We start from the raw sequence: 56,830 nt of genomic DNA, 5'->3' as shown, positions 1-56,830 counted from the left end.
CGTGCCCTGCAGGGCGCGGGTGGCGCGGAAGATCTGGCGGTCCTTCTCGGCTTCCGGAGAGCCCTTGGCGGGCGGCGGGGCGAGGTGATCGCGCGCGTCGAAAGCGCCCTTGGCCAGATAGCGGTTCGGGCTGGCGGCGTCGCCGCTCAGCGTGGCGCAGCCCGTCAGGGTCAGGACGGCGGCAAGGGCCAGAACACGCATAGAAAAAGGGCCCCCGGAGAAAACTCCGGGGACCCTGCATTTTCAGTAGAGTCGGATCAAGCTTACTTGCCGAACAGCTTGTTCCAGCGCGGCTTTTCACGGCCTTCCCAGGCCTTGCGCCAGTAGGCGTCCGAGGCGATCAGCGGAACGACGGTGGTGGCTTCGGCGAAGACCATCTGTTCGTAGGTGGTCGAGACCTTGCCCCACGAAGCGGCTTCCTTCAGCGTCGACGACGAGCAGGCGCCGTCGCGCACGTCGGCGACCGTGATCTGGATGGCGTACTTGTGCATGTCGGCCTCGACGCCGAGGATCTCGGCGCAGACGACGGTGTCTTGAGCGAAGTTCTTGGGAACGCCGCCGCCGACCATGAACAGGCCCGTGGTGCCGGCCGCGATCTTGACGTCCGTCAGCTCACGGAAGTCGGCGACCGCGTCGATCATCAGGTAGGGCTTCTTCTCGGCGATCTTTTCCTTCTGGTGCTTGACCAGACCGAAGCCGGCCGAGCTGTCGACGAAGGCCGGGCAGAAGATCGGCACGCCTTCTTCGTAGCAGGTCTGGATCAGCGAGCCTTCCTTCTTGGCGTTGCCTTCGGCCAGCCACTTGCCCATCTCCCAGATGAACTCGCGCGAGGAATAGCCGCGCGGCTCAAGCTGGTTGCACAGCTCCAGGATCGTGTGATCGCAGGCCTGCAGCTCTTCTTCGTCGATATAGGTGTCGTAGATGCGGTCGATGTAGTTGTCGCGCAGGACGTTGTCGTCGACCGGGCCGGCGGCCTGATAGTGCTTGAAGCCGAGGGCTTCGAAGAAGTCCATGTCGACGATGCTGGCGCCGGTGGCGACCACGGCGTCGATCATGCCGTTCTTCACCATGTCGCGGTACACGTGCATGCAGCCGCCGGCCGAGGTCGAACCGGCCAGGATCAGCCAGGTCGAGCAGCCCTTGTCGGCCAGGGCCATGTTGAAGATGTCGGCCGCGCGGGCGGTGTCGCGCGAGCTGAACGACATCTTGCGCATCGAGTCGATGATCGGACGGGCGTCATAGCTGGCGATGTCGACGTGCTCGACGACCTTCTGCAGCAGTTCGGCCTTTTGATTGTTCGGAACGGGAGCGTTCATGACAGAGGTTCCTCTGAAGGTGAGCGCCCGTCGTGACCCCGCTTAAGTCGCCGGGACGGAGCGACCGGCGAGGGGACTGAAGGTGGCGCTATATAGAGCCTTTGTGACGATTATCGAGTCCTGATCCGCATAAACGCACGGATTGAAGTCTGGAGCCCGGCGGCGTCGAGGCGGCGGTACAGCGACAGGCCCAGCCAGGCCGCGATCAGCGTCAGGGCGGCCAGGGTCAGGGCGTCGCAGACCGTCTCCAGCGGTGAGCGGATGATCCGGGCCCGGTAGGTATGGACGCCAGGTTCGGCGACGAAGGACAACAGGCTCTCGCCTCCGCTGGGCTGGGCCTCGACGACCGGATCGCGGCCGGCCTCGACGCGGGTGACCCGCCAGGTCGGGAAGTGGTAGCGGCGCAGCACGATGCGGGTCGGGCGGGCGGCCTCGACGGCGACAGCGAGACTGCCGTCCGGGAACAGATTGGCAGCCGTGACCTTGGCGCCGTCGGTCTCTGCGGCGGCCAGCGGCAGCCCGGAAAAGCCGCTCATGCAGAACGGATCGGCCATATAGCGGGGGCCGCCGCCGAAGCTGGCCGGCAGGTGCTCCTCGGGCGCGCGGTGGCAGGCGATCTCGCGCGTGGTCTGGGGCGTGGCCTTGTCGCCGACCTGCAGCAGATGGAAGGCGATGGCCTCCTTCTGCATCGCAAAGCCGCGCGCAGTCGGGACGGCGGCTGCGATCAGTAGCACCACCAGCAGCCAGCGCCGACCACCTTGGGCGGCGGCCAGGACGATGGCGGTGACGGCGGCGAACTCCATGCCCAGCAGCAGGCGGTAGGGGAACTGGGCCTTGGCCAGGACCTGGCCGGTCAGGCCGTGCCAGGGCCAGGGCAGGGCGTAGAGGGTAAAGGCGATCAGCACACCGGCGCCCCAGGCCAGGGCCTCGCGCCGGGGCGAGGAGAGCTTGCGGCCGGCTGCGGCGACGATTGCCGCCAGGGCCGCGCCCGCGACGCCGTAGGCCAGCCAGGCCATCGACGTCGAGAACGGTTGCTGAGGCCAGCGATGCGGGGTGATCAGCGCCCAGTCATAGGGATCTGTGCCGGTCCACATCGTCCGCATCAAGGCCAGCTTCTGCATCGCGAGGGCCGGGCCCAGATAGCTGGCGGCGGCCGCCAGGCCCAGCAGACCGGCGGTGGCGCAGCGCAGCAGGACGGCGCGGCGCTGGTCCTTCGGCGCGTCCAGCAACTGGTAGGCGACATAGGCCGGCAGCACCGTCACGCAGATCAGCATGGCGATGGCCAGGTGCGACATGACCAGAGCGGCGAAGGCCAGGGCGGCGCCGGGGATCCAGGCCCACGACCGCGCCGCGCGCTCCAGGCACAGAGCCAACAGGGGCAAGGTGGCGTAGGCCATCGTCTCGCCGATCGAGCCTCGGACATAGACGCTGACCAGGTGATACGGCGCGGCGACATAGATCAGCGCGCCGACCAGGGCCCAGGCGTCGCCGGCCCGCGACCGCAGCCAGGCGTACATCGCCGCGCCCGAGCCCAGCACCATCAGATAGCTGGCCCAGGCCAGGATCATGGGGTGGTCGATGGTCCCGAAGGCATAGCGGACGAAGGCGGCGACGTAGAAGGCCAGCGGCGGATAGAAATAGAACGACGACGCGCCCATGCCGTCCCAGGCCCCGTGCAGCCAGCGCGGCGGGAAGTGGCCCTGGGCCAGGGTGTTGTTGAATTCCTGCACCCAGACGGCGTTGAACACGTAGCTGTGGGTGAAGCCCGCGCCGTGGCCCAGGTCGTGACGCAGCAGGCAGAAGCTCTGGAAGGCCAGGACCAGCAGGACGACCGGCCAGCGCAGCGTCAGTTTCGACATCGGGCTACTCGAAAAAAGGCGGGGCTTTTAAGACCCCGCCTTCGTCATTTCGGTCGTCTTAGCGACGGCGCTTGCGCTTGCCCGCCGCGCCCTTGGGACGCGAGAAGCGAACGATCTTGCGCTCTTCATTCTCCTGGCGGACCGCCGGGATCGAGCGCTTGGCCAGGCCGTACATCGAGGCCATCGGGGCGTCCTGCACTTCCGCGGTGTCGGTCTCGCCGAAGCCGTTGAAGCGGGTCGACATGGCGACGCCATAGGCGCCCAGCATGCCGATCTCGATATAGTCGCCCTCGTCGACGCTTTCCGGCAGATAGAACGGGCCGGGCATGTGGTCGACGCTGTCGCAGGTCGGGCCGTAGAAGCGGAAGGGCTTGAGGCCTTCTTCCACGACTTCGCCGTTCTTGCGGAACAGCTTCACCGGGAACGGCCACTTCATGTGCGCGGCGTCGAACAGCGAGCCGTACGACCCGTCGTTCAGATACAGCGCATCGCCCTTCTTCAGCTCGACCTTGACCAGCAGCGAGGAAGCCTCGGCGACCAGGGCGCGGCCCGGCTCGCACCACAGCTCGGTGGTCTCGTGGACCATCATCTCGGCGAAGCCACGGTCGATGGCGGCCAGATACTCGGAGAGATCCGGCGGGACCATGCCCGGATAGATCGACGGGAAGCCGCCGCCGACGTCGACGACATCGGCCAGCACGCCGGCGCGGACCAGAGCACGCGAGGCCTGGGCCATCGCCGCCTGGTACGCCGTCGGGCGCATGCACTGGCTGCCGACGTGGAAGGACACGCCCATCAGGTCCTGGGTGGCGCGACGGGCGGCCAGCAGCAGGGCAGGGGCGTTGTGCGGCTCGACGCCGAACTTGCCCGACAGGCTGTAGGCCGCGCCCTCGGCCTGCACGCCCATGCGGACGATCAGGTTGAGGTCCTTGGCCTGGCCGGTGGCGTCCAGGATCTTGGCCAGTTCTTCGTGGGTGTCGAACGAGAAGGTCTTCACGCCGTGGTCGAAGTACGCGGCCGAGATGGCGACGCGGCTCTTGACCGGGTGCATGAAGGCCATGCGCGAGCCCGGGGCGTGTTCCGCCACCGTCTCGATCTCGTTCAGCGATGCGACGTCGAAGGACCGGACACCGGCCGCAGCCAGGTCACGGATCACCCACGGCGAAGGATTGGCCTTCACCGCATAAAAGACGTCGCCTTTAAATTCGGACTGGAACCAGCGCGCAGCTACGGAAACCGCGTCAGGCCGCACGAGTGCGACGGGACGTTCCGGTGACCGCTCACGGACCAGGTCCAGGGGAGATTGGTACGTGCGCAATTCACGTAACCCCCTGTTGGAAGTTAAACCCAGGCCGGCGTTAGCAGCGTTTTAGAGGACTTCGGGTCCGCCGGAGCGAGCGAAATAGGGTCATTGTTCCGGGATGTAAAGACCCTTTTGCAGCCCCGGTTTGGGGCGAATTGATCCACTGGTCGTCACAAATCCATTGCGAACCTTCCCCAAACCGGAGATCGCATTTCCCAAGCACCGAAACCACGTTAAGGATTCGCCCCGACCATGACGTCGGACCCAGTTCTCTCGATCCGCGCTGCGTCCAAGACTTTCGGGTCTAGGCGCGCGCTGGACCAAGTCTCCCTCGACGTTGCGCGGGGCGAGATGATCGCGCTCATTGGCCCTTCGGGCTCCGGGAAATCCACGCTTCTGCGCTCGATCGACGGTCTGCAGACCATTGATGAGGGCGGCGGTGTGATCACCGCCTTCGGCGGGCCGGTGCAGGCCAAGGGCAAGGTGTCCAGCGATGTGCGCAAGGCGCGCATCCGCATCGGCTTCATCGCTCAACAGTTCAACCTGGTCGGCCGGCTGTCGTTGTTCAGCAACGTGGCGCTCGGCTCGCTGGGCCGGATTCCTTTCTTGTCTGGGCTGTTCGGCCGCTGGCCGAAAGAAACCCGCGAGGCGGCCATGGCGGCCCTGGCCCGCGTCGGCGTGGCCGACTACGCCGCCCAGCGCGCCAACACCCTGTCAGGCGGCCAGCAGCAACGCGGCGCGATCGCCCGCGCGCTGGTCCAGAAAGCCAAGATCATCCTGGCCGACGAGCCGGTGGCCTCGCTGGACCCGGTCTCGGCCCGCAAGGTCATGGAAATCCTGCGCGACCTGAACAAGACCGACGGCCTGACGGTCGTCGTCACCCTGCACCAGGTCGACTACGCCCTGCGCTACTGCGACCGGGTCGTGGCCCTGAAAGCCGGCCAGAAGGTCTATGACGGCCCCGCCGCCGGCCTGAAGCGCGACAAACTCATCGATATCTACGGCCCGGAATTCGAGGACGTGTTCTGGGAAGGAGCCCCGCAATGATCAGCCGTCGCTCGGCCATCGTAATCGCCGCCAGCCTGTCTGCCCTGGCCCTCGCCTCGTGCGGCAAGAAGCCCGAGGCCGCCGCGGGCGCCAAGGACACGGTCACCTTCTCGATCCTGTCGACCGAGTCGGCCCAGAACATGGAGGGCTACTGGAAGCCCATCCTGGCCGACATGGAAAAGCAGACCGGCCTCAAGGTGAAGCCGTTCTTCTCGTCCAACTACTCGTCGCTGATCGTCGCCATGGGCGCCAAGCAGACCGACCTGGGCTGGTTCTCGAACCAGTCGGGCCTGGAAGCCGTGCGCCGCTCGGGCGGTGAAGTCTTCGCCCGCACCTTCGATCCGTCGGGCACCGACGGCTACAAGTCGGTGATCATCGTCCCGGCTGACAGCAAGCTGACCCTTCAGGACCTTCTGAAGTGCGACAAGACGCTGAACTTCGGCATCGGCGACAAGAAGTCGACCTCGGGCACCCTGGCCCCGATGACCTACGTGTTCATCCCGGCCGGCGTGAAGCCCGAGAACTGCTTCAAGACCGTGCTCAGCGCCAGCCATGACGCTAACCTGGCGGCCGTGGCCAACCACAAGCTGGACGCCTCGACCAACAACACCACGGCCCTGCGCCTGAACGCCGTCCGCTCGGACAACAAGACCGGCAAGGTCAAGGTGATCTGGGAATCGCCGACCCTGCCGGAAGACCCGATCGTCTGGCGCAAGGACCTGGATCCGGTCGTGAAGGAAAAGCTGCGCCAGTTCTTCCTGACCTATGGCCAGGGCGACACGCCCGAGGCGGCCACGCAGCGCGCCAACCTGGCCAAGCTGTCGATGGGCGGCTTCAAGCCGGCCGACGACAGCCACCTGCTGGTGGTGCGTGAGATGGAAGCCCTGGAGCAGCTGGGCCTTGCCAAGGAAACCGGCGACCAGGCCAAGATCGCCGCGGCCCAGAAGAACCTGGACGGCATCAAGGCCGAGCGGGTCGCCGCCGAAGGCAAGGCCGGCGCCGTGCCGGCCGCGCCGCCGGCTAACTGAGCCTTTTCATGCGCGAGACCATTCCGGCCCCGCCCTCTCTGGCTCCGCCTAAACGCTCGACGACGGCCATGGCCTTCGACGCCCTGATCTGGGGCGGCGTGGCCATGCTGCTGATCATCAGCTTCAAGCCGGCCGAGATCGACAAGTTCCCGCAGCTGTTCACCGAAGCCGGAAGGATGCAGGAGTTCGCGCGGGGCTTCTTCTCGCCGTTCACCGATCCCAAGGCGTTCATGGCCGCCGACTGGGGCCTGTACGTCGGCAAGATGTGGCAGACGATCCAGATGGCGCTGTGGGGCACCTTCCTGGCCATCATCGTCGCCATTCCGCTGGGCCTGCTGGGCGCGGGCAACATCACGCCCGTGTGGATCCAGCAGCCGGTGCGCCGCGTGCTGGACCTGATCCGCTCGATCCCCGACCTGGTGGTGGCGCTGATCTTCATCACCGCCGTGGGCCTGGGGCCGTTCGCCGGCGTCATGGCGCTGATGTTCAACACCGGCGGCGTGCTGGCCAAGCTGTTCGCCGAAGCCGTCGAGTCGATCGACAAGGGCCCGGTCGAGGGCGTGCGCGCCACCGGGGCGGTCAAGCTGCAGGAGATCGTCTGGGGCGTGATCCCGCAGGTGGCTCCGCTGTGGACCAGCTACGCGCTGTATCGCTTCGAATCGTCCAGCCGCGCCGCGACGGTGCTGGGTCTGATCGGCGCCGGCGGCGTCGGCCAGGTGCTGCTCGATAGCGTCAACGCGTTCCAGTACGACCAGACCGGCTGCATCGTGCTGGTCATCGTGGTGGCCGTGTCGCTGATCGACCTGCTGTCGCAGATCATCCGGACCCGACTGCTGTAGACGCCCCGCAATGGGGACGCCGCAAACGTCCGGAACCGTCCGAAATATCCAGGGCGCGCCGACCAACCGTCGGCGCGCCCTTCTCGTCTCAGGTGTGCTTCGTCCCGAAAATGAGGCGAAAAAGTGTCACTCCCGACCGTAGTCATCGAACAATGTTATCGACGATAAGTGCATGAATTCCATGTCCTTACGTGTATCTGGTAACGATGTTATCGCGACATCGGAGTCTAATTGGGAGTTGCGCCGGCATTTCAGCCTGGAAACATTTTTGGCGGCTGCTCGCGCCATGGGCGAACTCATTCCGGATATTCGTCGACAGCTGCAAATGCCGCATATTTATCACGTCTTAAAACGTACACATCCGCGTCACTGAACCATCACTGCATAGGGACTATCCCCCCGGCCAACCAAAACAGGGGTGTTTCCTATGCGGAACTATTTCGGTGGAGCGGCGACCGCCGTTCTCATGATGGCGATGGCCCAGAGCGCCTATGCCGCCGACGCGACGCCGGCCGATGACGGCACGTCCCTCGAGCAGGTCGTCATCACCGCCACCAAGCGTGAGACCAACCTTCAAAACACGCCGATCGCCGTCTCGGTCCTGAGCGCCACGGCCATGGCCGACCGCCACGCCGAAAGCCTGATCAGCCTGATGGACGGCGCTATCCCGTCGCTGCGCGTCGCCACCTTCGAAGCGCGCCAGTCGGCCCTGACGGTCGGCATCCGCGGCATCGTGCCGTTCGACGCCAACCAGACCGCCCGCGACCAAGGCGTCGGCGTCTATATCGACGGCGTCTATCTGGGCCGCCAACAAGGCCTGAACGTCGCCCTGCTGGACCTGGAGCGCGTCGAAGTGCTGCGCGGCCCGCAAGGCACGCTGTTCGGCCGTAACACCGAAGGCGGCGCGGTCAGCATCGTCTCGAAGGGCCCGTCGGGCGTGGCCGGTGGCCGCATCGTCGCCGGCGTCGGCAACTACGGCGCCTACACCGCCGAGCTGCACCAGGACTTCCAGGAGTTCAACGGTCTGTCGTTCAAGGTCGACGGTCTGCTGCAACACCAGGACCCGACCATCAAGAACCCGATGGCGGGCCAAGCGGGCTGGAACCAGTACGACCGCAAGGGCGGCCGCATCCAGGCCCAGTACAAGCCGAACGACAAGTTCAGCGCCCTGATCGCCGTCGACTACGCCAAGGACGAGAACACCCCGTTCTTCAGCCAGCTGATCAACTACAACCCCTATGGCAAGCGCGTCCGCACCCTGGCTGAAGTCACGGCCACGGCCAGCGCTCCGGCCGGCACGATCAACCCGCTGGCCCCGCTGGTGAAGATCCACACCGACCGCCAGAAGGTCTCGGACATCGGCACCGTGCAGCAGCCCAGCGTCGACGAGACGGGCGGCGCCATGATGACGCTGAAGTACAACGTCGCCCCGAACCTGCAGCTGCGCTCGATCACGGCGGCCCGCGCCGTCGCGACGAACCAGTGGGACAACTCGGGCGTCGAAGCGCGTAACGTCTTCGCCCCGAACGCCACCTTCGGCCGCTACAGCCTGTCGGACCTGTATCAGAACCAGTACAGCCAGGAATTCCAGGCTGTCGGCGACTTCGGCGACACCTTCGAGTACGTCGCGGGCCTGTACTACTTCAAGGAACACGCCAAGGAATCGGCCGCCACGCCGTTCACCAACCAGTGGAACGCCGACGGCACCGCCTACACGATCCGTTCGTCGGCCGGCACCTCGAAGGCCGCCGCCGGCACCGCCGGCTGGGAACGCGGCACGCGCTTCCTGACCCGCGCCTCGCAAGCCGACGCCGAGAGCTACGCCATCTACGGCCAGGGCACCTACACCCCGGCGACGATGGAAAAGCTGCACCTGACGGTCGGCGGTCGCTACACCAAGGACAAGCGCGACGGCACGCTCTACATCGTCAACGGCAAGGCCACGAACTTCACCTTCACCTACGACAAGGGCCGCTTCGACCCGCTGGTGAACCTGGCCTACGACGCGGCTGAAGGCGTCAACCTGTACGCCAAGTTCTCGACCGGCTACCGCGCCGGCGGCGCCAACGACCGCTCGCAGACCTTCCAGGCGTTCGACGCCGAAAAGGTCAAGGCGTACGAAGTCGGCGCCAAGATGGACTTCCTGCAAAACCGCGTCCGTCTGAACCTGGCGGCCTACGCCATGGATCGCACCGGCACCCAGATCGACTTCGACAACGTCGACACCACCCCCGGCAGCCCGACGCAAGGCGCGCACACCGAGGAAACCCGCAACGCGCCGGGTACGTCGAAGATCAAGGGCTTCGAAGCGGACCTGACCGCCCAGGTGACCGACCAGATCGTGGTCGGCGTCTCGTACGCCTACACCGACGTGAAGGTGCCGGCCGCGCCGTTCCCGTTCACCGGCAACGCCGACGTCCCGCAAGGCACGCCGTTCCCGGTCAACGTGGTCTACACGCCGCCGAACGCCGCCTCGGCCTATATCGACTTCAAGCAGCCGGTCGGCTCGATGACGTTCAAGGCTCACCTGGACGCCAACTACGCCGACGCCCAGTACTCGTTCCAGACCGAGTTCGCCGACGTCTCGCCGACCGGCAAGCTGGTCCAGAACGTGGCCGTGAAGGGCGACAGCAGCTTCATCGTCAACGGCAACCTGACCCTGGGCGACATCGCCATGGGCGACGCCGGTTCGGCCAGCCTGTCGCTGTGGGCTCGCAACCTGCTGAACGAGTCGCACATCTACCGCATCTCGGCCGCCAACCGCGGCACGATCGGTGACTATGCGAACTTCAACCCGCCGCGCACCTACGGCATCGAACTGCGCGTGAAGTACTAGGATACCTGACGAAGGGCGGCTCGGTGAGCCGCCCTTCCGACCCTTGAGTAAAGCGTCCGGCACTCGTCGGTAGACGGATTTTCTTTGTGACGTTTGGCAATGGTCTTGTTGCTGGAACGACACAGATTAACCGGCTGAAAACACTTGTCGTTTGGCTGTCATAAATTGGTGGCTGAACCGTCACGTACCGCCGTTATCCCGCAAACATCCTGATCCCGCCCAGCACGGGTGAGAGAGGCAGGGGCACTCAAGGGGATACTCAAATGAGCAGCAAGACCTCGCTGGTCGCCGGTTCGGCGCTGGGCGTTGCGCTGGCCCTTGGCCTGGGCGTCGCGGCCCAAGCCCAGGACATGTCTTATCGCTGGGCCGGCGCGCCGCAGTTCAGCAACGACGACGTCATGTTCAAGTTCCGTGGACGGATTCTCGTGGACTACGTCAATCAGGACGTGACCCGCGATGGCCCCGGCGGCGATTTCAAGACCAGCAACTGGCGCGGTCGCCAGGTGTTCCTGGGCGTCGAAGGCAAGCTGAACAACTACTTCGCCTATAAGGCCGAAGGCGGTTGGGTGAACGGCGGCGCGGCCTCGTGGGACGACGTCGTCATCGAGTACAAGCCGAACGAACAAGTCTCGCTGCTGTTCGGGAACATCAAGGCCGCCGGCCTGGAAAACCTGACCTCGACCCGCTTCATCACCTTCATGGACCGTGGTCCGTACGGTGACTTCGGCGTCGACAGCTATCTGGTCAGCGCGGTCGCCAAGTATCAGGGCTTCAACTACTCGGCCACGTTCGCCGTCCAGGGCAACAGCATCAACACCGCTGACGTCGCCAATGCCGGCGCCGACAGCAAGGAGCGCTTCGGCCTGACCGCGCGCGGCCACTTCGCCCCGATCAACACCGACACCGACAAGCTTCACGTCGCCCTGTCGTACCGCTACCGCAACCGCGGTGACGAAAGCGCCTTCGCCTATACCGGCCGCACGACGACCGCCTATACGAACGGCACCACGTTCTACACCACGGGCGCCATCGGCAACCGTGACAAGACCCTGGCCGCCGAGGCCATGTACATCCACGGTCCGTTCTCGGTCCAAGGTGAATACTCGAACATCGACGTGACCCGCGTCGGCGGCGCCGCCACCGGCAAGGATCCGAAGGTCAAGGTGGGCTACGCCTTCGTGTCGTTCTGGCCGACCGGCGAGATGCGCAACTACGATCCCGCCGCCGGCGAGATCAAGCGTCCCAAGATCCTGAACCCGGTCACGGCCGGCGGCATGGGCGGCGTCGAGCTGGCCCTCCGCTACGACTATGTCGACCTGGGCGACGCCTACGACACCCTGAACGTCAAGCCGGCGACCTCGCAGGCTGGCAAGTACACCGGCTGGACCCTGGGCCTGAACTACTACCCGGTCTCCTATGTCCGCTTCCAGGCCAACTACACCGACGGCAAGTCGGACAACATCGGCCTGAACCAGGACTACGACATCAAGCAGTTCCAGCTGCGCGCCCAGCTGGATTTCTAAGACACGCCAAGTTCTTCGGGTGGGCCGATCACGGCCCGCCCGATCCCTCTTTTGTCCTTAGGAACTGACCATGAAGAAGCTCCTGTCCTGCGCGGCCGCCGCCGTCGCCCTGTCGGGCCTGGCCGCCGTCCCCGCCCACGCCGCCCGCGACTATGTCTGGGCCGCCGGCTCCTCGACCGTGTTCCCGTTCGCCACCCGCACCGCCGAAAACTACGCCAAGAAGTCGGGCAAGAAGGCTCCGAAGGTCGAAAGCCTCGGCACCGGCGGCGGCATCAAGCTGTTCTGCTCTGGTAATGGCGAAGGCTTCCCCGACATCGCCAACGCCTCGCGTCCGATGAAGAAGGCCGAATTCGACGCCTGCGCGTCGAAGGGCATCAAGGACATCATCGCCATCCGCATCGGCTTCGACGGCATCGTCATCGCCACCGACAAGGACGGCGCCGACTACAACTTCAAGACCGAGAACCTGTACATGGGTCTCTCGAAGACGGTCCTGAAGGGTGGCCAGTTCATCGCCAACCCGAACAAGAACTGGGACGACGTCGCCGGCGGCCTGCCGGGCAACCGCATCCAGGTTTACGGCCCGCCGCCCACGTCGGGCACCCGCGACGCCTTCGTGGAACTGGCCATCGAGGCCGGCGCCCGCAAGTATCCGACCCTGGACGCCATCCGTTCGGACAACGAAAAGAAGTTCAAGGGCCTGGTCGACCCGCTGCGCGGCGACGGCTGGATCGACGCCGGTGAAAACGACAACGCCATCGTCGGCACCCTGACCAAGACCCCGGGTTCGGTCGGCGTCTTCGGCTGGTCGTACCTCGAGGAGAACATGGACAAGATCAAGGGCGCCTCGGTCAACGGCGTGAAGCCGTCGGCCCAGACGATCTCAGACGGTTCCTACCCGCTGTCGCGCACCCTCTTCATCTATGTGAAGAAGGCCAACATCGGCGTGACCCCGGGCCTGGAAGACTTCCTGAAGGAATTCACCTCGGACGCCGCGACGGGCCGCGGTGGTTACCTGCAAGGCCGTGGCCTGATCCCGCTGCCCCCCGGCCAGCACGCCGCCCAGAAGGACGTGGTCGCCAAGAAGACCACGATGCCGCGTCCGGCCGCCTAACTGGAGCTTGGCAGCCGAAAGTGTAAGCGGTTTCGGCGCCCGCCAAGCTCCAATGCTTAGAACCGAGCCTGGTTGTCCGTTTCGGACATCCGAAACGGGCAGGCTCGGCGATCTGAAGCGTCTCAAAATATGACGAACGCCGTGGTCCTATGGGCCACGGCGTTTTTCTTTGTATAGTGGCAGGGCCGGGCCTCCCCCATGCCCGCGCCGCGGTCGCCGTCCGGGCCCGCGTCCTTGACCCTGCAGGGCCATGATTCTCGTCGCGCTCGCCGTCGTCTTCCTCCTCGTTCTTCTGAACGGGGTTTTCTCCATGTCCGAACTGGCCGTCGTCTCGGCCCGCAAGGCTCGCCTGCAAGGCTTCGCCGAACGGGGGGACAAGGGGGCCAAGCTCGCCCTCGACATGGCCGAGCATCCGACGCGGTTCCTGTCGGCCGTGCAGGTGGGCATCACCCTGATCGGCATCTTCGCCGGCGCCTACGGCCAGGCCACCATCGCCGCGGCGCTAGATGCGTGGCTGGAAGCCAGCGTCCCGGCCCTGGCCAAATATTCCGAAGCCATCGCCACCGGCGTCGTCGTCGTCGGCCTGACCTATGTCTCGGTGATCCTGGGCGAGCTGGTGCCCAAGCGCCTGGCCCTGATGTTCCCGGACGTCATCGCCCGCAGGATGGCCCCGTTCCTGGCGATCGTGGCCATGGTGCTGCGCCCGTTCGTGACCCTGCTGACCGTCTCGACCGCTGCCGTGCTGAAGCTGCTGGGCGTGCGCGACGAGCGCAACAACGGCGTCACCACCGAAGAGATGGAAGCCGTCCTGGCCGAAGGGGCCGACGCCGGCCTGATCGAGCCCGAGGAGCGGGCGATGATCAACGAGGTGCTGCGCCTGGGCGATCGCCCGGTGCGCGTGGCCATGACCCCGCGCCGCGACCTCTTCTGGGTGTCGCTGGCCGACAGTCCCGAGACGATCCTGTCCGAAATCCGCGCTAGCGCCCATTCGCGCATCCTGGTGGCCACCGAGGACGACCTGGACGGCGACATCGGCGTCGTCCTCAAGAAGGACCTGCTGGACGCCTGCCTGTCGGACCAGCCCCTGGACCTGAAGGCCCACGTGCAGCAGCCCGTGGCCATCCCCGAGACCATGTCGTTGCTGAAGGCCCTGGCGGTCTTCAAGCAGACTAGTCTGCACATGGCCCTGGTCGTCGACGAATTCGGCTCGCTGCAGGGCGCGATCACGCCCCTGGACCTGCTGGAAATGATCGCCGGCGACTTCCCCGAGGATCACGACGACGACGAAAAGCGCTTCATCCGTCGCGAGGACGGCAGCTGGCTGATCGACGCCCGCCTCGACATCCAGGAACTGAACGATCACCTGGGCGAGAACTTCGAGGCCGACGGCGGCTACCACACGGTGGCCGGCCTGATCCTGGACCGCCTGGGCCGTATCCCCTCCGAAGGCGAACACGTCTCCATCGGCGCCTTCGATCTGGAGATCGTCGACATGGACGGCTCGCGGATCGACAAGGTCATCCTCAAGCACTGCAAGCGCGGCAAGGGCGAGGCCGAGGGCTAGGCCCGACGCACCCGCCGCAGCCGGCCGCTGGAGCCGCCGCCACAGAAGAACCCGCCTTCGCCGTCGGCCTCCAGGCCAGAGACGAAGACGCCTTGCGGCATGTCCAGGGTTTCCAGCACCTCGCCGGTCGCGGGATCGACCCGCCGCACGTCCATGGCGTCCTCTTCGTGCGCGCCGTGCCATAGCGCGTTGCCCGTCCAGGTGACGCCGGTCACGAACCGGTTGGACTGGATGGTGCGCTGGATGGCTCCGGTCTCGGGATCGACCTGATAGATCTTGCGGTCGCGATACTGGCCCACCCACAGCGAGCCCTCGGCCCACGCCAGCCCTGAGTCCTTGCCGCCGCCGGGCGCGGGGATCGAGGCGAGCACCTCCCCGTTCGTCGGGTCGATCTTGACGATCCGGTCCTCGGACAGCTGGAACAGGTGGCGGCCGTCGAAGGCCGAGCCGGCGTGGGCGGCGATGTCGATCGTGCGCACGACCTCGCCCGTGTCGGGGTCCACGGCCTTCAGGCTGTCGCCGGCGGCCACCCACACGTGGCGACCATCGAAGGTCACGCCATGGACGTGGTCGACGCCGGGGAAGGGGCCGTATTCGCGAATGATCTGGGCGGCTGAATTTTGCATGTCGTCACCCTAGGGGCCGGCGAGACCGGTGGGGAGTAACAAGGGCGTCGTGATTCCGGGCAAGGGCGGGATCGTCCAGCGCCGGGCGCGTCCGTGGCCGACCGCGCGGGCCTTGTCGGCGGCCGCCAGGGCGTCCAGGGCCCGCTGCACCGTGCGCTGGCCGGTGTCGAGCGCCAGGGCCAGGGCCGAGCTGGACCAGGCCTCGCCATCGGACAACAGGGCCAGGACGGCCGCGTGCCGTTCATCGACGGGGCTGGCCAGCACCACGACCCGCGTGGAGGCTTCCGGTTTCAGGACGAAGCCGCGCGGGGTGGCCGACAGGCCCAGCAGGCCGCGCGCCGTCGCCCGCAGCCGGCCGATCTCGACCCGCAGTCGGGCGCGATGGCTCTCGTCGACTTGCCGTGCGCCGAAGGCGCGAGCGGCGAGGAGCTCGCGCGAGACGTCGCCGGGCCAGGCTTCAGCCAGAGCGCGGGCCAAGGCGAACAGCACCGGGCGGCGGGCCAGCGAGACCTCGCCGCCTGGCGCACGCAACACGCTGCGGCGCGCATCGACCAGCAGAGCGTCGGCGGCGTACAGCGCCTCGACCTCGGCTAAAGACAGCGATCGTTCCGCGCCAGCTTCGATCAGCCGGGCGGCTGGGGCGTCCAGCATCCGGCGGGCGGCGGCGACCTCGGCCATCAGGTCGGGGATGCCGGCCCGCCACGCGCTGGCCTCCGCCCGGTCCAGTGTCGCCCGCGCGACGCCGGCTTGCTGGCGACGCATCGCGATCCCGGCTTGGGTGAGGGCATGGATGGCCCGCAGCGCCGGCGGCAGGGCGTCGGGATCTTGCGTCGCCAGCCGTTGCTCGGCCTCGTCGAACCGGCCGATCAGCACTAGGCGACGGATGTCGAGATAACGGGCGTGCGCCGCATTGGCCCGGTCGCCGTGCGCCGCTAGAGCGCCCGCCGCGGCCTCCAGCGCCTTCGCCGGCCAGGCCAGGTCGCGCGAGGCCAGGGCGATCTCCGCGCGGGCCACGACGCAGCGGGCGCGGGCTACGGTCTCGGCGGGCGAGAAGGCGCGCTCGGCGTCGCGCAGCAGGATCTTGGCGCGCGGGAAGTCGCCCAGTTGGGCCATGGCGATGCCGCGCAGGGCCAGGGCGGGAGGATCATCGCGCAGGGCCACGCGCTTGAGCGCGCCCAGCGGATCGCCGGCCGCCAGAGCTCGCGCGGCGGCCGTGATCAGCGAGTCCATCGAAATCCCGTCACACTTGTCACTCCCACCGCAACACGATCCCACGCCAAGCCTGTCGGATCGGCGAGGGCAGGACCGTCCTTGTCGGACTCGTCCGCGTTCGCGTGCAGCACAGGGATTGCAGAAGCCATGACGACATCGACCCAAGACGACCACAAGACCGGCGCGTCGGCGATACATAAGCCGGCCATCGTCTCGCCCAAGGACTGGGAGGCGGCCTGGACGGCCATGCTGGTCAAGGAGAAGGCCCAGACTCGCGCCCGCGACGCCTTGGCTGCCGAGCGCCGCCGCATGCCGTGGATGGCGGTGGAGAAGGACTATGTGTTCGACGGCCCGAACGGCAAGGTCAGTCTGCTGGACCTGTTCGAGGGCCGTCGCCAGCTGATCGTCTACCGCGCCTTCTTCGAGCCGGGTGTGCACGGCTGGCCCGAGCATGCCTGCCGAGGCTGCTCGCTGGGCGCCGATCAGGTCAGCCACCTGGCTCACCTCGACGCCCGCGACACGACCCTGGCCTATGTCTCGCGCGCGCCCCAGGCCGACATCGCGGCGCTGAAGGCCCGGATGGGCTGGAAGATGCCTTGGTACGCCCTGACCGACAGCTTCGACGCCGATTTCGGGGTCGACGAATGGCACGGCCACAACGTCTTCATCCGCGACGGCGATCGGATCTTCCGCACCTACTTCGTGAATGTCCGCGGCGACGAGGCGCTGGGCACGGTCTGGAGCTATCTCGACATCACTCCGCTGGGCCGCCAGGAGATCTGGGAGGACTCGCCCGAGGGCTATCCCCAGACCGCGCCGTACCAGTGGTGGAACTGGCACGACAGCTACGTCGAGGGCGCGGCGCCCGACCAGCGCTGGGTCGAGATCTCCGACGCCGGCCAGACCTGGAAGGAAGACTGATCATGGCGCGCCGTCTTGTCCGGCTGTCGCGCTGGCTGGCCTTGGCGGCGACGCCGACCTTCACGGCGATGGCGCTCTGGACCGTCATCGCCGAAGCGGGCGCGCCACGGATGATCTGCTCCGTGGTCGCGCCCGCGCCGCTGACGGGCATGGTCCCGATGTACCTGCTGATGGCGGTGTTCCACCTGCCGTGCTGGGTGCGCCTGCTGAGGCGGCGAGCTTAGGCCGCCGTCTTCTTCCGCAGGCGCGCCAGGCGGCGCAGGCGACGCCAGAAGCGCGTCTTCTCCGGCTCCGGATAGGGCTGGAGGTTGCGGTAGAATTCCTCGGCGCAGGAGCGCCAGGAGAACTTCTCGGCGAACTTGCGGACCACGACGCGGTCCAGGTCCAGGCACGCCAGGCAGGCTTCCTTGAGGCCGTCGGTCTGGCCCGGAGCCAGGACGCCGGCGTTCGAGCCGGGGATGATGTCCACCGGACCCGGAGCCGAGAACGCCGCCACGGGCACGCCGGCGGCCATGGCCTCCAGGATCACGAGGCCGAAGGTGTCGGTCAGCGACGGGAAGCAGAAGACGTCCGCGCCGCCGAAGTAACGAGCCAGCTCGTCGCCGAACTTGGCGCCCAGGAACTTCACCTCGGGATATTTCTCGGCCAGCTCTTCAAGCTGGGGGCCGGCGCCGATCACCACCTTGGTGCCGGGCAGGTCCAGGCTGGCGAAGGCCTCGATGTTCTTCTCGACGGCCACGCGGCCGACATTGAGGAAGATCGGACGGGCCAGGCCCTCGAACGGATCGGGGGCGCCCTCTTCGCGCGGCTTGAAGATGTCGGTGTCCACGCCCCGCGACCAGGGCGAGAGGTTGCGGAAGCCGTGCTTGGCCAGCTCGTCGCGCATGGTCGGCGTGGCCACCATCAGGCGGCCCGACGGCTTGTGGAACCAGCGCATGTAGGTGTAGCCGGCCGCCAACGGCAGCGGCAGCCGGGCCGAGACGTATTCCGGGAACTTGGTGTGGTAGCTGGTCGTGAACGGCAGCTTCCATTCCAGGCAGATCCGGCGCGCGGCCAGGCCGATCGGGCCCTCGGTGGCGATGTGGATCGCCTCGGGCTCGAACAGCTTGAAGCGCTCCTGCACCGGCTCATAGGCGCCGATGGCCAGCTTGATCTCGGGATAGGTCGGCAGCGGGAAGGTCGGAAACTGTTCCGGGCTGACGATGTCGACGACGTGGCCCATCGCGCGCAGTTCCTGCGTCACGCGGCTCAGGGTGCGCACCACCCCGTTGACTTGAGGTTCCCAGGCGTCGGTAGCAAGCAGAATTCGCATCAGGCGGCGGCGGGCTCCGGCAACGGCTCTTCGATCCCGTCAGCGGTTGAAGCGGTGGTTGAACGCGCGCGGTCGATCACCGACCATGACCGCAGCTTGGCCCATTCCAGGATCTCGAGATGGCCGTCGGCGTGCTCGGCCAGGGCCGTGCAGCTTTCGACCCAGTCGCCGTCGTTGATGTAGCGGATGCCGTCGATGTCACGCATCTCGGCCTTGTGGATGTGACCACAGATCACGCCGTCCACCCCCCGACGCCGAGCTTCGTCGGCCACGGCGGCCTCGAAGTTCTCGATGAAATGCAACGCGTTCTTCACCTTGACCTTCAGATAGGCCGACAGACTCCAGTAACCGAACCCCAGGCGACGCCGCAGGCGGTTCACCACAGTGTTCAGCATGAGGATGGTTCTATAGGACCAATCCCCGAGGAAGGCGAGCCACTTGGCGTGCTGGACGACGCCGTCGAACTCGTCGCCGTGGACAACCAGGTAGCGCTTGCCGTCGGCCGTCTCGTGGATCACGTCGCGGGCGACGATGACGCCGCCGAAGTGGACGCCGCAGAAGTCACGGATGCGGTCGTCGTGATTGCCGGGGACGTAGATCACCTCGGTGCCTTTGCGGGCCATGCGCAGGATCTTCTGGACCACGTCGTTGTGGGCCTGGGGCCAGAACCAGCCGCTGCGCAGTTTCCAGCCGTCGATGATGTCGCCGACCAGATACAGCTTTTCGCACTCGATATGCCGGATGAAGTCCAGCAGCAGCTCGGCCTGGCAGCCGCGCGTACCCAGGTGCAGGTCGCTGATGAAGACGGAACGGTAGCGGCGAACGGCGACGTCGGCGCTCATGGTCGAACCCCCGTTGAGATGCCGTCAGATCGTTCCGTCCCCGGATCGGAAGATAGCGGCCAACGGCTGGCGATTAAGCTGATTGCGTGTCGCTTTAATGAAATGGGCGTGCGGCCGATTTGCCGTTGTCGCGGCGAAGCTTCTGTTGCGTCTGCCCGTGAACTGCTCAATTTCAGCGCACTCGTCAAAAAACTGGACGCAATAGCAACCCCTTTTGCCGCTTGGGGTTGGGCTAGCTGTTGCGGTGCAGCATCCATCGCACTAAGTCACCCCGATGGACGCCGCCCGCCTCGCCAAGGACACCCCGAAGTCGCAGAAGACCCGTGCGCGGATTCTGGACCAGGCCATGCGTCTGATCGCCGAGATCGGCTATCACGCCGCCACCAACCCGGCGATCGCCGACGCCGCCGGCCTGACGCGCGGGGCGATGCTCTATCACTTCCCGACCCGCGAGGCCCTGGTCGAGGCCGCCGTGGCCCATATCCAGGCCGAGCGCTCGACCCTGTTCCGCACCGCCGCCGGCAGCCTGCCCAGCGGCGCCGACGTCACCGAGCACGCGATCGACAGCTATTGGGACCTGCTGCACTCGGCGCCGTTCGTGGCGTTCGCCGAGCTGGAGGCCGCCGGTCGCACCGATCCAGCCATCCACGCCCTGCTGGCCCCGGCCCAGGCCGAGTTCGACCGGGCCCAGGCGGGCGACGACCTGGTGAAGATCCTGCACGCCGGCGCCGGCCCGCGTTTCCAGGCCAGCCGCGACCTGGCCCGCTTCATGCTGGAAGGCCTGGCCCGCTCGACGCTGACCTACGACAAGGACGGCCGGAAAGAGCGCCTGCTGCAGGTCATCAAGCGCGCCACCCACATGCTGAACCGCAAGGGCGACATCCAGGACCTCTGGCCGGAATAGGAGCCCTAGCTCTTCCGGGTGATCTCGATCGCCTGCCAGGCGGCGTTGGGACCGTGGCCGTCGGGATCGAAGCTGTAGTGCAAGGCGCGCCAGTCCTGGCCGACCACGCGATGCCAGCCGACGGCGCTCCAGCCTTCGGGGAAGTTCAGCGGACCCCGAAAGTCGGGCAGGCTTAGCGGTGAGCCCAGCACCTTCACATAGCGCAGCTGCTTTTCCATCGCGGCCTGATCGACCGACTGGAAATATACCCGGCAGAACGACGTGCCCGTATATTCCCCGACCGCCAGGATGACCGGCTTTCCTTCGATCTGGCCGCGACGCACATCGGCGTATTGGATCAGTTTCTTGCCGCGAAGCAGCGTCGGGACGGCGTCGCCCTGCAGGCGCTCCCAGCCCTCGATCCGGACCTTGCGCAGCATCTCGCGATGATCGGCCGACTTGATGCAGATGTCGCCGAAGGCTTCCAGCGGGCTGTAATAGTCGGCCGCGACCGTCGTGGCGGCGGCGCGGACGTGGTTCAGCTGGAGGACGCCCACCGCCGCCACGGCGATGGCGGCGCCCAGGAGTGACAGCGTGCGACGATCGGTTTTCATAACCGAAAGTTGAGCCACGGCGTTGGCTCGCCGTCAACCGGAGAGCTTCTTACCCAGCACCTGGCGGATGCGTTTGGCGTCTTCCTCGGAAAGCTCGCCCAGCATGCCGTGGACGTTGCCTGGCAGGTGCGCCGTCGCCGTGTCGGGATCGCCGAACACATAGTGGTCGAAGGTGCTCTTCCACGCCGCGCGCTGATGCGGCGGCAAGGCGCGCAGGGCCAGCACCGCGTGCAGGAAGGCGTCCATGGCCTGGCCGCGTCCGGCCGGTGCGCTGGCCCACCAGTAGTTGGTCAGCAGGTTCACCGGCTCCAGCGAGCGGACGTGGTGCCACCACAGGTACGGGATGTAGAGCGCGTCGCCGGGCTCCAGCTCGACGACTTCGGAGACCTCCAGCGCCTTGGCGAAATTGGGGTAGCGCTCCAGGTCCGGGTCGTCGAACGAGACCATGCTGATCGGCGGGCCGCCCGGGGTCTTTTCGAACGGACCGATATAGAGGTCGGCGACGGCTTCCGGCGGGAACAGGGTGAAACGGCGGCGGCCGGCGACCACGCAGGCCAGGTTCTCATACGGATCCTGGTGGGCGGCGACGATCACCCGGTTGCCCAGCCACAGCAGCGGCTCGACGTCGGACGCCAGCAGCGGCGAGACGTTCTCGGCGGCGAAGCCGGGCAGGTGGGCGCGGGTCGAGATCGACTGGGCGGCCAGGGTCGCGGGTTTCTCGGCCTCACGATTGGCCAGCAGGAACTCGAAGCTCTTGGCCAGCCGCGCCCGGCCGCCCTGGAAGTTAAAGCCCGAGAGGTCGTCGTTATAGAAGAACCGGCCGCCGGCCTCGGGCGGGACGATCAGCGTGCCGACCGGCTCCTGGCGGTCGAAGCGGGCCAGGTAGTCGAACAGGGCCTCGTCGCTCTGGCGCGCGGCGGCGACGGCCGGCCAGTGGCTGACCAGGCCTCGGAACACCACCGGCCGGGCCGCCGGCACGATCTCCGCGTGGAAGCGATCGGCGTCGACCGCGTTCATTTCGACTACAGGCATGACAGGTCACTGATCAGACGAGGTCTGACCAATAGGGCGTTCCCGCCAGCCCGCCTAGGCCTTGAGGGCCTTGGGCAGGACCGTCGCGAAGTAGTCCAGCTCGGCGGGGCTGGCGGTGCCGACGCGTATCCAGGTCGGGTGGGCCGGGCTGTCGAACACCCGCACCTCGACGCCCATGGCCGCCAGGGTCTTCTGGAAGGCCAGGTTCGGCTTGCCGCAGTCGACGAAGACATAGGTGCCGTGCGAGGGCAGGTACTTCAGGCCATTGGCGTCGCAGATGGCGTAGATCTTCTTGCGGCAGCCTTCGAGATAGGCCTTCGCGCCGGCCAGATAGGGCTGGTCGCCATAGCAGGCCGCGGCGGCCGCCAGGCCTGGGCGGCCCTTGTGGGTCGGGATCATGCTCTTGAGCGTCTTCACCCGGTCGGCGCGCGCGGCGATGAAGCCCACGCGCAGGCCGGCCATGCCGTAGACCTTGGAGAAGGTGCGGGCGACGATCACGTCGTGGCCTTCGCGGACCAGGTCCATCATCGAGTTGCGCACCGGGTCGGGGCTGATCTCGATATAGGCCTCGTCGACGATCACCGGCCGGGTCTTGGCGACCTCGATGCAGAAGGCCCGCAGCGCGTCGGCGTCCAGCAGCAGGCCGGTCGGATTGTTGGGATTGCAGACATAGACCGCGCCGGCGTTGGTGGCCTGGGCGCGGGCGGCCAGGGCGGGCAGGTCGATCTGCTGGTCGGCGGCCAGCGGGACCCATTCCAGCTTGGCGCCCTGGCGCTCGGCATAGAGCAGGGGCGTGGCGTAGCTGGGCTGGGCCGAGACGACCGGGCCGGTCTTGCCGAACGCCGTCGACAGCAGCGACAGGGCCTCTAGCGAGCCGTTGCACAGGCCGACCTGCTCGGGCTTCAGGCCATCGTGCTGGGCGATCAGCTTGACCAGCGGCGGTTCCAGCGCCCAGGCGTAGTAGGGCGTTTCCAGCAGGGCGTCGGCGGCGGCCTTGCGGGCGGCCGGGGCGGGGCCGAACGGGTTCTCGGTGACGCCCAGGTGGGCGCGGATGGCCGGCGGGGCGGTCGGGTCGACCGAGGTCTCAGCCATCGCCAGAGAGGGCGCGAGCGCCGCGCCGCCGATCAGAAGTCCACGCCGGGTCGCATCCATGAGCCGTCACTCCACCAAAGCCGCGCCTAGTTGGACGCGATCGGTGACACGCTCACGACAAGGTTTAGGTCGGACAGATCGGCAGGGCGGTCGTGAACTTGATCTGCTCCATCGCGAAGCTGGACGACACGTCGGTGAGCGGGGCGGTAGCGATCAGGCGCTTGTAGAAGCGGTCATAGGCGGCGATGTCGCGGACCACGACCTTGAGCAGGTAGTCGACGTCGCCGCTCATCCGATAGAACTCGACCACCTCGGGCAGGGCCTTGGCGCCGGCCGCGAAGGTCGTCAGCCAGTCCTCGTCGTGACGGCCGGTCTTCACGGCCACGAAGACGGTCAGGCCCAGGTCCAGCGCCTCGCGGTCCAGCAGCGCGACACGAGCGGTGATCACCCCGGCGTCCTGCAGGCGCTTGACCCGTTTCCAGCACGGCGTCTGGGTCAGGCCGACCCGCTCGGCCATGTCGGCGATCGCTACCGTGGCGTCGTCCTGGAGAATGGCCAAGATGCGCCGGTCGATTTGGTCGAGATCGATCATCTCCAAAGCCCCGCAATCGAAGAATAGAATTCTCTCTACGCTCGGATCGGCGCGCAATCCAGTAATGCCTTTCTCCGAATCCTCGCCATCCTAGGGAGCCTCGGTAACCCCGCGAGGCGTCCATGGACCTGTCGTTCACCCGTCATCCGAAGTCGGTCGGCGAAAGCTACGGCGAGCACATGGGCGTGGCCTGGAGCTTTGGCTTCACTCTGCTGGGCGCGGGCCTGGCCTGCATCGTCCACGGCATCCTGCCCTTCGCCTTCGAGCGCACCGGCAGCCAGACGGTCCGCCGCCTGAACGAGCGCCTGTCGAACCGCTGCGCGCAGGCCGATTCCCATTCGGCCGACGCCCACTTCCCCCGCGGCGAAACCGTCCGGGGATGACCGCCGCCACGCTCAAGCTGAGTGCTGGCCGTCTCGGCCCCGGCCTCGTGGCCGGCGTGCTGCTGGCGGTGCTGGCCAAGCTGCTGGCCACCAGCCTGCACGCCCCCGCCCCGCTGATCGCGGTGGTGCTGGGCATGATGCTGGGCGCGCTGGGCCTGCAGGCGCAGCTGGGCGCGGGCCTCGACGTTTTCGCCAAGCCGGGTCTCCGTCTCGGTGTGGCCATGATGGGCGCCCAGATCAGCTGGGCCGAGTTCGCCGCCCTGGGCGGTCCGGCCATCCTGGCCAGCGGCGTCGTGGTGCTGGGCGGCCTGGCCATCGGCGCGGCCGCCGGCGTGGCCCTGGGCCTGCCGTTCGCCGAGGCCCTGATCGCGGCCGCCGCCTGCTCGATCTGCGGCGCCTCCGCCGCCTTGGCCGCCTCACAAGCCGCGCCGGCCAGCCCCGCCAATCAGCGCACGACGGCGCTGGTCATCGTCGGGGTGAACCTGCTCTCCACCGTGGCCATGCTGGCCTATCCGCCGCTGGCCCACGCCCTGGGCCTGACCGCCCACCAGGCCGGGGTGTTCTTCGGCCTCTCCATCCATGACGTCGCCCAGGTGGCCGGCGCCGGCGCCTCGGTCTCGCCCGAGACCGCCAGCACGGCGGCGCTGGCCAAGCTGGCCCGCATCGTCTGGCTAGGCCCGGCGGTGATGCTGATCGGCTTCATGCTGATGCGCAGCAAGGAAGGCGGCGGCGTCGTCTCGGGCCTCAAGGCTCCGCCGCTGTTCGTGCTGGGCTTCTTCGCGCTGGCCGGCGCGCGGGCGCTGAACCTGATCCCGGCGGCGATGGTTTCGACCCTGATGGCCTGCTCCAGCTTCCTGCTGCTGGCCGGCGTCGGCGCCATCTCGGCCAAGCTCGGTCCCAAGGCCCTGCTGGAAGTCAAGCCGAAGCTGGCTCTGATGTTGGGAACGGTCACAGTCGCCGTCGCCGTGCTGGCCTACGCCCTGACGAGAATTTTCTTCTAACAATCAAGGCTTGGCTGGGCAGGAAAGCCGCTCCATGGTCCCCGATACGAGTCGGAGGGACCCCCAAGTGAGCTTCTGGACGCGCCGCAAGGCGATCGACACCATCACCGCCGGACACGCGGACAGCCATCAGCTGAAAAAGACCCTGAGCTGGTACCACCTGGTCGCCCTGGGCGTCGGGGCCATCGTCGGCACCGGCATCTACACCCTGACCGGCGTGGGCGCGGGCCTGGCCGGGCCGGGCGTCATCCTGTCGTTCCTGATCGCCGGCGCGGTCTGCGCCTGCGCCGCGCTCTGCTACGCCGAGCTGTCGACCATGATGCCGGCGGCGGGCAGCGCCTACACCTACAGCTACGCGGCCATGGGCGAGCCGGTCGCCTGGTTCGTCGGCTGGAGCCTGATCCTGGAATACACCCTGGTCTGCGCGGCCGTGGCGGTGGGCTGGTCGGCTCACGCCCACGGTCTGTTCGCGGCGGCGGGCTTTCCGGAATATCTGCTGGCCGGCCCGCACCAGGGTGGCGTCGTCAACCTGCCGGCCGTGATCATCTCGATGGCGGTGGCCGGGCTGCTGGCCTTGGGCACCCGCGAGAGCGCCACGGTCAACATGATCCTGGTGTTCGTGAAGATCATCGCCCTGGCCGTGTTCGTGGCCCTGTGCCTGCCGGCCTTCGACGCCAGCCATTTCACGCCGTTCATGCCCAACGGCTTCCAGGCCCACACGCCCGCCGGCGCAGGTCCCGAGGCCGCCAAGATCGGCGTCATGGCCGCCGCCAGCCTGATCTTCTTCGCCTTCTACGGCTTCGACGCGGTCTCGACCGCCGCCGAGGAGACCAAGAACCCCAAGCGCGACCTGACCATCGGCATCGTCGGCTCGATGGCCGCCTGCACGGCGATCTACATGATCGTCGCCGCCGTCGCGATCGGGGCCTCGCGCGCCGAGGTGTTCTCCAAGAGCGAGGCGCCGCTGGTCTTCATCCTGGAGAGCTTGCAGCAGCCCCGCGTCGCTCAGCTGGTGGCCCTGGCCGCCGTCATCGCCCTGCCGACCGTGATCCTGGCCTTCATGTACGGCCAGAGCCGGATCTTCTTCGTCATGGCCCGCGACGGCCTGCTGCCGCGCGCCCTGTCGCGGGTCAACGCCAAGACCGGCACGCCGGTGGTCATGACCCTGCTGACCGGCGCCCTGTCGGCGGTGCTGTCGGGCTTCCTGTCGTTGAAGGACATCGCCGAGCTGGCCAATGCCGGCACGCTGGCGGCGTTCATCGCCGTGGGCGCCTCGGTGATCGTGCTGCGCCGGCGCGAGCCCAACCGTCCGCGGGTGTTCTCGACGCCCGCGTGGCAGATCGTGGCCCCGGCCGGCATCCTGGGGTGCCTGTATCTGTTCTACAGCCTGCCGGCCAAGACCCAGATCTACTTCCTGTTCGCCCACATCATCGGGGCGGTGGTCTATGTCGCCTACGGCATGCGCAAGAGCGTGCTGGCTCAGCAGGAGAAAGCCTAGGCTTCCATTCTCGGGGGCCATCGCTACAGTCGGCTTCAAAACAAGCGTTTGAAGTCGGGAGAAGAAGCGCATGGCCCTCGATCTGGAAACCCGCGAGCAGCTGCTCGAGACGGTGGCGCGCTTCGTGGCCGAGCGCCTGCGTCCCATCGAGGCCAAGGTCGCCGAGGACGACGCCGTTCCGGCCGACGTGATCGAGGAGATGAAGGCCCTCGGCCTCTTCGGCCTCTCCATCCCCGAAGAATACGGCGGCCTCGGCCTCAACATGGAGGAAGAGGCGCTGGTGGCCATCGAGCTGGGCCGCGCCTCGCCGGCCTTCCGCTCGGTGTTCGGCACCAATGTCGGCATCGGCAGCCAGGGCCTGGTGATGTTCGGCAACGACACCCAGAAGGCCAAGTGGCTGGAAGGCATCGCGTCCGGCGAGACCATCACCTCCTTCGCCCTGACCGAGCCGGAAGCCGGCTCCGACAGCGCCGCGGTGCAGACCCGCGCCACGCTGGACGGCGACCACTACGTCCTGAACGGCGGCAAGCGCTTCATCACCAATGCCGGCAAGGCGTCGCTGTTCACGGTGATGGCCCGCACCAATCCCGACGTGAAGGGCGGGGGCGGGGTCTCGGCCTTCCTGGTGCCCAGTGGCTTGCCCGGCCTCTCGGTCAGCAAGCCCGAGAAGAAGATGGGCCAGCAGGGCGCCCACATTCACGACGTCACCTTCGACAATGTCCGCGTGCCGGTCGAGAACCGCCTGGGCGAGGAGGGCGAGGGCTTCAAGGTCGCCATGCAGGTGCTGGACCGCGGCCGGCTGCACATCGCCGCCGTCTGCGTGGGCGTGGCCGAGCGGCTGATCGCCGACTGCGTGGCCTATGCCAGCGAGCGCAAGCAGTTCGGCCAGCCGATCGCCAGCTTCCAGCTGATCCAGGCGATGATCGCCGACAGCAAGACCGAGGCGCTGGCGGCCAAGGCTTTGGTGCTCGACACCGCCCGCAAGCGCGACGCTGGCGTGGGGGTCACCCTTGAGGCGGCGGCGTCCAAGCTGTTCGCCTCGGAGATGGTCGGCCGGGTCGCCGATCGTGCGGTGCAGGTGTTCGGCGGGGCCGGCTATGTCGCCGACTATGGAATCGAGCGGCTGTACCGCGATGTGCGGATCTTCCGGATCTACGAGGGCACCAGCCAGATCCAGCAGCTGGTCATCGCCCGCGAAACCCTGAAACGGGGAGGCTAGGGGGCCTCGAAACTGCGGCAGGATGTCGCAAGTCTAGCCGTGCGCGAATGCCGCATGGGGGGTGAATTCCTCAGTCCCTGCAAAGGTTTTCAAGAACATCGCTATCCGGCTGTGCGCACTCTCGGTTGCGCGGTGTGCGTCACCTTGCCGCCCGGCCGGCGCGAATATTTAAGTTGGCATTAAGCATGCCAGACGAGCCTGCTCCCGCATTTTGAAACGGGGGCGGCTTTGAGCCAGGATCACGCGATCAACGAACGAGTGGCGTTCATGGGCCTGGACGCCAAGGCGCGCGGCGCCCTGCGTGATCTGCAGCCCGTCATCCGCAAGAATATCGGCCCGGCGCTGGACGCCTTCTACGCCAAGGTCCGCTCGACCCCCGAGACCCGCAAGTTCTTCGGCGACGAAAAGCACATGCAGGCCGCCTCGGGCCGCCAGCAGACCCACTGGGACGTGATCTCGCGCGCCGAGTTCGACGACACCTATGTCAACGCCGTGCGCACCATCGGCCAGACCCACGCCCGCATCGGCCTGGAGCCGCGCTGGTACATCGGCGGCTACGCGGTGGTCAGCGAGCACCTGATCCGCGCCGTGATCGACGAGCAATGGCCCAAGGGCTTCATGGCCAAGGGCGATCCCGCCAAGGCCGGCGACGCCGTCAGCGCCCTGATGAAGGCGGTCATGTTGGACATGGACTTCGCCATCTCGATCTATCTGGAGACCATCGAGGCCGAGCGCGTGCGCCTGGAAAGCGTGCGCCTGGCCAACGAGGCCAGCCAGAAGGCCGTCGTCCAGGCGCTGGGTGAGGCCCTCGACCGTCTGGCTCACGGCGATCTGGTCGGTCGCCTCAACACCGAGGTCACGCCCGAATTCCAGAAGCTGAAGGATGACTTCAACAACGCCGTCGGCATTCTTGAGGGCGCGATGAGCCGCGTCTCGGAAGCCACCAACGGCATCCGCTCGGGCACGGACGAGATCGGCGCCGCCGCCGACGACCTGTCGCGCCGCACCGAGCAGCAGGCCGCCAGCCTGGAAGAGACCGCCGCCGCCTTGGACGAGATCACCTCGACCGTCCGCCGCACCGCGTCGGGCGCCAAGCAGGCCCAGGACGTGGTCGCCGGCGCCAAGGCCGAGGCCGAGAAGTCGGGCGCCGTCGTCGACCAGGCCGTCTCGGCCATGGGTGAGATCGAAACCAGCTCGCGCTCGATCGGCAACATCATCGGGGTGATCGACGAGATCGCCTTCCAGACCAACCTTCTGGCCCTGAACGCCGGCGTTGAAGCCGCGCGCGCGGGTGAAGCTGGTCGCGGCTTCGCGGTCGTGGCGCAAGAAGTGCGGGCTCTCGCCCAGCGTTCGGCCGACGCGGCCAAGGAGATCAAGACCCTGATCGCCAACTCGACCGCCCAGGTCGATCGCGGCGTGGGGCTGGTGGGCCAGACCGGCGAGGCCCTGCGCGGGATCGTCGCCAAGGTCGCCGAGATCGATGACCTGATCGTCCAGATCTCGTCCTCGGCCCAGGAACAGGCCCAAGGCCTGAACGAGGTGAACACGGCCGTCAATCAGATGGACCAGGTCACCCAGCAGAACGCCGCCATGGTGGAGCAGACGACGGCCGCGACCCATTCCCTCAAGGGTCAGACCGCCGAACTGATCAAGCAGGTGGCCACTTTCCGTGTGTCGGGGGCCAGCCAGCCCGTCGCCGTGAGCAAGCCCGAGCCCACGCGCGCCGCGCCGCTGCCTGCGCGTCCTGTCGCCCGTCCCGCTGTTCGTCCGGGCGCCTCGGCCCCGGTCGCTCGTGGCAATGCCGCCGTGGCGATCAAGGACGAGTGGGAAGAGTTCTGAGGCATAGATTAGAGCGCCGACGTGTTCTGTAGCGCCCAAACAGCAGAACGCCCCCGCCGAACCAGTCGGCGAGGGCGTTTTGTTTCCCCCGAAAGGAGGGCGCGTAGCTTACGCGCCGCCCGGGAAGCGGAACGGAACCTTCACGGTGCCGGTCTTGGCGCCCATCGGGAGCTTTTCGGCGATGCACATCGCGGCCTTGTCGAAGCCCTTACCGGCGGCGCTGTTGTCGACGACCTTGCAGTCCGACAGCTTGCCGTCAGCGGCGTTGCACTCGAGCATCACTTGCGCGGCGTCGCGGGTGTTCGCGAACTGCTGCAGGCAACGGCCCATTTGGTCTTCGAAACCGCCGGCGGCCGAAGCGGCCTGAGCGACGAAAAAGCTGCCAGCGATTCCCGCGGCAATAGCGATCGGATATTTCATCCCGCTGCTCCTAGTAAAAGTGTCACGTCCGACGGACGACGCGCCAATCGGACGCAGGAGCCTTGTCGCAGGTTCAAGTTAAGAGAATCTGAGTCGGCGAAGAATATTGAAGGTTTACTGTCGGGTAACCATCCCGGAATCGCCACGCGACTCCCGCGTGGGCGTCTTCGCTTTATAGATTCCCCGCGTGGGCGCCTGCGACAAACTGCCCATTCGCACACGACCTCGAATTATTATGTCGAATTGGCGTTTACCAAGTCAGAGGTTGTTAGGAATCTATGGGGATTATCCCCTCTCATGTTGGCGAGCCGTGGGCACGGATCGCTGGTTGGAGGGAACCTAGCGATGAAACGAATTCGTCTCGTCGATCTGCCGTTGATCATCAAGATCGGCATCGCGCCGGCTTTCGCACTGCTCATGCTGGCCCTGATGGCCGCCGGAGCGATCGTCGTTCAGAAAAGCCAGTCGGCTGCTCTGCAAGACGTCGTGCAGACCGACATGCGCGAGAACATGGAGATTCAGGCGCTGTCCAAGCGCATCTCCAACATCAACGGTGAGCTCTACACCGTTCTCACGCACAAGGCCGGCAACATCGACGTCGACAAGAACGACGCGCGCATGGCCGCCGTGCTCAAGGAAACGGACGCGGTCAAGAAGGACCTGACGGCCCTGAAGAGCCACCTGCCGGTCAGCGAACAGGCCAAGATCGCCGAGCTGATCAAGTCGCTCGAAGAATGCCGCAGCGCCATCGACACCGTGTCGGGCATGATCGGCGTCGACTTCGGCATGGCCGTCGGCTTCGTCGCGCCGTTCGAAGAACAATACGCCAAGATGAGCGGGCAGCTGGACCAGGTGGTCGCCGCCGCCAACGCCCGCATCAAGGCCGAGACCGTCAAGCGCGAGGCTGAAGCCAAGGCCGCGATGACGATCACCATCATCATGTCGCTGGTCACCCTGGCCGCCGTCGCCGCCCTGGCGTGGTTCACGGTCATGACGACCCGCAAGTCGATCGCCGACATCGCCGGCGCCACCGACAAGCTGTCGAAGGGCGACAACACGATTGACCTCGAGAAGCTGACGCGCGGCGACGAGCTGGGCGCCATCGTCTCGGCTCTGAAGGTCTTCCGCGACAATCAGCTGCACCTGGATACGCTGCGCGCCGAGCAGGAAAAGTCAGCCGCCCTCACGGCCGACGAACGCCGCGCCAAGGAAGCTGCAGCCGCCTCGGCCGCCAAGGAAGCTTCGACCGTGGTCAGCAGCCTGGCCGAAGGCCTGGAGAAGCTGGCCCAGGGCGACCTGACATTCCGCGTCACCGCCGACTTCCCGGGCGACTACGCCAAGCTGAAGACCGACTTCAACGGCGCCATGGGCTCGCTGCAGGAGACGATGAAGGTCATCGCCGCCTCGACCGACGGCCTGCGCACCGGCGCTGACGAGATCGCTCACGCCTCGGACGACCTGTCGCGCCGTACGGAGCAACAGGCCGCCAGCCTGGAAGAAACCGCCGCCGCCCTGGACGAGCTGACCGCCACCGTGCGCCGCACGGCCTCGGGTGCTCGCCAAGCCTCGGACGTGGTCTCGACGACGCGTGGCGAAGCGACGCATAGCGGCCAGGTCGTGCATCAGGCAGTGTCGGCCATGGGCGAGATCGAAAACTCGTCCAAGCAGATCAGCCAGATTATCGGCGTGATCGACGAAATCGCCTTCCAGACCAACCTCCTGGCCCTGAACGCCGGCGTCGAAGCCGCGCGTGCGGGTGAAGCGGGCCGCGGCTTCGCGGTCGTCGCCCAGGAAGTTCGCGCCCTGGCTCAGCGTTCGGCCGAAGCGGCCAAGGAGATCAAGGCTCTGATCTCCAGCTCGACCCAGCAGGTCAGCCAAGGCGTCAGCCTGGTCGGCCAGACGGGCGAGGCGCTGCAACGGATCGTGGCGAAGGTCGGCGAGATCGACGCGCTGGTCACCGAGATCGCGGCCTCGGCCGCGGAGCAGGCGACTGGTCTGAACGAAGTCAACACCGCCGTGAACCAGATGGATCAGGTGACCCAGCAGAACGCCGCCATGGTCGAGGAATCGACCGCCGCGACGCACTCGCTGAAGGGTGAAACCGGTGAACTGGTGCGCCTGATGGCCCGCTTCCAAGTGGGCAACGGCGCCTCGACCTACAGCCGTCCGGCTGTGGCCGACACGGCTCAGCACGCCCCGGCGCGCAACCCGGTGGCCGAGCAGCAGGCTCGCCTGAACACCTTCGCCCGTCCGGGCCGGAGCAGTGGTTCGGCGGCTGTCGCCCAGGCCCCCGCCACGGACGGTTGGGAGGAGTTCTAAGAATGGCCGCTGCGATCGCGCTGCCTGAAACCCTGGACCTGAAGGCCGCGGCCCCTCTCAAGGCCGCCTTCCTGGAACGCCGCGGCGCGGCGATCACGGTCGAAGCCGATCAGGTCCGTCGCCTCGGCGGTCTGTGCCTGCAGGTTCTGCTGGCCGCCCGCAAGGCGTGGGACCAGGACGGCCAAGTCTTTTCCATCAAGGGGCCTTCCGAGGCCTTTGTCGAAACCACCCGTCTTTTCGGCGCCGAAAGGGCGCTCCTCTCGGCGGAATTCCAAGGAGCTGAATCGTGACGCGTACGGTTCTCACGGTCGATGATTCCCGCACCATGAGGGACATGCTGCGCATGGCTCTGGTCGGCGCCGGTTTCAACGTGGTCGAGGCTGTCGACGGCGAGCATGGCCTGGAGGTTCTCTCCGCCCATCGCCCCGACATCATCATCACCGACATCAACATGCCCAAGCTGGACGGCTTCGGCTTCATCGAGGCGGTGCGGGTCGACGACGACTATCGCGCCATCCCGATCCTGGTGCTGACCACGGAAAGCGACCCGGCCAAGAAGCAGCGGGCTCGCGAAGCCGGCGCGACGGGCTGGATCGTCAAGCCGTTCAACCCGGAAAAGCTGGTCGACGCGATCCGTCGCGTCGCCGCCTAAACCGGCAAGACGACAGTACCGAGTTTCACTGAGTACCCGTTGCTAGACGCGAATTAGGACGTACGGGATATGGACGAGCTAGAGGCCATCAAGGTCACCTTCTTCCAGGAATGCGAGGAGCTCCTCGCCGACCTCGAGGGCGGTCTCCTGGCTATGCAGGAAGGGGCCGGCGACCTCGAAACGGTCAACGCCGTGTTCCGCGCCGTCCACTCGATCAAGGGTGGCGCGGGCGCTTTCGGCCTCGAGCCGCTGGTGCGTTTCGCCCACGTGTTCGAGACCCTGCTGGACGCCGTGCGGTCGGGCTCCGTGCCCAACACGGTCGAGCTGGCCGCCGTCCTGCTGCGCGCTTCCGACATCCTGGCCGACCACGTCAGCGCCGCGCGCGGCCTGGGCGATGTCGACATGGGGGCTTCGGCCGCCATGGCCGCCGAGCTGGAAACCTGGACCGATCCGAACGCGGCCCCCGTGGCGGCTTTGGCTCACGCCCCCGTGGTCGAAGAGGCCGCTCCGGCCGCCGTTAGCGTTACCGCCGCGGCTGACGACGACGCGATGGATGACGACGACCTCGGCTTCGTCTTCGTGCCCCAGACCATCACGGTCGAGGCGCAGGCCGCCGATTCCGAGCCCAGCAATGTCTGGACGGTGTCGATCCGTCCGAAGTCGGACCTGTATCGCAAGGCCAACGAGACGGCGCTGCTGCTGCGCGAGCTGAATCGCCTGGGTCCGATCAAGGCGACCCTGGACGACAGCGCCCTGCCGGCCCTGGAAGACCTGGATCCGGAAGCCGCGTTCGTCACCTGGAGCGTGCGCCTGGAGACCGAGGAAGACGAAAGCGCGATCCGCGAAGTCTTCGAGTTCGTCGACGGCGACTGCGACCTGGAAATCACCCGTGGCGAAGGCGGCGTCCAAGACGCCATGGCCGCGCTGCTGACGGTCGCTGAAGCCCCGGCTGTCGTCGAAGCCGTCGAGCTCGCTCCGGCTCCGGCTCCCGAGCCCATCGAAATCATTGCCCCGGCGCCCGTCGCCGAGGTTGCCGAGCCCGTCGCCCCGGCCCCCGCGCCGGTCATCGAGGCCGCCAAGCCCGCCGCTGCCGCGCCGGCCGCCGCCACGCCCAAGGCCACCCCGGTCGAAGTCCCGGGTCCCGGCCAATCGGTCATCCGCGTCGACCCGGAACGCATCGATCGCCTGATCGACCTGGTCGGCGAGCTGGTCATCAACCAGGCCATGCTGGCGCAGCGCGTCGGCGAATATGGCATCGCCCCGTCCTCGAACCTGGCCATGGGTCTGGATGAGCTGGAACAGCTCACCCGCGAGATCCAGGACAGCGTCATGGCCATCCGCGCCCAGCCGGTGAAGTCGGTGTTCCAGCGCATGCCGCGCCTGGTCCGCGAAGTCGCCAACATGACGAGCAAGCAGGCTCGCCTGGTGATGGAAGGCGAGAACACCGAGGTCGACAAGACGGTCATCGAGCGTCTGTCCGACCCGATCACCCACATGCTGCGCAACGCCATCGACCACGGGCTGGAAAGCCCCGAGGAACGCAAGGCGGCCGGCAAGAATCCCGAAGGCGTCGTACGCTTGGCCGCCCTGCACCGCAGCGGCCGGATCGTCATCGAGGTCTCGGACGACGGCAAGGGCATCAACCGCGAGCGCGTCTTCGGCATCGCGGTCAAGAAGGGGCTGATCGCCCCCGACCTGACCCTGACCGACGAAGAGATCGACAACCTGATCTTCCTGCCGGGCTTCTCGACCGCCGAGAAGATCTCGGACGTGTCGGGCCGTGGCGTCGGCATGGACGTGGTCAAGCGCTCGGTTCAGGCTCTGGGCGGCCGCATCTCGATCACCTCGCGTCCCGGTCTGGGCTCGACCTTCACGCTCAGCCTGCCGCTGACCCTGGCCGTCCTGGACGGCATGGTGGTCGACGTCGCCGGCGAGACCCTGGTCGTGCCGCTGGCCGCCATCGTCGAGAGCCTGCGTCCGAAGCCCGAAGAAGTTCGCCCGCTGGGCCCCGTCGGCTCGGTGCTGGCCGTCCGCGACAGCTTCGTGCCGCTGATCGACGTCGGCCAGGCCCTGGGCTACCGCGACCACTCGCCCGCCCCGACCGACGGCGTCGTGCTGCTGGTCGAAGGCGAAGACGGCTCGCGCGCCGCCCTGGTGGCCGACGCCATCCATGGTCAGCGCCAGGTCGTCATCAAGTCGCTGGAACAGAACTACCAGCAGGTCGAGGGCGTCGCCGCCGCGACCATCCTGGGCGACGGCCGCGTCGCGCTGATCCTCGACGTCGACGCCACCATCGCGATGCGCCGCCGGGAAGGCGGTACGCCGCGTCCCACCGAACCCACCCTCATCGCCGCGGAGTAAGTCATGACCGACCTTGCCACCGCCTCCGGCGCTGACCGCCGGGAACTGATTTCCTTCCGTGTCGGCGACCAGGAATACTGCGTCGACATCATGGCGGTTCGCGAGATCCGCGGCTGGAGCCCGGCCACCGTGCTCCCGCAATCGCCCGGCTTCATGCGCGGCGTCATCAACCTGCGCGGCGCGGTCCTGCCGATCATGGACCTGGCCTGCCGCCTGGGCATGCCGGTGATCGAGCCGACCGTTCGCAGCGTCTTCATCGTGGTCAAGGCGGGCGACCGCACCGTCGGCCTGCTGGTCGACGCGGTCTCGGACATCCTGTCGATCAATGACGACATGGTGCAGCCGACGCCGGACATGGCCTGCGACACCGTCCGCAACTTCGTGCGCGGCATCATCTCGATCGAAGGCCGCATGATCAGCGAGATCTCGCTGGACCGCATCCTTCCCGAACGCGAGGCTCTGGCCGCCTGATGAGCACTGCTTCCGCCTCTACCCGTGAAGCCCTCGTCGATGGCGAGTTCGCGTTCACGACCGCCGACTTCAAGCGCATCGCCGCGCTGCTGTACGACCTGGCCGGCATCAGCCTGCCCGACAGCAAGGCGACGCTGGTCTATTCGCGCCTGGCCAAGCGCCTGCGCACCCTGGGTCTGCGCACCTTCACCGACTACTGCGCCTTCGTCTCCAGCGACAAGGGCGGCGACGAGAGCCAGGAGATGCTCCGGGCTCTGACCACCAACGTCACGCGCTTCTTCCGCGAGCCGCACCACTTCGACGACCTGCGCGCCAACATCCTGGAGCCGGTCGCCGACAAGGTTCGCGCCGGGGGCCGCCTGCGCCTGTGGTCGGCCGCCAGCTCGTCGGGCCAGGAGCCCTATTCGATGGCCTTCACGGTGCTGTCGGTTTGGCCGAACGCCGCGGATCTGGACATCCGGATCCTGGGCACGGACATCGACACCAACGTGCTCGCGACCGGTCGTGAGGCCGTCTACGACGAGAGCCTGCTGGAAGGCATCCCCGCCAATGTGCGCGGTCAGTACTTCGAACGTGACGCCGACCGCCGCAGCTGGCGCGTCAGCGAGGCTGCTCGCAGCCTGGTCGCGTTCCGGGAACTAAATCTCAACGGTCCGTCCTGGCCTATGAAGGGCCCGTTCGACGCAATCTTCTGCCGGAATGTCGTGATCTATTTCGATGAACCCACCCAGGAACGTGTTTGGAGCCGGTTCGCCCCGCTCATCGCGCCCGGCGGCCGTCTGTATGTCGGTCACTCCGAGCGCGTCGGGGCCTCGGTCACCGCGTTCGAGAGCTGCGGCCTGACCGCCTATCGAAAGGTGGGTCGCTGATGCCTAAGATTCGCGTTCTGGTCGTCGACGACTCCGCCACCATGCGGAGCCTGATCACGGCGGCCCTCAACCGTGACCCGGACATCGAGGTGGTCGGCGGCGCCGGCGACCCGTTCGAGGCGCGGGGCATGATCAAGGCCCTGAACCCCGACGTCGTCACGCTCGACATCGAGATGCCGAACATGAACGGCATCGAGTTCCTCGAGAAGATCATGCGCCTGCGGCCGATGCCGGTGGTCATGGTCTCGACCCTGACCCAGGCCGGCGCCGAAATGACGCTGCGAGCCCTGGAACTGGGCGCGGTGGATTGCGTGGGCAAGCCCGCCGACGCCACCGGCACCCAGGAAGCCCTGGCCGAGATCGTCGCCAAGGTGAAGATCGCGGCGCGCGCCTCGGTCCGCACCAACGCCGGCGCCGCGCCGGCGTCCGCGCCGACGCGCCGCAAGGACTTCATGCCCTCGGGCGACATCGTGGCGATCGGGTCGTCGACCGGCGGGGTGGAAGCCCTGCTGTCGATCCTAACCCTGTTCCCCGAGACCTGCCCGCCGACGGTCATCACCCAGCACATGCCGGCCACCTTCACCGCCAGCTTCGCCGCGCGCCTGGATCGCGCCAGCGGGGCCAAGGTGCAGGAAGCCACGGACGGCGCCCTGCTGGAGCCCGGCAAGGTCTATGTCGCGCCCGGCGGCGCCACGCACCTGGAGGTCGTCCGCTCGGCCGGCCTGCGTTGCCGCCTGGTCCAGGGCGACCCGGTCAGCGGCCACCGCCCGTCGGTGGACGTGCTGTTCAACTCGGTGGCCGCCGCTGTCGGCGACAAGGCGGTCGGGGCCATCCTGACCGGCATGGGCCGCGACGGCGCTCAAGGCCTTCTGGCCATGCGCAAGGCCGGCGCCAAGACGCTGGGCCAGGACGAAGCCTCGTGCGTCGTCTACGGCATGCCGCGCTCTGCTTTCGAACTTGGCGCTGTGGAGAAGCAGGTTTCCCTGTCCCACATGGGCCAATCCATTCTCGATCTGGCCTCCGCGAGGCGATGAACCATGCCGCAAGCTAGCTCCATCTCCGTACTCGTGGTCGACGACCAGCTCACCATGCGGGCTCTGATCCGCAATGCGTTGCAGCAGATCGGCTTCAAGGACATCCGTGAGGCGCCCGATGGCGAGGAGGCTCTCAAGAACCTCCTGGCCAAGCCGGCCAACCTCGTCATCTCGGACTTCAACATGCCGAAGATGGATGGCCTGGCCCTGCTGCGCGCGGTGCGCTCGCACCCGCCGATCCGCCAAACGGCCTTCGTCATGCTGACGGGCCGCGCCGACCGTGAACTGGTCCAGCGCGCCGTGCAGTTCGGCGTCAACAACTACTGCGTCAAGCCGTTCACGGTGCAGGGGTTGCGAGAGAAGATCGAACAGGTCTTCGGAGCATTGACCTGATGCAGTTCGCACATAACGACGACCCGGAACGGGCGATCAAGGTTCACGTGACCCAAGGCGAAAGCCATGTGACGACCGACCCGCAGGTCGTCATGACCACCGTGCTGGGCTCGTGCATCGCCGCCTGCATCCGCGACCCGCAAGCCGGCGTCGGCGGCATGAACCACTTCCTGCTGCCGGAAGGCGACGGACGCGGGGGCGGCGACGCCGTCCGCTACGGCGCCTACGCCATGGAACTGCTGATCAACGACCTGCTGAAGCGCGGCGCGCGCCGCGAGCGGCTGGAAGCCAAGATCTTCGGCGGCGCCAAGCTGTTCGACGGCCTGTCGGACGTCGGCGCCAGCAACTCCGCGTTTGCGGAACGCTTCCTGCGCGACGAAGGCATCCCGATCGTCTCGTCCAGCACCGGCGGGGTCTCGGCCCGTCGCGTCGAGTTCTGGCCGACCTCTGGCCGCGTCCGCCAGCGCCTGGTGGCCGTCGACAACGCTCCGCAGGACGTCCGTCGTCCCGCGCCCGCCCCGATGCCTGCCGCTTCCAGCGGCGATGTGGATCTGTTCTAGCGCCCATGAGCTCATCGCCGCTGCCGTTGACGCCGATCGCCCCGACCGAGGATCACCTCCCGGTCCAGGAGTTGTCGCGTCGTCTGGCGGCGGAGCTGGCCTCGGCCGCCGCCATCTGCCGCGACTGCGAGCACCTGGTCGGCGACCTGGCCAAGGAAGGCGGGGCCACGGTCGAGAACCTCGCGCGCCTGCAGGCCCTGGACGAGCTGAGCCAGCGACTGCACGGCCTGTCCGAGGTGCTCGAGCGCGTCGGCCTGCACGCCTCCGGTGAATGGGCGATGTCGATCGCGCCGGTCCTGAACGGCCTGGGCCTGTCCGACATGGCCATGCGTCTGCGCGCCGAGGAACTGGGCGAACGCGCCGAGGCCGGCGAGCTGGACTTCTTCTAGCGGCCGATGCCGGAAGCGCTCCTCCCCTCGGCACGGATCAATCTCGAACGAGCCACGGTGCTCGTACTGGACGACAACGGCGCCTCGCTGGACATTTTGTCGCAGGTCGTCTCGGGCTTCGGCGTCAAGCAACTGTATCGCGCCGAGACCGTCGCCGACGCCCAGGCCTTGATCCGCACCAAGACCTTCGACCTGATCATCAGCGACGTGCAGATGCCCGTCACCGATGGCATCGAATTCATCGAGTGGCTGCGTCGCGAGGGCGGCGAGACCAATCGTTATATCCCGGTGATCCTGGTCACCGGTCACACCCGCACCTCGCAGATCTTCAAGCTGCGCGACGCGGGCTCCAACTACGTCGTGGCCAAGCCGATCACGCCCAAGGTGCTGCTGGAGCGCATCTTCTGGGTGGCGCGCGAGGAGCGACAATTTATCGAATGTGATAGTTTCATTGGGCCAGACAGGCGATTCAAGCACGAGGGACCCCCGCCGGGGACGGACGGACGGCGGAAGGATGACCTCCCGGCAGAGGTGGGCGATGCGCAGACGCCCAACATGTCGGACGACGAAATCGCCAACCTGATGCGCCCAGCCAAGGTGCAGATATGACCGTCCGCAAGTTCCGTCCCCCCAACCGCCTCGCCTCCCTGATCAAGGACAAGGGCGGCATCCTGGCCAAGGACGCCGTCGCCGCCGCCGAGGCCGGGGTCGAGACCCTGCGCGAGTCGTCGATGGCCGCGCTGGACGAGGCCCTGGGCGAGATCGAGCGCCGTTTCGGCAAGGCCGCGCCCGATCGCGCGAGCGAGAACGCCGAGGTGCTGTACCTGCTGGCCTCGCGCGTCATCGACGTCAGCCTGTTCGTCGCGGACGCCGGGATCGACAAGGCGGCGATGTCGCTGTGCGGCCTGGCTGATAGCTGCGCCTCCGCCGGCGCCTGGCGCTGGGACGCCGTGGACGTGCACCTCAACGCCATGAAGCTGCTGCGGGCCCACGGCGCCGAGCTGCCGGTCGAGCATCGCGACGCCATGCTGCAGGGCCTGTACCAGGTCAGCCACTACAAGCCGGAAGAGGGCTGAAGCCCTCACCGGCGGCCGTGTGACAGAACGCCGCTATGTGTCGAAACCGCAACGGAGTTACAAACTCCGCAGGTTGTGACCGCTTTGTGGCCTTGTCGGCCGCATCGGGCTTTGTTAGCAGTCTGATACCGGTGTCAAAAACCATAGTTCGGTTCTGACACCGGTGGCAAAAATGAAGATCAAATAAGGCTGGACGCCGGTCTCGTGGGAAGGACGCGAGGCCGGAAAGAAGGCCGAAGGCGGCGGTGACGTCGCCTCGCACCGACCAAATGGTCGACACGGGAGGAGGTTCTATGTCCAAGAAGTTCACGGGACGCGTGCGCGTCCTGCACTACGGCGTGTCCGTTGGCGCGCTGGCCCTGGCGATGTACGCCGGCGCCGCAGCCGCTCAAACCGCACCAGCCCCAGCCGCCGCAAGCGAAGAAGTCGAAGCCGTCGTCGTTACGGGCTTCCGCGCCTCGCTGGCCAACGCCCTGGACGTGAAGCGTCGTGAAAACGACCTCGTCGACGTCATCAAAGCCCAGGACATCGCCGATTTCCCCGACCTGAACCTGGCGGAATCGCTGCAGCGCGTGCCGGGCGTGTCGATCGACCGTGACGGCGGCGAAGGCCGCACCATCACCGTCCGCGGTCTGAACGCCGACTTCACCGTCGTGCGCCTGAACGGCCTGGAAGCCCTGGCCACCACCGGCGGCAAGGACGGTTCGGGCGGCGCCAACCGCAGCCGTCAGTTCGACTTCTCGATCTTCGCCTCGGAGCTGTTCAACAGCGTCACCGTGCGCAAGTCGACCTCGGCCAGCAACGAAGAAGGCTCGCTGGGCGCGATCGTCGACCTGCAGGCCTCGCGCCCGTTCGACTTCAGCAAGTTCACGATGAGCGCGTCGGGCAAGATCGGCTGGAACGATCTCTCGCGAAAGAGCGACCCGCGCTACACCTTCCTGATCAGCGACCGCTGGGACACCGGGATCGGTGAATTCGGCGCGCTGCTGTCGGTCGCCTACGCCACCCGCGCCCAGCGCGAAGAGGGCTCCTCGACCGGCCGTTGGGAAAACCCGTCGGTCGCCAACAATTCGTCGACGGCCTTCCCGTGCTTCGGCGCGGCCTACAATCCGCAGACCGCAGGCTATACGCCCGGCGGCACGACCTTCTCGAACTCGGCGGCCTGCGCCGACAGCAGCATCGGCTACGGCTATGACCCGGTCACCGGCGCCCGCGTGCCGGTCACCGGCACGACGCCTGCCAAAGCCGGCGCCGCCAACGCCCTTTGGCACCCGCGGATCCCGCGCTACGGCCGCCTGGACTACGACCAGAAGCGCCTGGGCGTGACCGGTTCGCTGCAATGGCGTCCGAACGACCGCTCGACCCTGACCCTCGACGGGATGCTGGCCAAGTTCACCAACAACCGCGACGAGACCTATCTGGAAATCATCTCGTTCAGCCGCAGCGGCGCGGGCTTGCCCCAGACGGACGTCGTGAACTTCACGGCCGACAGCAAGGGCACCCTGATCAAGGGCACGTTCGACGACGTCGACGCCCGGGTCGAATATCGCCACGACGACCTGAAGACCGAGTTCAACCAGCTGGTCCTGACCTACGACACCAAGTTCGGCGAAGCCGGCAATCTGAAGGTGACGTACGGCCAGTCGCGCTCGATCCAGGACAACCCGGTCCAGACGACCTTCTCGTTCGATCGCTACGACAGCGACGGCTACAGCTACGACTATTCGCAGAACGACAAGCTGCCGAACTTCAACTACGGCTTCGATCCGACCAATCCCGCCAACTACCAGTACAGCGCCAGCAACGCCCTGGGCGACGCCTCGCTGCTGCGCCTGCGTCCCAGCAAGGCGGTCAACACCTTCAAGACCATCCGGGCCGACATCGACTACCAGATCCTGGACGGCTTCAAGCTGCGCTACGGCGGCGCCTACAAGGAGTACGGCTTCAGCTCGTGGGAAAAGCGCCTCAACTCGCGCGTCCTGGCGGGCAACACGGCCACCACCTTCACCAACGAAGCCGCCTTCGGCCTGCCCGCGGGCGTGTCGGTCGCCGACGTCTCGCGCGTGATCTCGGGCTTTGGCCGTGGTCTGGACCTGCCGTCGGGCGTGCCGACCTCGTGGCTGGCGCCGGACCTCGAGAAGCTGAAGCAAAAGCTCGGTTACGACTGTGACTGCGTCAACGCCAACGGCGACTTCCGCCTGAGCGTCCTGAACCAGCTGGGCGCGGTGCGCAGCATCAGCGAGAAGGACACTGCCCTCTATCTGCAAGGCGACTTCGACTACGACATCTTCAACATCCCGGTGCGCGGCAATATCGGCGTGCGGTATGTGAAGACCGAGCAGGCCGCCACGGGCCACTACAGCACGGGTAACACCCCGCTGACGGTGACGACCCTGGGCGGGACCTTTTCGCAGCGCACCCCGATCGACGCCGTTCAGTCCACTTCGCGCCAGTACCACAACACGCTGCCGTCGCTGAACGTCTCGGCCCAGCCGTTCGAAAACTTCTACGTCCGCTTCGCCGCCGCCAAGACGATGACGCGTCCGCAGCTGCAGAACCTGACGCCGGGCTATACGGCGATCAACCAGCAGGCCCAGACGATCACGCGGGGCAATCCGGACCTGAACCCGATGCTGTCCAACAATCTGGACCTCGGCTTCGAGTGGTATCCGGACAAGGAAACCCTGTTCTCGATCGGGCTCTTCCAGAAGGACATCAAGTCCTACATCCAGACCTCGGCGATCAACATGCCGTGGACCGAGACCGGCCTGCCGGACAACCTGCTGTCGAACGGCAACACCGCCAGCACGGAATTCACGGTCACGACCCAGATCAACAGCCCCGGCGGCAAGCTGAAGGGCTATGAGATCTCGCTGCAGCGTCCGTTCACGTTCCTACCGGCGCCGTTCGACGGTTTCGGCGGCATCGTGAACTACACGCACGTCAAGAGCGACATCGACTACGTGATCCGCAACCCGGTCTACAACGCGGCCAAGGTCATGACCTCGCCCGCGCTGCTGATCACCCAGCCGCTGCTGAACCTGTCGCCCGAGGCCTACAACGCGACGCTTTATTACGAAAAGGGTCCGTTCAAGGCCCGCGTCTCGGCCTCGTATCGCGACCCGTACCTGATCCAGGTGGCCCCGTCGGCCACCAACAACAACGATGTTCGGATCAAGGAAAAGACCATGAACATCGATACCCAGGTCAGCTACAACATCGGCAACTTCACCATCACCCTGGAAGGCATCAACCTGACCGACCAGGAAGACAGCAAGGTCGACGACTCGACCCGCATGATCTCGGAAGAGTACGTGCACTACGGTCGTCAGTTCTATCTGGGCTTCAAGTGGAAGTACTAAGCTTCCATCGGGCTTAGCCTGAAACGAGAAGGGCGCTGACCGCGAGGTCAGCGCCCTTTTTCGTTCAAGACCCTCTCCCAAAGGGGGAGGTGGCCGAAGGCCGGAGGGGGAAGTGCTTGATGCCTTGCCTCTTCCCCCTCCGTCGTCTCTTCGAGCCGACACCTCCCCCGCTAGGGGGAGGGGCTTCCATCGATCCAGGTTCGTCGGACCGACAGATCGTCGTCCAGCAGGCAGAAGTCCGCCGCATAGCCCGGCGCGATCCGGCCGCGCTCGCCTTCCAGGCCCAGGAACGCGGCGGGGGCGGCCGAGGCCATCATCACCGCGTCTTCCAGGCGCACGTCCAGCATCTGGACCGTGTTGCGGACCGCGCCGGCCATGTCGAGATCCGAGCCGGCCAGGGTGCCGTCGTCGCCGACGCAGACGCCGTCGCGGACCACGATCTGGCGGCCCTGCAGGGTGAAGCGCTTGTCGGCCATGCCCACCGTCGGCATGGCGTCGGTCACCAGCATGAAGCGGTCCAACGGCCGGGTGCGCAGGGCCAGCTTCAGGGTCACCGGATCGACGTGGCGGCCATCGACGATCAGGCCGCACCAGGCGGTCAGGCTCTCCAGCGCCGCGCCGACCGCGCCGGGCTCGCGGCTGGTCAGGGGCGACATGGCGTTGAACAGGTGTGTGAAGCCGGTCAGGCCGTGGTCCAGCGCCTGGCGCATCGTGCCGTAGAGGGCGTTGGTGTGGCCGGCGGCGACATGCACCCCAGCGTCGGCCAAGCGCTGGATCATGTCCGGCGTGGTGCGCTCGGGGGCCAGGGTCACCAGGGTCTTGCCGACCTTCAGCGACGAGAGGAGCTCAAGCGCCTCCTCGTCGATGACCCGGAACTTGCCCTCGTCGTGGATGCCCTTGCGCTTGGGATTGAGGAACGGGCCCTCGATGTGCACGCCCAGCACGCCGGGCACGCCCTGCTCGATGGCTGCTTCCGTGGCGCGCATCGCCTGGTCGACGACCGAGAGGTCGTCGCTGATCAGGGTCGGCAGGAAGCCCGTCGTGCCATAGGCGCGGTGGGCCGCGCCGATCGCGGCGATGGCCTCGGGCGTGGGCGAGTCGTTGAAGAGCACGCCGCCGCCGCCATTGACCTGGGTGTCGATATAGCCGGGGACCAGCAGGCCGCCGTCCAGGTCGGTGCGCTCGGCCGAAGCCGGAACCTCGGACGTGGCGACGACGCCGATGATCTTGCCGTCTTGGATCAGTACGGCCTTGCCGGTTTCGACACCGGTGGCCGTCAGGACGCGGCCATTGACGAGAGCAGCCAGCATCAGACGGTTTCGGTGACCTTGTTGAGGTGGGGCGGGCTGTCGGGATTGTAGCCGCGCGCGACCGACAGGGCGTTGGCCATGCGGTAGAAGCTCTGGATCATCAGGATCGGCTCCAGCACCGGATGGGCCGAAACCGTCGGCAGCACGCCGTCGCCCGTTTCACCCGGCGCGGCGATCAGCACCGTGGCGCCGCGTTCGCGCAGGCCCTTGGCCATGTCGTCGACGCTGGCGCGGCTCTCATCGTTCTGGGCGAAGACGAGGGCCGGGAAGCCGTCCTTCACCAGGGCCATGGGACCATGCAGCACCTCGGCGGCGCTGAAGGCCTCGGCGTGCAGGCCGCAGGTCTCCTTGAACTTCAGGGCCGCTTCCAGGGCCACGCCGAAACCGACCCCGCGCCCCAGGACATAGAGGTTGCGGGCCAGCTTCAGGCTCTCGACGGCCGGGTTCCAGTCCAGGGTCCAGGCTTCCGCCAGGGCCTTGGGCAGCGACGACAGGGCCGAGGTCAGCTCCTGGTCTTCCGTCCAGGCGGCGATCAGTTGGGTGATGGCGACCAGGGCGGCGATATAGGACTTGGTGGCGGCCACCGACAGCTCGGGACCAGCGTGCAGCGGGATGACCTCGTCGGCCAGCTCGGCGAGCGGCGAGTCGGTCACGTTGACCAGGGCCACGGCATAGGCGCCGGCGGCCTTGGCGGCTTTTACCGAGGCCAGCAGGTCGGGGCTCTTGCCCGACTGCGAGATGGCCAGCACCACCGCGCCTTCCAGGTTGGGCGAGGCGTCATAGACCGAGCTGACCGACAGGCCGGCCGACGAGGTCAGCACCCCGGCCTTGGTCTCGATCAGGTAGCGGGCGAAGGTGGCGGCGTGGTCGCTGCTGCCGCGGGCGATGGTGACGACCACGCGCGGCGGGTTGGCCCGCAGGCGCTGCGCCAGGGCCTCGATCTTGCGGGCGTTGGCGGTCAGCTGGGTCGCGGCGACCGAGGCGGCCTCGCCGGCCTCCAGGAACATGCGCGTCGATTCCGGCGACAACCGCTGTGCGGGGCTCTCAGGACGGGTCATGACAGTCGCCTCCAAGCTCAACTCCTAACTCAGGACAGAGAGTTCAATTCGGCGACGAAATCGTACGCATCGCCGCGATAATAGGATTGTGTGACTTCCACCGCCCGGCCGTCGCGCAGGAAGCCGCGGCGCTCGATCAGCAGGCCGGCGTCCTTGACGGGAACGCCCAGCAGGTCGGCCTGTTCAGCCTGGAACAGCACCGCGCGCAGCCGCTGCAGGGCGCGCACGGGCCGGTGGCCGGTGGCCTCGAGGGCCTCATAGAGCGACGTGCCCACGGCCTCGGTCGAGGGCAGGGCGAAGGCGGCGATGGTGGTGTATTCCACGGCCATCGGCGCGCCGTCGGCATAACGGATGCGGGCGAAGCGGAAGACCGACGTGCCGGGCGACAGGCCCAGGGTCAGCGACTCTTCCGGGTTCACCTGGCCTTCGCTGCGGCTGATCCATTCGCTGCGCGGCACGCGACCGCGCGAGATCATGTCCTCGGTGAAGGACGACAGCTTGGAGAAACTCTTTTCCACGCGCGCGGCGACGAACGTGCCCGCGCCCTGGCGGCGCGTCAGCAGGCCCTCACTGACCAGGCCGTCCAGCGCCTTGCGGACGGTGATGCGCGAGATGCTGAATTCCTCGGCCAGGTCCCGCTCGGCGGGCAGGGCGTCGTCGGGCGACAGCACCTTCTTCTGGATGGCCTCACGCAGCGCGCGCTGCAGTTGCTTGTAGAGCGGAGCATGGTCGCCGGCGGCGTCGAGCCGGCCGATCCGTTCAGCAAACGTCATTCACAGCCCTCCCTTCACCCCCAAGGCGCCGCCCAAGTCGGATGCGCGATCGGCGCGCATCCAGCAGCGCCTCGCGCCTGCTTCGATAGCATATGACCATTTTCATACCAATAAGAACGTGGTCTGCAATTGGTTTCTTTTTGGCCTTGTCAGATGCAAAAAATCCGTCACAGTCAGCGTCCGAGGCTTGAGAAGTACCAGGTTCCACGGGGTTTCCGGGGTTGATTGGTATCGAATTGGTCTTTGGGGTTTGGCTTGCGGTCCGAGCAGCCGAGCAAATGGGGAGAATTGAACGATGAAGTATTTCCACAAGGCCGTCCTGGCCGCCTCCGCTAGCGCCATGGCGGTTCTCGCCGCCGCGCCGGCCCTGGCCCAGGACAACAACGTCGAGGAAGTGGTCGTCACCGGCATCCGCGCCTCGCTTCTGCAATCCATCGAGTCCAAGCGCCGCGCCGACGCCATTGTCGACGTCGTCACCGCCGAAGATGTCGGCAAGTTCCCGAGCACCAACGTCGCTGAAGCCCTGACCATCGTCCCGGGCGTCACCGTCGACCGCGCCTTCGGCCAAGGTGAAAAGGTCAGCATCCTGGGCACCGACCCGGCGCTGAACCGCACCCTGCTGAACGGCCAGACCGTCGCGTCCGCCGACTGGTTCATTCTCGACTCGCCGGGCCGCACCTTCAACTACGCCCTGCTGGCCCCGCAGATCGTCGGCAAGGTCGAGGTGTTCAAGTCGCCCGAGCCGCGCATCGACGAAGGCAGCATCGGCGGTACGGTCATCGTCAACACCCGCAAGCCGCTGGACCTGAAGTCGGGTCTGATCGCCGGCGCGGTGAGCTATCTGTACAATGACCGCTCCAAGAAGGGCGACGCCCAGGGCTCGCTGCTGGTCAGCTGGAAGAACGAAGCCCAGACCTTCGGCGCCAGCTTCTCGGTGCAGCGCGCCGAAGACCAACTGCGTCGTGACGGCGTCGAAAGCTACGGCACCATCGCCGCCAACCAGTGGGCCGGCGGCAACCCGGACAACCCGGTGGACTCGCGGACCCGCGGCTGCACCGGTTCGTGCGCCACGACCCTGACGTCCAACCTGAACGCCCGCAGCCCGAACGCCTTCGGCGCCTCGTACTTCGAGCAAGGCCGCAAGCGCACCACCTACACCACGGCCCTGCAGTGGAAGCCGACCGACGCCCTGTCGTTCGAGTTCAACTGGCTGAAGATCGACGCCACCTACGACAACACCAACCAGTCGATGTACGCCTTCCAGGGCAACACCTGGAACAGCCTGGGCGCCCTGACCGACCTCACCGTCAAGGACGGCGTCGTGACCAAGGCCTCGTTCAAGAACGCCCTCAGCGTCCTGGACGTGCAGTACCGCGAAGCCGGCCTGACCTCCGACACCTACCACCTGAAGGGCGGGTACAAGGGCGACAGCTGGGACCTGAACGGCGAGATCGGCAAGTCGACCGCCGACGGCGGCACCAAGCGTCAGGTCTTCCTCGAGTTCCTGAACTGGGCCGACTACACCGTCGACCTGTCGGGCGCGCCGAAGACCCCGGGCAACCTGTCCTACACGACCAACGTGCTGGGCAACCCGGCCGCCTTCGCGACCGATCCGGGCTGGAGCGGCAACCTCGTTTCCAAGCCGACGACCGACGAAGAGAAGTACGCCCAGATCGACCTGGGCAAGGACTTCGACGGCGTGATCCAGCGCGTCCAGGTCGGCTACAAGCGTCGTGAGCACGAGACCGGCCAGCAATATGCCGGTATCGCCATCACCGGCGTCGCCGCCCCGGCCTCGCTGTTCAGCGCCACCCAGGTCCCCGGCAACTACCTGAAGGGCTTCGACGGCGTTAACAGTCAGATGCAGGATCGCTTCCGGATCAGCGGCCAGTCGATGGTCGACTACGTCCAGAGCGGCAAGTGGCTGGCGGCCGGCGCTTCGATGCCCAAGCCCTCGATCTTCGCCGCCGCCGAGTTCACGGCCGGCAACTGGAACATCGAAGAAAACATCGACGCCGCCTATGCCCAGGCCAATTTCAAGGCCGACAACATTCGCGGTAACTTCGGCGTCCGCTACGTGAAGACCTCGGTCAACAGCGCCGGCTACGTCTGCAAGCCCGGCGCGGCCTGCAACGCCGCCGCCGACTGGACCTGGCAGACGACCAAGAAGAGCTACGACAACGTCCTGCCCAGCGTGAACATCATCGTCGACGCGCGTGAGGACCTGGTGTTCCGCTTCGCGGCCGCCCAGGTAATCGCCCGCCCGAACTATGCCGACATGACCAACTACTTCTGGCTGTCGGACGGCATCCTGACCGGCGGCGGCGGCAACCCGAACCTGGATCCCTACAAGTCGAGCAACTTCAACGCCTCGGCCGAGTGGTACTTCCAGCCGCAAGCCATCCTGTCGGCCGAAGTCTTCTACAAGGATATCAACAACTACATCCTGACGCAGACCCAGCCGGAATCGTACTTCAACCAGTCGCAGAACCGGGTCACGACCTATCAGATCAGCCGTCCGTTCAATGCGGGTTCGGCCGAGGTGAAGGGTCTGGCGGTCGCCTACCAGCAGAACTTCGCCCACGGCTTCGGCCTGCTGGCCAACTACACCTACGCTGACGCTTCCGGTAAGGCCGGCGCGCCGCTGCCGTACAGCTCGAAGAACCAGATCAACATCAGCCCCTTCTATGAAATGGGTCCATTCTCGGCCCGGGCGACGTTCAACTGGCGCTCGAAGTACTTCACCGGCGTGGACCGCGGCGACAACATGTTCGTCCGCGCCCAGAAGAGCCTGGACGCCACGGTTGGTTACGCCGTGAACCAGAACATCACGCTGTCGGTCTCGGGCCAGAACCTGCTCGACACTGAGTACTACGCCTATGCCAACACCACGGCCCTCGCGCGCGGCGTCTACCGCACGGGCCGCAAGCTGCAGGCCACGCTGAACGTCAGCTTCTGATGTTCGGCGGCGGAGGTTCCGGGTCTTCCGGGGCCTCCAGCCGCAGCGCAATTGCTTCGCGCGGGGAGCTTGGTCAGGATCAGCCCATGACCGGCCCGGCTCCCCTCGCGATCGATCCCCTCCTGACTGCAAGCATGGAGCTGGGGCGGGACGGCTTGGCTGTCCCGCCCGCTTTTTGCCGGCTGTCTACTGACCTTAGTTTTGAGGCCGCGTGACATGACTTCGCTCCGCACTGTCGCCGTTTCGGCGATCGCCCTGGCAGCCGCTCTGGTCGCCACCGCCGCTAGCGCCGAGTCCGCAGGCCTCACCCTGACCCCCGCGCCAGCCAAGGCCGTCCGCGCCGAGGGGACCTTCCAGCTTTCCGCCACGACCCGGATCTCCGTCGCCAAGGGCGATGTCGAGGCCAAGGGCGTGGCCAACCAGCTGGCCGATCTGATCCAGCGCTCGCGCGGTTTCCGTCCCGTGGTGGTCGAAGGACCCGCCGCCGGCGCCATCGTCCTGACCCGCGAAGGGCCGGCCGGCGAGGCCTATAAGCTCGACATCGCCCCGAGCGGCGTGACCATCGCCGCCGCCAAGCGCGCGGGCCTGTTCTACGGCGCCATGTCGCTGTGGCAGCTGGCGACGCCGGACGCGACCAAGAGTGCGGTCGCCATCCCCGCTGCGTCGATCGAGGATGCCCCGCGTTTCGCCTGGCGCGGCCTGATGATCGACAGCGCCCGCCACTTCCAGTCGCTGGACACGCTGAAGGCGGTCATCGACACCATGGCGGCGCACAAGATGAACACCTTCCACTGGCACCTGGTCGACGACCAGGGCTGGCGGCTGGAGATCAAGAAGTATCCGAAGCTGACGCAGGTCGCCGGCTGGCGCCACGACCCCGGCGCGGCCGTGAAGGATCCCAAGTACGGCGGCTTCTACACCCAGGACCAGGCCCGCGAGCTGGTCGCCTACGCCGCCGCCCGCAACATCACCGTGGTGCCCGAGATCGAGACCCCGGGCCACGCCCTGGCGCCGATCGTGGCCTATCCCGCGCTGGGCACGGCCGCGCCGGACGCCAGCCACATGGGCGACTGGGGCGTTTTCCCGTGGCTCTACAACACCGACGACGCCACCTTCGCCTTCCTGGACGACGTGCTGACCGAGGTGATGGACATCTTCCCGTCGCCCTTCATTCACGTGGGCGGCGACGAGGCCACCAAGGAGCAGTGGCAGGCCAGCCCCAAGATCCAGGCCAAGATCAAGGAACTGGGTCTCAAGGACGAGCACGAGCTGCAGAGCTGGTTCATCCAGCGGGTCGGCAAGAGCCTGGACAAGCGCGGTCGCCGCCTGATCGGCTGGGACGAGATCCTCGAAGGGGGTCTGGCCCCCAACGCCACGGTCATGTCCTGGCGCGGCATCGACGGCGCCATCGCGGCCGCCAAGGCCGGCCACGACACCGTGCTGTCGCCGCATCCGACCCTCTATCTCGATCACCGCCAGAGCGGCTCGTGGGAAGAGCCGACCGGGCGGGGCAAGATCATCACCCTGAAGGACGTTTACGCCTTCGACCCGGCTCCGGCCCAGCTGACGCCGGACGAGCGCAAGCACATCTTGGGCGTCCAGGCCAATGTCTGGACCGAGCACATGCAGACCGACGTCCGCATGCAGCAGATGGCCTTCCCGCGCGCCATCGCCCTGGCCGAGCGCGGCTGGACGCATGAGGCGGAAATCAACTGGGACGACTTCGCCCGCCGCCTGCCCGCCGAGATGGCGCGGCTGAAGGTGCTGGGCGTCACCGCCAACACCATCCCGTTCGAGCCCAGCCCCAAGCTGTCGGCCGGCGAGGGCGGCAAGACCAAGCTCGACATCTCCGCGCCGCTGGGCGTGGGCGAGGTGCGCTACACCACCGATGGCAAGACCCCGACCACGGCCTCGACAGCCTATGCCGGCGCCCTGGAACTGGCGGCGGGCACGACGGTCAAGGCCCGCACCTTCGTGGACGGCCAGGCCCTCGGCCGCGAGCGTGTCTACAAGGTCGACCCGGCCAGCTTGCAGACCCGCGTCAGCGGCCAGCTGAAGCGCTGCACCAGCCAGGTGCCGCTGCTGATGATCGACGACGCGCCGGCCGCCTTCGACAAGCGGGCGATGTTCGATGTCGACATCTTCAACCCGTGCTGGATCTGGGAAGGCGCGGAGCTGCCCAAGGGCGCGCTGCTGACCGCCCGCATCGGCCAGATCCCGTTCAACTTCCAGGTCGGCAAGGACCGCGCGAAGATCCCGCTGCACGCGCCCGCCACGCCGGGCGGCGAGCTGGAAGTGCGCCTGGGCTGCACGGGCGAGCGCATCGCCGCCATCCCGCTGGGCGACTCCGCGAAAAATCCGGCCCTGTCGACGGTCAGCGGCCGCTTGCCGGCGCAGGCCGGTAAGGTCGATCTTTGCCTCAGCTTCACGAGCAAGACGCTCGATCCGTTCTGGGTCCTTGAGCGCGTGACCGTGAAGCCCGCAAACTAAGAAGAGTAGCGACCGTGTCCAATCTGGTTCTTTCCGCCCCGATGAAGGGCTGGCTCGCGGCGTTGGACGAGACGCCGGACGCGGTGTTCGCCGAGCGGATGCTGGGCGACGGCCTGGCGATCGACCCGCTGGACTCGACCCTGCACGCGCCGTGCGACGCGGTGGTCACCACCGTGCACCGCGCCCGCCACGCCGTGACCCTGCGGGCCGCCAACGGCGTCGAGATCCTGATGCATGTGGGCCTGGAGACCGTGGCCCTGAACGGCGAGGGCTTCACCGTCTTCGTCAAGGAAGGCCAGAGCGTGAAGGCCGGCGATAAGCTGCTGGGCTTTGACCTGGACCTGCTGGCCCAGCGCGCTCGCAGCCTGATCACCCCGGTGGTGATCACCAATCTGGACGCCTTCGAGATCGTGCGCCGCGACCAGGATCGGGCGATCTCGGTCGGCGACTTCCTGATGGAGCTGTCGCCGGTGGGCGGCGCCGTGGCCGCGAGCCAGGTGGCCGCAGGCGAGGTTGCCCGTGACGTGGTCGTGCCGCTGATGCACGGCATCCACGCCCGTCCGGCCGCGCGGATCGCCGAGACCGCCCGCAAGTTCGTGGCCGAGGTCGCGCTGGTGGCCGTCAACCGCCGGGCCAGCGCCAAGAGCCCCGTGGGCGTGATGTCCCTGGCCATCCGCCATGGCGATGCGATCCAGGTGGTGGCGTCCGGCATGGACGCCGAGGCGGCCATTCAGGCCATCGCCGAGCTGATCGAAGGCGGCATGGGCGAGGGGGCTCCGGTCGCTGCGAAAGCAGCGCCAGCCATTGTGACCCCCGAGCCGACCGGTCCCGCCGAACTCCCCCGCGACGGCGTGCTGAGGGGCGTGCTGGCCGCGCCGGGCCTGGCGATCGGCAAGGCCGTGCGCTTGGCTTCGAGCGACATCGTCGTGCGTGAAGCCGGCGAGGGCGTCGCCCACGAGGAAGTGGCGCTCGCCGCCGCCCTCGACAAGGTCCGCGCCAAGATCGAGGCCAATGCCGCCAAGGGCGACAAGGCCCGCAAGGCCATTCTGGGCGCCCACCTGGCCTTCCTGGAAGACCCCGAACTGTCGGCCGGCGCGCGCCGCCTGATCGGCGAGGGCAAGAGCGCGGGCTATGCCTGGCGCAAGGCGGTCGGCGGTTATGTCGACGCCCTGCGCGGCCTGGGCGACCGTCGCCTGGCCGAGCGCGTCGACGACCTGGTCGACCTGGAGCGCCAGGTGCTGAAGGCCCTGGCCGGCGAGGAAGACGACGCCACGGTCTTGCCGTCGGGTTCGATCCTGCTGGCCGACGAACTGCTGCCCTCGCAGCTGATGGGCGTGGATCCCGCCGCCGTCGCCGGCTTCGCCACCGCGCGCGGCGGCCCGACCTCGCACGTCGCCATCCTGGCCGCGGCCATGGGCATCCCGGCGCTCGTTGCGCTGGGCGGCGCGTTGTTGGGCGTCAAGGACGGCGCGGCCCTGATCCTGGACGCCGACAGCGGCACGCTGCGCGTGGCGCCGGACGCTCCCGCGCTGGAAGCGGCCCAGACCGCTCTGGCCCAACGCCAGGAGCGCCGCGCCGCCGCCAAGGCCGCCGCCCACGATCCGTGCGTGACCAAGGACGGCGTCCGTATCGAGGTCTTCGCCAATACCGGCTCGGTCAATGACGCCCTGGCGGCCGTGGCCAATGGCGCCGAGGGCTCTGGCCTGCTGCGCACCGAATTCCTGTTCCTGGACCGCGAGACCCCGCCGGACGAGGACGAACAGGCCCGCCAGTACCAAGCCATCGCCTCGGCCCTGGACGGCAAGCCGCTGATCATCCGTACCCTGGACGTCGGCGGCGACAAGGCCGCGCCGTACCTGCCGATCCCGGCCGAGGAGAACCCGGCCCTGGGCCTGCGCGGCGTGCGCGTGTCGCTGTGGCGGCCGCACCTGCTCAAGACCCAGCTGCGGGCCATCCTGCGCGTGAAGCCGCTGGGCCAGTGCAAGATCATGGTCCCGATGATTGCCAGCCTGGACGAGCTGCGCGCCGTCCGCGCCGTGCTGGACGAGGCCAAGCGCGAGATGGGCGTGGTCGAGCGCATCGAGCTGGGCGTGATGATCGAGACGCCCGCCGCCGCCGTCACCGCCGACCTGATCGCCGCCGAGGCCGACTTCCTGTCGATCGGCACCAACGACCTGACCCAGTATGTGCTGGCCATGGACCGGGGCAATCCTGAGCTGGCCGCCCGCATCGACGCCCTGCACCCGGCCGTGCTGCGGATGATCGACCAGACCTGTCGCGGGGCCGAGAAGCACCATCGCTGGGTCGGCGTCTGCGGCGGCCTGGCCTCCGACGTCGCCGCCACCGCCATCCTGCTGGGCCTTGGGGTCACCGAGCTCTCCACCACGGCGTCCATCGCGCCCGAGGTGAAGGCCAAGGTCCGCGCCCTGTCCCTGGACGCCTGTCGCGAGCTTGCGACTCAGGCGCTCAATCAGACTTCCCCCGAGGCCGTCCGCGCCTTGGTCAAGAGCTTCGGAGCCTGATCCCCCATGAAGTCTCGGATGAAGTCTCCGCTCGAGATCCTCCAGCCTCTGGGCCGGGCCCTGATGCTGCCGATCGCGGTGCTGCCGGTGGCCGGCCTGCTGCTGCGCCTGGGCCAGCCCGACCTGTTGAACATCGGCTTCATGGCCGCGGCCGGCGACGCCATCTTCTCGAACCTTGGCCTCCTCTTCGCCATCGGCGTCGCCGTCGGCCTGGCCAAGGAAAACAACGGCGCGGCCGGTCTGGCCGGCGTCGTCTGCTTCCTGATCGCCACCGAGGGCGCCAAGACCCTGCTGCATGTGCCGGCCGAGATCACCGCCGGCCTGGTCACGGCCCACGCCGACCTGGCGGGCGCGGCCTACAAGGCGAAAGCCCTGGCCAAGCTGAGCGCGCCGATCGGCATCATTTCAGGCGTGATCGGCGGGCTGTTCTACAACCGCTTCTCGACCTTCAAGCTGCCGGAATACCTGGCCTTCTTCAGCGGCCGGCGCTTCGTGCCGATGATCGCGGGCCTGGCGGGCCTGGTCATGGCCCTGCTGATCGGCGTCGGCTACGACGGCATCAACGGCGCGGTCGACACCGCCAGCCGGGCCATCGTCGGCTCGGGCGAGTTGGGCCTGCTGGTCTTCGGCTTCCTGAACCGGATCCTGATCGTCACCGGCCTGCACCACGTACTGAACAACATCGCCTGGTTCGTGGTCGGCGACTATCACGGCGCGACCGGCGACCTGCGCCGCTTCTTCGCCGACGACCCCAGCGCCGGGGCGTTCATGAGCGGCTTCTTCCCGGTCATGATGTTCGGTTTGCCGGCCGCGTGCCTGGCCATGTACCACACCGCCAAGCCCGAGAAGAAAAAGGCCGTCGGCGGCATGCTGTTCTCGCTGGCCCTGACCTCGTTCCTGACCGGCGTCACCGAGCCGATCGAGTTTTCCTTCATGTTCCTGGCCCCGGCCCTCTACGCCGTGCACGCGGTGCTGACGGGCGTGGCCATGGCGCTGATGAACGTCCTGAACATCAAGCTGGGCTTCACCTTCTCGGCGGGCCTGTTCGACTACGTGCTGAACTTCGGCAAGGCCACCAACCCGGTGCTGCTGATCCCGGTCGGCCTGGCCTATGGCGCGCTGTATTACGGCGTCTTCCGCTTCGTCATCCAGCGCTTCAACCTCAAGACCCCCGGCCGTGAAGACGAAGAGACCGTTGCCGCCGAGACCGTCTCGACCGGCAGCGGACGCGGCGCCGACTTCGTCCAGGCCCTGGGCGGCGCGGGCAACCTGACCAGCGTCGACGCCTGCACGACCCGCCTTCGCCTGATCGTCGCCGACCAGGGCGCGGTCAATGAGTCGGCGCTGAAGGCCCTGGGCGCGCGGGGGATCGTCAAACCGTCGGACAAGGCGTTGCAGGTCGTACTGGGCCCGATCGCCGACACCGTCGCCGGGGAGATCCGCGAGGCGATGGGGGCTCCGGCTCCCGCCAAACCCGTCACGACCGCCAAGGCCGCGCCGTCGGTGCTGCCCACCGTCGAGGACGACCAGAAGGCCCAGGTCCTGGCCGCCGCCCTGGGCGGAGCCGGCAACCTCAAAGTCGTCGGCACGTGCTCCAGCCGCCTGCGGGTGGTGGTGAACGACGCGGCCGCCATCGACGAAACCGCCCTGAACGCCGCCGGCGTCCGTGGCGTCGTCCGCGTCGGCGAGCGCGCGGTGCACGTGGTGCTGGGTCCCTCCGCCGAACGCGTCGGCGAAGCCATGCGCTGCCTGCTCTAGCCGGCCAGCAGATCCCGGATCTTGGCGTTCAGTTGCTCGGGCGCGAACGGCTTCATCAGGTAGCCGTTCGCGCCCGCCTGCATGGCCATGACGATCCGGTCCAGGCGGCCTTCGCCGGTCAGCATCAGGATCGGGATGTCGGCGCATGCGGCGATCGACCGCAAGGTTCTGACGAGCTCGATGCCGTCGGTAGTGGGCAGGCGGACGTCGAGCACGAACAGGGCTGGTGGGGCGCTCTGGACCTTGCCCAGCATGCGTTCCCCGGTCTCGAACAGCTCGACGGAATAGCCTTGCGGGGCCAGCGCGGTCTGGAGAAACGCCAGGATCAACGGGTCATCATCGACAACGAAGATCGTAGGCGCGACGGCGACTGACGGCATGGGGCATCCTGTCCAGGGCGCTCGAACGCAGCGCGACTCCAGCCTTGCCGCGCCACGGGGCGGGATCAAGAGGCCGCAGGTTGCATCGTGACTAACCCGCCCTTCATGCTTTTGCGCGACGGATAAGGCTTGAGCCCACGTTTGGGCGGGACAGAAAGTCCGTGATGGCCGTTGAAAAC

At 67.2% G+C, this 56,830-nt stretch carries 49 protein-coding genes and 1 pseudogene (1 of these 50 cut by a window edge); 33 read left to right on the top strand and 17 right to left on the bottom strand.

Going from position 1 to position 56,830, the window contains the following annotated elements:
• The 4 genes from AC07NF_RS22455 to AC07NF_RS22440 all read right to left on the bottom strand — a co-directional run.
• Positions 1-201: the beginning of an acid phosphatase gene (locus AC07NF_RS22455; RefSeq protein WP_494627116.1), read on the bottom strand. Its footprint begins 573 nt before the window's first position; the window shows 201 of its 774 coding nt (coding positions 1-201); its start codon is at positions 199-201; its stop codon lies off the left edge, out of view.
• A 62-nt stretch (positions 202-263) separates the two neighbouring features.
• Complete coding sequence (locus AC07NF_RS22450; RefSeq protein WP_494627119.1) at positions 264-1,316, bottom strand: 1,9-bis(guanidino)-5-aza-nonane synthase; 1,053 nt, start codon at positions 1,314-1,316, stop codon at positions 264-266.
• Positions 1,317-1,426: 110 nt separating this feature from the next.
• Entirely contained in the window at positions 1,427-3,175 is a 1,749-nt protein-coding gene (locus AC07NF_RS22445) for a 6-pyruvoyl-tetrahydropterin synthase-related protein (RefSeq protein ID WP_494627121.1), read from the bottom strand.
• 58 nt (positions 3,176-3,233) lie between these two features.
• Positions 3,234-4,493, bottom strand: coding sequence for a type III PLP-dependent enzyme (locus tag AC07NF_RS22440; RefSeq protein ID WP_494627123.1), 1,260 nt, complete (start codon positions 4,491-4,493; stop codon positions 3,234-3,236).
• A gap of 237 nt (positions 4,494-4,730) precedes the next feature.
• Here AC07NF_RS22440 and phnC point away from each other — a divergent pair, with 237 nt between their 5' ends.
• From phnC to AC07NF_RS22400, 8 genes are all read left to right on the top strand, one after another.
• Positions 4,731-5,525, top strand: a complete 795-nt coding sequence (gene phnC, locus AC07NF_RS22435; protein WP_494627125.1) for a phosphonate ABC transporter ATP-binding protein — start codon at positions 4,731-4,733, stop codon at positions 5,523-5,525.
• Complete coding sequence (gene phnD, locus AC07NF_RS22430; RefSeq protein WP_492815571.1) at positions 5,522-6,553, top strand: phosphate/phosphite/phosphonate ABC transporter substrate-binding protein; 1,032 nt, start codon at positions 5,522-5,524, stop codon at positions 6,551-6,553. Before phnC ends, phnD begins: the two co-directional genes overlap by 4 nt.
• Positions 6,554-6,561: 8 nt before the next feature.
• The gene (gene phnE, locus AC07NF_RS22425) at positions 6,562-7,392 is read left to right on the top strand and encodes a phosphonate ABC transporter, permease protein PhnE (RefSeq protein ID WP_492815570.1); all 831 of its coding nucleotides are present in this window, start codon (positions 6,562-6,564) and stop codon (positions 7,390-7,392) included.
• 172 nt (positions 7,393-7,564) lie between these two features.
• On the top strand, positions 7,565-7,765 hold the full coding sequence (locus tag AC07NF_RS22420) for a hypothetical protein (protein WP_494627128.1): 201 nt from the start codon (positions 7,565-7,567) through the stop codon (positions 7,763-7,765).
• A 54-nt stretch (positions 7,766-7,819) separates the two neighbouring features.
• The gene (locus AC07NF_RS22415; RefSeq protein ID WP_492815568.1) at positions 7,820-10,228 is read left to right on the top strand and encodes a TonB-dependent receptor; all 2,409 of its coding nucleotides are present in this window, start codon (positions 7,820-7,822) and stop codon (positions 10,226-10,228) included.
• Between the two features lie 263 nt (positions 10,229-10,491).
• On the top strand, positions 10,492-11,751 hold the full coding sequence (locus AC07NF_RS22410) for an OprO/OprP family phosphate-selective porin (protein WP_492815567.1): 1,260 nt from the start codon (positions 10,492-10,494) through the stop codon (positions 11,749-11,751).
• A gap of 70 nt (positions 11,752-11,821) precedes the next feature.
• Positions 11,822-12,865, top strand: coding sequence for a substrate-binding domain-containing protein (locus tag AC07NF_RS22405; RefSeq protein ID WP_492815566.1), 1,044 nt, complete (start codon positions 11,822-11,824; stop codon positions 12,863-12,865).
• 250 nt (positions 12,866-13,115) lie between these two features.
• Entirely contained in the window at positions 13,116-14,429 is a 1,314-nt protein-coding gene (locus tag AC07NF_RS22400; protein WP_494627131.1) for a hemolysin family protein, read from the top strand.
• Here AC07NF_RS22400 and AC07NF_RS22395 read toward each other — a convergent pair.
• Positions 14,426-15,055 carry a Vgb family protein gene (locus AC07NF_RS22395; protein ID WP_492815564.1) on the bottom strand — a complete coding sequence of 210 codons (630 nt, stop codon included), beginning with the start codon at positions 15,053-15,055 and terminating at the stop codon, positions 14,426-14,428. The genes AC07NF_RS22400 and AC07NF_RS22395 overlap by 4 nt on opposite strands.
• Positions 15,056-15,064: 9 nt before the next feature.
• Positions 15,065-16,285, bottom strand: a complete 1,221-nt coding sequence (locus AC07NF_RS22390) for a helix-turn-helix domain-containing protein (RefSeq protein WP_492815563.1) — start codon at positions 16,283-16,285, stop codon at positions 15,065-15,067.
• Between the two features lie 129 nt (positions 16,286-16,414).
• Between AC07NF_RS22390 and AC07NF_RS22385 the strand changes: the two genes are divergently transcribed.
• Positions 16,415-17,188, top strand: a complete 774-nt coding sequence (locus tag AC07NF_RS22385) for a DUF899 domain-containing protein (RefSeq protein ID WP_492815562.1) — start codon at positions 16,415-16,417, stop codon at positions 17,186-17,188.
• A 2-nt stretch (positions 17,189-17,190) separates the two neighbouring features.
• Positions 17,191-17,412, top strand: a complete 222-nt coding sequence (locus AC07NF_RS22380) for a hypothetical protein (RefSeq protein ID WP_492815561.1) — start codon at positions 17,191-17,193, stop codon at positions 17,410-17,412.
• On the opposite strand, the gene AC07NF_RS22375 is transcribed toward AC07NF_RS22380, so the two are convergent.
• Together AC07NF_RS22375 and AC07NF_RS22370 are read right to left on the bottom strand one after the other, a co-directional pair.
• Positions 17,409-18,500 carry a glycosyltransferase family 4 protein gene (locus AC07NF_RS22375; RefSeq protein WP_454718067.1) on the bottom strand — a complete coding sequence of 364 codons (1,092 nt, stop codon included), beginning with the start codon at positions 18,498-18,500 and terminating at the stop codon, positions 17,409-17,411. The genes AC07NF_RS22380 and AC07NF_RS22375 overlap by 4 nt on opposite strands.
• On the bottom strand, positions 18,500-19,342 hold the full coding sequence (locus tag AC07NF_RS22370; protein ID WP_454718066.1) for a UDP-2,3-diacylglucosamine diphosphatase: 843 nt from the start codon (positions 19,340-19,342) through the stop codon (positions 18,500-18,502). Before AC07NF_RS22370 ends, AC07NF_RS22375 begins: the two co-directional genes overlap by 1 nt.
• Positions 19,343-19,616: 274 nt before the next feature.
• Between AC07NF_RS22370 and AC07NF_RS22365 the strand changes: the two genes are divergently transcribed.
• Positions 19,617-20,246 (top strand): TetR/AcrR family transcriptional regulator, encoded by a 630-nt coding sequence (locus AC07NF_RS22365; RefSeq protein WP_492815560.1) that lies wholly within the window; start codon positions 19,617-19,619, stop codon positions 20,244-20,246.
• 5 nt (positions 20,247-20,251) lie between these two features.
• Here AC07NF_RS22365 and AC07NF_RS22360 read toward each other — a convergent pair whose 3' ends face one another.
• The 4 genes from AC07NF_RS22360 to AC07NF_RS22345 form a co-directional block, all read right to left on the bottom strand.
• Positions 20,252-20,839, bottom strand: a complete 588-nt coding sequence (locus tag AC07NF_RS22360; RefSeq protein WP_494627135.1) for a hypothetical protein — start codon at positions 20,837-20,839, stop codon at positions 20,252-20,254.
• 33 nt (positions 20,840-20,872) lie between these two features.
• The gene (locus AC07NF_RS22355) at positions 20,873-21,871 is read right to left on the bottom strand and encodes a cupin-like domain-containing protein (RefSeq protein WP_494627137.1); all 999 of its coding nucleotides are present in this window, start codon (positions 21,869-21,871) and stop codon (positions 20,873-20,875) included.
• Between the two features lie 54 nt (positions 21,872-21,925).
• Positions 21,926-23,023 carry a pyridoxal phosphate-dependent aminotransferase gene (locus tag AC07NF_RS22350; RefSeq protein ID WP_494627139.1) on the bottom strand — a complete coding sequence of 366 codons (1,098 nt, stop codon included), beginning with the start codon at positions 23,021-23,023 and terminating at the stop codon, positions 21,926-21,928.
• Positions 23,024-23,087: 64 nt separating this feature from the next.
• Positions 23,088-23,555, bottom strand: a complete 468-nt coding sequence (locus tag AC07NF_RS22345; protein ID WP_494627141.1) for an Lrp/AsnC family transcriptional regulator — start codon at positions 23,553-23,555, stop codon at positions 23,088-23,090.
• 122 nt (positions 23,556-23,677) lie between these two features.
• Between AC07NF_RS22345 and AC07NF_RS22340 the strand changes: the two genes are divergently transcribed.
• The 5 genes and pseudogenes from AC07NF_RS22340 to AC07NF_RS22320 all read left to right on the top strand — a co-directional run bounded on the left by AC07NF_RS22340 (position 23,678) and on the right by AC07NF_RS22320 (position 29,495).
• Complete coding sequence (locus AC07NF_RS22340; protein ID WP_492815555.1) at positions 23,678-23,938, top strand: DUF6356 family protein; 261 nt, start codon at positions 23,678-23,680, stop codon at positions 23,936-23,938.
• Positions 23,935-24,939 (top strand): putative sulfate exporter family transporter, encoded by a 1,005-nt coding sequence (locus AC07NF_RS22335; protein WP_494627143.1) that lies wholly within the window; start codon positions 23,935-23,937, stop codon positions 24,937-24,939. The genes AC07NF_RS22340 and AC07NF_RS22335 overlap by 4 nt, the downstream gene beginning before the upstream one ends.
• A gap of 44 nt (positions 24,940-24,983) precedes the next feature.
• Positions 24,984-26,437 (top strand): annotated as a pseudogene (locus AC07NF_RS22330) (amino acid permease).
• Between the two features lie 70 nt (positions 26,438-26,507).
• On the top strand, positions 26,508-27,656 hold the full coding sequence (locus AC07NF_RS22325; RefSeq protein ID WP_494627145.1) for an acyl-CoA dehydrogenase family protein: 1,149 nt from the start codon (positions 26,508-26,510) through the stop codon (positions 27,654-27,656).
• A 228-nt stretch (positions 27,657-27,884) separates the two neighbouring features.
• Positions 27,885-29,495: a methyl-accepting chemotaxis protein gene (locus tag AC07NF_RS22320; RefSeq protein WP_494627147.1), complete on the top strand. Its 1,611-nt coding sequence runs from the start codon at positions 27,885-27,887 to the stop codon at positions 29,493-29,495.
• Between the two features lie 108 nt (positions 29,496-29,603).
• Here the strand turns inward: AC07NF_RS22320 and AC07NF_RS22315 are convergent, their stop codons facing one another.
• A complete protein-coding gene (locus tag AC07NF_RS22315; RefSeq protein ID WP_066686217.1) occupies positions 29,604-29,915 on the bottom strand; it encodes a hypothetical protein in 312 nt (103 codons plus the stop codon).
• Positions 29,916-30,212: 297 nt separating this feature from the next.
• On the opposite strand from AC07NF_RS22315, the gene AC07NF_RS22310 reads away from it, so the two are divergent.
• The 13 genes from AC07NF_RS22310 to AC07NF_RS22250 all read left to right on the top strand — a co-directional run bounded on the left by AC07NF_RS22310 (position 30,213) and on the right by AC07NF_RS22250 (position 43,401).
• Entirely contained in the window at positions 30,213-32,234 is a 2,022-nt protein-coding gene (locus tag AC07NF_RS22310; RefSeq protein WP_492815551.1) for a methyl-accepting chemotaxis protein, read from the top strand.
• Between the two features lie 2 nt (positions 32,235-32,236).
• Positions 32,237-32,524, top strand: coding sequence for an STAS domain-containing protein (locus tag AC07NF_RS22305; protein ID WP_454718051.1), 288 nt, complete (start codon positions 32,237-32,239; stop codon positions 32,522-32,524).
• Positions 32,521-32,886, top strand: coding sequence for a response regulator (locus AC07NF_RS22300; protein ID WP_099581620.1), 366 nt, complete (start codon positions 32,521-32,523; stop codon positions 32,884-32,886). Before AC07NF_RS22305 ends, AC07NF_RS22300 begins: the two co-directional genes overlap by 4 nt.
• A gap of 69 nt (positions 32,887-32,955) precedes the next feature.
• Complete coding sequence (locus AC07NF_RS22295) at positions 32,956-35,247, top strand: chemotaxis protein CheA (protein WP_494627150.1); 2,292 nt, start codon at positions 32,956-32,958, stop codon at positions 35,245-35,247.
• Positions 35,248-35,250: 3 nt separating this feature from the next.
• The gene (locus tag AC07NF_RS22290) at positions 35,251-35,718 is read left to right on the top strand and encodes a chemotaxis protein CheW (RefSeq protein ID WP_454718049.1); all 468 of its coding nucleotides are present in this window, start codon (positions 35,251-35,253) and stop codon (positions 35,716-35,718) included.
• Positions 35,718-36,587 carry a CheR family methyltransferase gene (locus AC07NF_RS22285; RefSeq protein ID WP_492815549.1) on the top strand — a complete coding sequence of 290 codons (870 nt, stop codon included), beginning with the start codon at positions 35,718-35,720 and terminating at the stop codon, positions 36,585-36,587. Before AC07NF_RS22290 ends, AC07NF_RS22285 begins: the two co-directional genes overlap by 1 nt.
• On the top strand, positions 36,587-37,621 hold the full coding sequence (locus AC07NF_RS22280; protein WP_454718047.1) for a protein-glutamate methylesterase/protein-glutamine glutaminase: 1,035 nt from the start codon (positions 36,587-36,589) through the stop codon (positions 37,619-37,621). The genes AC07NF_RS22285 and AC07NF_RS22280 overlap by 1 nt, the downstream gene beginning before the upstream one ends.
• A 3-nt stretch (positions 37,622-37,624) precedes the next feature.
• Entirely contained in the window at positions 37,625-38,014 is a 390-nt protein-coding gene (locus AC07NF_RS22275; protein ID WP_454718046.1) for a response regulator, read from the top strand.
• Positions 38,014-38,574, top strand: a complete 561-nt coding sequence (locus AC07NF_RS22270) for a chemotaxis protein CheD (RefSeq protein WP_454718045.1) — start codon at positions 38,014-38,016, stop codon at positions 38,572-38,574. The genes AC07NF_RS22275 and AC07NF_RS22270 overlap by 1 nt, the downstream gene beginning before the upstream one ends.
• A gap of 5 nt (positions 38,575-38,579) precedes the next feature.
• Positions 38,580-38,963, top strand: coding sequence for a DUF8776 family protein (locus tag AC07NF_RS22265; RefSeq protein ID WP_454718044.1), 384 nt, complete (start codon positions 38,580-38,582; stop codon positions 38,961-38,963).
• A gap of 6 nt (positions 38,964-38,969) precedes the next feature.
• Positions 38,970-39,572 (top strand): response regulator, encoded by a 603-nt coding sequence (locus AC07NF_RS22260; RefSeq protein ID WP_492815547.1) that lies wholly within the window; start codon positions 38,970-38,972, stop codon positions 39,570-39,572.
• Positions 39,569-40,039: a chemotaxis protein CheE gene (locus AC07NF_RS22255; protein WP_492815546.1), complete on the top strand. Its 471-nt coding sequence runs from the start codon at positions 39,569-39,571 to the stop codon at positions 40,037-40,039. The genes AC07NF_RS22260 and AC07NF_RS22255 overlap by 4 nt, the downstream gene beginning before the upstream one ends.
• 293 nt (positions 40,040-40,332) lie before the next feature.
• On the top strand, positions 40,333-43,401 hold the full coding sequence (locus AC07NF_RS22250) for a TonB-dependent receptor (RefSeq protein WP_494627155.1): 3,069 nt from the start codon (positions 40,333-40,335) through the stop codon (positions 43,399-43,401).
• Positions 43,402-43,571: 170 nt separating this feature from the next.
• Here AC07NF_RS22250 and nagA read toward each other — a convergent pair whose 3' ends face one another.
• From nagA to AC07NF_RS22235, 3 genes are read right to left on the bottom strand one after another with little or no spacing between them, the layout of a single operon-like run.
• Positions 43,572-44,711 (bottom strand): N-acetylglucosamine-6-phosphate deacetylase, encoded by a 1,140-nt coding sequence (gene nagA, locus AC07NF_RS22245; RefSeq protein ID WP_494627157.1) that lies wholly within the window; start codon positions 44,709-44,711, stop codon positions 43,572-43,574.
• The gene (locus AC07NF_RS22240; protein ID WP_494627159.1) at positions 44,711-45,784 is read right to left on the bottom strand and encodes an SIS domain-containing protein; all 1,074 of its coding nucleotides are present in this window, start codon (positions 45,782-45,784) and stop codon (positions 44,711-44,713) included. Before AC07NF_RS22240 ends, nagA begins: the two co-directional genes overlap by 1 nt.
• Positions 45,785-45,798: 14 nt before the next feature.
• Complete coding sequence (locus tag AC07NF_RS22235) at positions 45,799-46,542, bottom strand: GntR family transcriptional regulator (RefSeq protein WP_291872081.1); 744 nt, start codon at positions 46,540-46,542, stop codon at positions 45,799-45,801.
• Between the two features lie 295 nt (positions 46,543-46,837).
• Here AC07NF_RS22235 and AC07NF_RS22230 point away from each other — a divergent pair, with 295 nt between their 5' ends.
• The 4 genes from AC07NF_RS22230 to nagE all read left to right on the top strand — a co-directional run bounded on the left by AC07NF_RS22230 (position 46,838) and on the right by nagE (position 56,271).
• Positions 46,838-49,501, top strand: a complete 2,664-nt coding sequence (locus AC07NF_RS22230) for a TonB-dependent receptor (protein ID WP_494627162.1) — start codon at positions 46,838-46,840, stop codon at positions 49,499-49,501.
• 216 nt (positions 49,502-49,717) lie between these two features.
• On the top strand, positions 49,718-51,991 hold the full coding sequence (locus AC07NF_RS22225) for a family 20 glycosylhydrolase (RefSeq protein WP_494627164.1): 2,274 nt from the start codon (positions 49,718-49,720) through the stop codon (positions 51,989-51,991).
• A 41-nt stretch (positions 51,992-52,032) separates the two neighbouring features.
• Positions 52,033-54,513 (top strand): phosphoenolpyruvate--protein phosphotransferase, encoded by a 2,481-nt coding sequence (gene ptsP / locus AC07NF_RS22220; RefSeq protein WP_494627581.1) that lies wholly within the window; start codon positions 52,033-52,035, stop codon positions 54,511-54,513.
• Positions 54,514-54,531: 18 nt separating this feature from the next.
• Positions 54,532-56,271, top strand: coding sequence for an N-acetylglucosamine-specific PTS transporter subunit IIBC (nagE, locus tag AC07NF_RS22215; protein WP_494627166.1), 1,740 nt, complete (start codon positions 54,532-54,534; stop codon positions 56,269-56,271).
• Here the strand turns inward: nagE and AC07NF_RS22210 are convergent.
• Positions 56,268-56,651, bottom strand: a complete 384-nt coding sequence (locus tag AC07NF_RS22210; protein ID WP_454718034.1) for a response regulator transcription factor — start codon at positions 56,649-56,651, stop codon at positions 56,268-56,270. The two genes, nagE and AC07NF_RS22210, sit on opposite strands and share 4 nt — an antisense overlap.
• Positions 56,652-56,830: the final 179 nt, after the last annotated feature.

The organism is Caulobacter sp. GW821-FHT10A06 (assembly GCF_059415805.1).
Note: the sequence above shows the minus strand (reverse complement) of the source record. Positions and strands in the feature narration are given on the sequence as shown.

What these genes read in the sequence shown, in the direction of transcription:
- AC07NF_RS22295 (WP_494627150.1), top strand. Translation starts at nt 32,956, where the DNA reads ATGGACGAGCTAGAGGCCATCAAGGTCACCTTCTTCCAGGAATGCGAG.
- AC07NF_RS22420 (WP_494627128.1), top strand. Translation starts at nt 7,565, where the DNA reads ATGAATTCCATGTCCTTACGTGTATCTGGTAACGATGTTATCGCGACA.
- AC07NF_RS22360 (WP_494627135.1), bottom strand. Translation starts at nt 20,839, where the DNA reads ATGAAAACCGATCGTCGCACGCTGTCACTCCTGGGCGCCGCCATCGCC.
- AC07NF_RS22405 (WP_492815566.1), top strand. Translation starts at nt 11,822, where the DNA reads ATGAAGAAGCTCCTGTCCTGCGCGGCCGCCGCCGTCGCCCTGTCGGGC.
- AC07NF_RS22250 (WP_494627155.1), top strand. Translation starts at nt 40,333, where the DNA reads ATGTCCAAGAAGTTCACGGGACGCGTGCGCGTCCTGCACTACGGCGTG.
- AC07NF_RS22390 (WP_492815563.1), bottom strand. Translation starts at nt 16,285, where the DNA reads ATGGACTCGCTGATCACGGCCGCCGCGCGAGCTCTGGCGGCCGGCGAT.
- AC07NF_RS22385 (WP_492815562.1), top strand. Translation starts at nt 16,415, where the DNA reads ATGACGACATCGACCCAAGACGACCACAAGACCGGCGCGTCGGCGATA.
- AC07NF_RS22375 (WP_454718067.1), bottom strand. Translation starts at nt 18,500, where the DNA reads ATGCGAATTCTGCTTGCTACCGACGCCTGGGAACCTCAAGTCAACGGG.
- AC07NF_RS22325 (WP_494627145.1), top strand. Translation starts at nt 26,508, where the DNA reads ATGGCCCTCGATCTGGAAACCCGCGAGCAGCTGCTCGAGACGGTGGCG.
- AC07NF_RS22410 (WP_492815567.1), top strand. Translation starts at nt 10,492, where the DNA reads ATGAGCAGCAAGACCTCGCTGGTCGCCGGTTCGGCGCTGGGCGTTGCG.
- AC07NF_RS22230 (WP_494627162.1), top strand. Translation starts at nt 46,838, where the DNA reads ATGAAGTATTTCCACAAGGCCGTCCTGGCCGCCTCCGCTAGCGCCATG.
- AC07NF_RS22350 (WP_494627139.1), bottom strand. Translation starts at nt 23,023, where the DNA reads ATGGATGCGACCCGGCGTGGACTTCTGATCGGCGGCGCGGCGCTCGCG.
- AC07NF_RS22210 (WP_454718034.1), bottom strand. Translation starts at nt 56,651, where the DNA reads ATGCCGTCAGTCGCCGTCGCGCCTACGATCTTCGTTGTCGATGATGAC.
- AC07NF_RS22315 (WP_066686217.1), bottom strand. Translation starts at nt 29,915, where the DNA reads ATGAAATATCCGATCGCTATTGCCGCGGGAATCGCTGGCAGCTTTTTC.
- AC07NF_RS22260 (WP_492815547.1), top strand. Translation starts at nt 38,970, where the DNA reads ATGCCGGAAGCGCTCCTCCCCTCGGCACGGATCAATCTCGAACGAGCC.
- AC07NF_RS22450 (WP_494627119.1), bottom strand. Translation starts at nt 1,316, where the DNA reads ATGAACGCTCCCGTTCCGAACAATCAAAAGGCCGAACTGCTGCAGAAG.
- AC07NF_RS22235 (WP_291872081.1), bottom strand. Translation starts at nt 46,542, where the DNA reads ATGACGTTTGCTGAACGGATCGGCCGGCTCGACGCCGCCGGCGACCAT.
- phnD (WP_492815571.1), top strand. Translation starts at nt 5,522, where the DNA reads ATGATCAGCCGTCGCTCGGCCATCGTAATCGCCGCCAGCCTGTCTGCC.
- AC07NF_RS22380 (WP_492815561.1), top strand. Translation starts at nt 17,191, where the DNA reads ATGGCGCGCCGTCTTGTCCGGCTGTCGCGCTGGCTGGCCTTGGCGGCG.
- nagA (WP_494627157.1), bottom strand. Translation starts at nt 44,711, where the DNA reads ATGCTGGCTGCTCTCGTCAATGGCCGCGTCCTGACGGCCACCGGTGTC.
- AC07NF_RS22445 (WP_494627121.1), bottom strand. Translation starts at nt 3,175, where the DNA reads ATGTCGAAACTGACGCTGCGCTGGCCGGTCGTCCTGCTGGTCCTGGCC.
- AC07NF_RS22280 (WP_454718047.1), top strand. Translation starts at nt 36,587, where the DNA reads ATGCCTAAGATTCGCGTTCTGGTCGTCGACGACTCCGCCACCATGCGG.
- AC07NF_RS22370 (WP_454718066.1), bottom strand. Translation starts at nt 19,342, where the DNA reads ATGAGCGCCGACGTCGCCGTTCGCCGCTACCGTTCCGTCTTCATCAGC.
- AC07NF_RS22335 (WP_494627143.1), top strand. Translation starts at nt 23,935, where the DNA reads ATGACCGCCGCCACGCTCAAGCTGAGTGCTGGCCGTCTCGGCCCCGGC.
- AC07NF_RS22285 (WP_492815549.1), top strand. Translation starts at nt 35,718, where the DNA reads ATGAGCACTGCTTCCGCCTCTACCCGTGAAGCCCTCGTCGATGGCGAG.
- AC07NF_RS22225 (WP_494627164.1), top strand. Translation starts at nt 49,718, where the DNA reads ATGACTTCGCTCCGCACTGTCGCCGTTTCGGCGATCGCCCTGGCAGCC.
- AC07NF_RS22265 (WP_454718044.1), top strand. Translation starts at nt 38,580, where the DNA reads ATGAGCTCATCGCCGCTGCCGTTGACGCCGATCGCCCCGACCGAGGAT.
- AC07NF_RS22290 (WP_454718049.1), top strand. Translation starts at nt 35,251, where the DNA reads ATGACCGACCTTGCCACCGCCTCCGGCGCTGACCGCCGGGAACTGATT.
- AC07NF_RS22340 (WP_492815555.1), top strand. Translation starts at nt 23,678, where the DNA reads ATGGACCTGTCGTTCACCCGTCATCCGAAGTCGGTCGGCGAAAGCTAC.
- AC07NF_RS22255 (WP_492815546.1), top strand. Translation starts at nt 39,569, where the DNA reads ATGACCGTCCGCAAGTTCCGTCCCCCCAACCGCCTCGCCTCCCTGATC.
- AC07NF_RS22305 (WP_454718051.1), top strand. Translation starts at nt 32,237, where the DNA reads ATGGCCGCTGCGATCGCGCTGCCTGAAACCCTGGACCTGAAGGCCGCG.
- AC07NF_RS22345 (WP_494627141.1), bottom strand. Translation starts at nt 23,555, where the DNA reads ATGATCGATCTCGACCAAATCGACCGGCGCATCTTGGCCATTCTCCAG.
- phnE (WP_492815570.1), top strand. Translation starts at nt 6,562, where the DNA reads ATGCGCGAGACCATTCCGGCCCCGCCCTCTCTGGCTCCGCCTAAACGC.
- AC07NF_RS22400 (WP_494627131.1), top strand. Translation starts at nt 13,116, where the DNA reads ATGATTCTCGTCGCGCTCGCCGTCGTCTTCCTCCTCGTTCTTCTGAAC.
- ptsP (WP_494627581.1), top strand. Translation starts at nt 52,033, where the DNA reads ATGAAGGGCTGGCTCGCGGCGTTGGACGAGACGCCGGACGCGGTGTTC.
- AC07NF_RS22415 (WP_492815568.1), top strand. Translation starts at nt 7,820, where the DNA reads ATGCGGAACTATTTCGGTGGAGCGGCGACCGCCGTTCTCATGATGGCG.
- AC07NF_RS22355 (WP_494627137.1), bottom strand. Translation starts at nt 21,871, where the DNA reads ATGCCTGTAGTCGAAATGAACGCGGTCGACGCCGATCGCTTCCACGCG.
- AC07NF_RS22310 (WP_492815551.1), top strand. Translation starts at nt 30,213, where the DNA reads ATGTTGGCGAGCCGTGGGCACGGATCGCTGGTTGGAGGGAACCTAGCG.
- AC07NF_RS22365 (WP_492815560.1), top strand. Translation starts at nt 19,617, where the DNA reads ATGGACGCCGCCCGCCTCGCCAAGGACACCCCGAAGTCGCAGAAGACC.
- nagE (WP_494627166.1), top strand. Translation starts at nt 54,532, where the DNA reads ATGAAGTCTCCGCTCGAGATCCTCCAGCCTCTGGGCCGGGCCCTGATG.
- phnC (WP_494627125.1), top strand. Translation starts at nt 4,731, where the DNA reads ATGACGTCGGACCCAGTTCTCTCGATCCGCGCTGCGTCCAAGACTTTC.
- AC07NF_RS22275 (WP_454718046.1), top strand. Translation starts at nt 37,625, where the DNA reads ATGCCGCAAGCTAGCTCCATCTCCGTACTCGTGGTCGACGACCAGCTC.
- AC07NF_RS22395 (WP_492815564.1), bottom strand. Translation starts at nt 15,055, where the DNA reads ATGCAAAATTCAGCCGCCCAGATCATTCGCGAATACGGCCCCTTCCCC.
- AC07NF_RS22270 (WP_454718045.1), top strand. Translation starts at nt 38,014, where the DNA reads ATGCAGTTCGCACATAACGACGACCCGGAACGGGCGATCAAGGTTCAC.